This is a genomic window from Paenibacillus sp. NPDC055715 (assembly GCF_053617595.1).
In genome coordinates, this window is the sequence record NZ_JBSHGA010000002.1 from 87,740 (window position 1) to 145,410 (window position 57,671).

General features: G+C 42.8%; 56 protein-coding genes and 7 pseudogenes (1 of these 63 cut by a window edge). 51 read left to right on the plus strand and 12 right to left on the minus strand.

Going from position 1 to position 57,671, the window contains the following annotated elements; translation table 11 throughout:
* The first annotated feature begins 866 nt into the window (after positions 1-866).
* The 5 genes and pseudogenes from gdhA (at position 867) to ACWGOO_RS04730 (ending at position 4,522) form a co-directional block, all read left to right on the plus strand.
* Entirely contained in the window at positions 867-2,243 is a 1,377-nt protein-coding gene (gene gdhA, locus ACWGOO_RS04710; RefSeq protein WP_452481661.1) for an NADP-specific glutamate dehydrogenase, read from the plus strand.
* Positions 2,244-2,599: 356 nt separating this feature from the next.
* Positions 2,600-2,992, plus strand: coding sequence for a MarR family winged helix-turn-helix transcriptional regulator (locus ACWGOO_RS04715; RefSeq protein ID WP_452482033.1), 393 nt, complete (start codon positions 2,600-2,602; stop codon positions 2,990-2,992).
* Between the two features lie 44 nt (positions 2,993-3,036).
* Positions 3,037-3,219 (plus strand): 4-oxalocrotonate tautomerase DmpI, encoded by a 183-nt coding sequence (dmpI, locus tag ACWGOO_RS04720; RefSeq protein ID WP_354454040.1) that lies wholly within the window; start codon positions 3,037-3,039, stop codon positions 3,217-3,219.
* Positions 3,220-3,309: 90 nt separating this feature from the next.
* Positions 3,310-3,603, plus strand: a pseudogene (locus ACWGOO_RS04725) (hypothetical protein); the annotation flags it as partial.
* 265 nt (positions 3,604-3,868) lie between these two features.
* Complete coding sequence (locus ACWGOO_RS04730) at positions 3,869-4,522, plus strand: nitroreductase family protein (RefSeq protein ID WP_452481662.1); 654 nt, start codon at positions 3,869-3,871, stop codon at positions 4,520-4,522.
* A 257-nt stretch (positions 4,523-4,779) separates the two neighbouring features.
* Here the strand turns inward: ACWGOO_RS04730 and ACWGOO_RS04735 are convergent, their stop codons facing one another.
* The 3 genes from ACWGOO_RS04735 to ACWGOO_RS04745 form a co-directional block, all read right to left on the minus strand.
* Complete coding sequence (locus ACWGOO_RS04735) at positions 4,780-5,922, minus strand: VanZ family protein (protein ID WP_452481663.1); 1,143 nt, start codon at positions 5,920-5,922, stop codon at positions 4,780-4,782.
* A 7-nt stretch (positions 5,923-5,929) separates the two neighbouring features.
* Positions 5,930-7,273, minus strand: a complete 1,344-nt coding sequence (locus tag ACWGOO_RS04740) for an amino acid permease (protein WP_452481664.1) — start codon at positions 7,271-7,273, stop codon at positions 5,930-5,932.
* 429 nt (positions 7,274-7,702) lie between these two features.
* Complete coding sequence (locus ACWGOO_RS04745; RefSeq protein ID WP_452482034.1) at positions 7,703-7,819, minus strand: VWA domain-containing protein; 117 nt, start codon at positions 7,817-7,819, stop codon at positions 7,703-7,705.
* Positions 7,820-8,022: 203 nt separating this feature from the next.
* On the opposite strand from ACWGOO_RS04745, the gene ACWGOO_RS04750 reads away from it, so the two are divergent.
* Positions 8,023-9,057 carry a LacI family DNA-binding transcriptional regulator gene (locus tag ACWGOO_RS04750; RefSeq protein ID WP_452481665.1) on the plus strand — a complete coding sequence of 345 codons (1,035 nt, stop codon included), beginning with the start codon at positions 8,023-8,025 and terminating at the stop codon, positions 9,055-9,057.
* A gap of 351 nt (positions 9,058-9,408) precedes the next feature.
* Here ACWGOO_RS04750 and ACWGOO_RS04755 read toward each other — a convergent pair.
* The 3 genes and pseudogenes from ACWGOO_RS04755 to ACWGOO_RS04765 all read right to left on the minus strand — a co-directional run.
* A pseudogene (locus ACWGOO_RS04755) lies at positions 9,409-9,746 on the minus strand (helix-turn-helix domain-containing protein); the annotation flags it as partial.
* Positions 9,747-10,095: 349 nt separating this feature from the next.
* On the minus strand, positions 10,096-10,275 hold the full coding sequence (locus tag ACWGOO_RS04760; protein ID WP_452481666.1) for an epoxide hydrolase N-terminal domain-containing protein: 180 nt from the start codon (positions 10,273-10,275) through the stop codon (positions 10,096-10,098).
* 839 nt (positions 10,276-11,114) lie between these two features.
* The gene (locus ACWGOO_RS04765; RefSeq protein WP_452481667.1) at positions 11,115-12,146 is read right to left on the minus strand and encodes a chitosanase; all 1,032 of its coding nucleotides are present in this window, start codon (positions 12,144-12,146) and stop codon (positions 11,115-11,117) included.
* A 776-nt stretch (positions 12,147-12,922) separates the two neighbouring features.
* Here ACWGOO_RS04765 and ACWGOO_RS04770 point away from each other — a divergent pair.
* Positions 12,923-13,897, plus strand: a complete 975-nt coding sequence (locus tag ACWGOO_RS04770) for an alpha/beta hydrolase fold domain-containing protein (RefSeq protein ID WP_452481668.1) — start codon at positions 12,923-12,925, stop codon at positions 13,895-13,897.
* A 108-nt stretch (positions 13,898-14,005) separates the two neighbouring features.
* Positions 14,006-14,229 (plus strand): annotated as a pseudogene (locus ACWGOO_RS04775) (helix-turn-helix domain-containing protein); the annotation flags it as partial.
* A gap of 64 nt (positions 14,230-14,293) precedes the next feature.
* Here the strand turns inward: ACWGOO_RS04775 and ACWGOO_RS04780 are convergent.
* Positions 14,294-14,410: pseudogene (locus ACWGOO_RS04780) on the minus strand (IS3 family transposase); the annotation flags it as partial.
* Positions 14,411-14,817: 407 nt separating this feature from the next.
* Between ACWGOO_RS04780 and ACWGOO_RS04785 the strand changes: the two are divergent.
* Positions 14,818-15,110 (plus strand): annotated as a pseudogene (locus ACWGOO_RS04785) (transposase); the annotation flags it as partial.
* Positions 15,111-15,278: 168 nt separating this feature from the next.
* On the opposite strand, the gene ACWGOO_RS04790 reads toward ACWGOO_RS04785, so the two are convergent.
* Positions 15,279-16,301, minus strand: coding sequence for an MBL fold metallo-hydrolase (locus tag ACWGOO_RS04790; protein ID WP_452481669.1), 1,023 nt, complete (start codon positions 16,299-16,301; stop codon positions 15,279-15,281).
* A 258-nt stretch (positions 16,302-16,559) separates the two neighbouring features.
* On the opposite strand from ACWGOO_RS04790, the gene ACWGOO_RS04795 reads away from it, so the two are divergent.
* From ACWGOO_RS04795 to ACWGOO_RS04810, 4 genes and pseudogenes are all read left to right on the plus strand, one after another.
* Positions 16,560-16,907 (plus strand): hypothetical protein, encoded by a 348-nt coding sequence (locus ACWGOO_RS04795; protein WP_452481670.1) that lies wholly within the window; start codon positions 16,560-16,562, stop codon positions 16,905-16,907.
* Positions 16,855-17,499, plus strand: a complete 645-nt coding sequence (locus ACWGOO_RS04800; protein WP_452481671.1) for a fumarylacetoacetate hydrolase family protein — start codon at positions 16,855-16,857, stop codon at positions 17,497-17,499. Before ACWGOO_RS04795 ends, ACWGOO_RS04800 begins: the two co-directional genes overlap by 53 nt.
* A 92-nt stretch (positions 17,500-17,591) precedes the next feature.
* Positions 17,592-18,173 (plus strand): TetR/AcrR family transcriptional regulator, encoded by a 582-nt coding sequence (locus tag ACWGOO_RS04805; protein WP_220025090.1) that lies wholly within the window; start codon positions 17,592-17,594, stop codon positions 18,171-18,173.
* A 15-nt stretch (positions 18,174-18,188) separates the two neighbouring features.
* Positions 18,189-18,617, plus strand: a pseudogene (locus tag ACWGOO_RS04810) (hypothetical protein); the annotation flags it as partial.
* Positions 18,618-18,646: 29 nt separating this feature from the next.
* Here ACWGOO_RS04810 and ACWGOO_RS04815 read toward each other — a convergent pair.
* Positions 18,647-19,069, minus strand: coding sequence for a hypothetical protein (locus ACWGOO_RS04815; protein WP_452481672.1), 423 nt, complete (start codon positions 19,067-19,069; stop codon positions 18,647-18,649).
* Positions 19,070-19,240: 171 nt separating this feature from the next.
* On the opposite strand from ACWGOO_RS04815, the gene ACWGOO_RS04820 reads away from it, so the two are divergent.
* From ACWGOO_RS04820 to ACWGOO_RS04940, 25 genes and pseudogenes are all read left to right on the plus strand, one after another.
* Positions 19,241-20,029, plus strand: a complete 789-nt coding sequence (locus ACWGOO_RS04820) for a YwiC-like family protein (RefSeq protein WP_452481673.1) — start codon at positions 19,241-19,243, stop codon at positions 20,027-20,029.
* A 15-nt stretch (positions 20,030-20,044) separates the two neighbouring features.
* Positions 20,045-21,160 carry a TIGR04053 family radical SAM/SPASM domain-containing protein gene (locus ACWGOO_RS04825; protein ID WP_452481674.1) on the plus strand — a complete coding sequence of 372 codons (1,116 nt, stop codon included), beginning with the start codon at positions 20,045-20,047 and terminating at the stop codon, positions 21,158-21,160.
* Positions 21,144-22,565, plus strand: coding sequence for a protoporphyrinogen oxidase (gene hemG, locus ACWGOO_RS04830; protein ID WP_452481675.1), 1,422 nt, complete (start codon positions 21,144-21,146; stop codon positions 22,563-22,565). Before ACWGOO_RS04825 ends, hemG begins: the two co-directional genes overlap by 17 nt.
* A 109-nt stretch (positions 22,566-22,674) precedes the next feature.
* Positions 22,675-23,394 carry an iron-sulfur cluster repair di-iron protein gene (gene ric, locus ACWGOO_RS04835; protein WP_452481676.1) on the plus strand — a complete coding sequence of 240 codons (720 nt, stop codon included), beginning with the start codon at positions 22,675-22,677 and terminating at the stop codon, positions 23,392-23,394.
* Between the two features lie 30 nt (positions 23,395-23,424).
* Positions 23,425-24,276, plus strand: coding sequence for a molybdate ABC transporter substrate-binding protein (modA, locus tag ACWGOO_RS04840; RefSeq protein WP_452481677.1), 852 nt, complete (start codon positions 23,425-23,427; stop codon positions 24,274-24,276).
* Positions 24,273-24,950 (plus strand): molybdate ABC transporter permease subunit, encoded by a 678-nt coding sequence (gene modB / locus ACWGOO_RS04845; protein ID WP_452481678.1) that lies wholly within the window; start codon positions 24,273-24,275, stop codon positions 24,948-24,950. The genes modA and modB overlap by 4 nt, the downstream gene beginning before the upstream one ends.
* Positions 24,951-25,181: 231 nt before the next feature.
* Complete coding sequence (locus ACWGOO_RS04850) at positions 25,182-28,856, plus strand: nitrate reductase subunit alpha (protein ID WP_452481679.1); 3,675 nt, start codon at positions 25,182-25,184, stop codon at positions 28,854-28,856.
* Positions 28,846-30,423, plus strand: coding sequence for a nitrate reductase subunit beta (narH, locus tag ACWGOO_RS04855; RefSeq protein WP_452481680.1), 1,578 nt, complete (start codon positions 28,846-28,848; stop codon positions 30,421-30,423). The genes ACWGOO_RS04850 and narH overlap by 11 nt, the downstream gene beginning before the upstream one ends.
* The gene (gene narJ, locus ACWGOO_RS04860) at positions 30,416-30,982 is read left to right on the plus strand and encodes a nitrate reductase molybdenum cofactor assembly chaperone (protein ID WP_452482035.1); all 567 of its coding nucleotides are present in this window, start codon (positions 30,416-30,418) and stop codon (positions 30,980-30,982) included. The genes narH and narJ overlap by 8 nt, the downstream gene beginning before the upstream one ends.
* Positions 30,983-30,984: 2 nt before the next feature.
* Positions 30,985-31,665 carry a respiratory nitrate reductase subunit gamma gene (gene narI, locus ACWGOO_RS04865; RefSeq protein WP_452482036.1) on the plus strand — a complete coding sequence of 227 codons (681 nt, stop codon included), beginning with the start codon at positions 30,985-30,987 and terminating at the stop codon, positions 31,663-31,665.
* Positions 31,666-31,710: 45 nt separating this feature from the next.
* The gene (locus tag ACWGOO_RS04870; protein ID WP_452481681.1) at positions 31,711-32,163 is read left to right on the plus strand and encodes a GAF domain-containing protein; all 453 of its coding nucleotides are present in this window, start codon (positions 31,711-31,713) and stop codon (positions 32,161-32,163) included.
* Between the two features lies 1 nt (position 32,164).
* Complete coding sequence (locus ACWGOO_RS04875) at positions 32,165-33,229, plus strand: ATP-binding protein (RefSeq protein WP_452481682.1); 1,065 nt, start codon at positions 32,165-32,167, stop codon at positions 33,227-33,229.
* Positions 33,230-33,236: 7 nt separating this feature from the next.
* The gene (locus tag ACWGOO_RS04880) at positions 33,237-33,884 is read left to right on the plus strand and encodes a response regulator transcription factor (protein ID WP_354454079.1); all 648 of its coding nucleotides are present in this window, start codon (positions 33,237-33,239) and stop codon (positions 33,882-33,884) included.
* Positions 33,885-33,906: 22 nt separating this feature from the next.
* Entirely contained in the window at positions 33,907-34,437 is a 531-nt protein-coding gene (locus tag ACWGOO_RS04885; protein ID WP_452482037.1) for a hemerythrin domain-containing protein, read from the plus strand.
* 166 nt (positions 34,438-34,603) lie between these two features.
* Entirely contained in the window at positions 34,604-35,758 is a 1,155-nt protein-coding gene (locus ACWGOO_RS04890; protein ID WP_452481683.1) for a nitrate/nitrite transporter, read from the plus strand.
* Complete coding sequence (locus ACWGOO_RS04895; protein WP_452481684.1) at positions 35,751-36,770, plus strand: ThiF family adenylyltransferase; 1,020 nt, start codon at positions 35,751-35,753, stop codon at positions 36,768-36,770. The genes ACWGOO_RS04890 and ACWGOO_RS04895 overlap by 8 nt, the downstream gene beginning before the upstream one ends.
* An 87-nt stretch (positions 36,771-36,857) precedes the next feature.
* On the plus strand, positions 36,858-37,295 hold the full coding sequence (locus ACWGOO_RS04900) for a molybdenum cofactor biosynthesis protein MoaE (protein ID WP_452481685.1): 438 nt from the start codon (positions 36,858-36,860) through the stop codon (positions 37,293-37,295).
* Positions 37,292-37,525 carry a MoaD/ThiS family protein gene (locus ACWGOO_RS04905; protein WP_452481686.1) on the plus strand — a complete coding sequence of 78 codons (234 nt, stop codon included), beginning with the start codon at positions 37,292-37,294 and terminating at the stop codon, positions 37,523-37,525. Before ACWGOO_RS04900 ends, ACWGOO_RS04905 begins: the two co-directional genes overlap by 4 nt.
* A gap of 38 nt (positions 37,526-37,563) precedes the next feature.
* The gene (gene moaA / locus ACWGOO_RS04910) at positions 37,564-38,580 is read left to right on the plus strand and encodes a GTP 3',8-cyclase MoaA (protein ID WP_452481687.1); all 1,017 of its coding nucleotides are present in this window, start codon (positions 37,564-37,566) and stop codon (positions 38,578-38,580) included.
* A gap of 851 nt (positions 38,581-39,431) precedes the next feature.
* Complete coding sequence (locus ACWGOO_RS04915; RefSeq protein WP_452481688.1) at positions 39,432-39,971, plus strand: CueP family metal-binding protein; 540 nt, start codon at positions 39,432-39,434, stop codon at positions 39,969-39,971.
* Positions 39,972-40,106: 135 nt separating this feature from the next.
* Positions 40,107-40,748: pseudogene (locus tag ACWGOO_RS04920) on the plus strand (ABC transporter substrate-binding protein); the annotation flags it as partial.
* A gap of 707 nt (positions 40,749-41,455) precedes the next feature.
* Complete coding sequence (locus tag ACWGOO_RS04925) at positions 41,456-41,926, plus strand: DUF3817 domain-containing protein (RefSeq protein WP_452481689.1); 471 nt, start codon at positions 41,456-41,458, stop codon at positions 41,924-41,926.
* Between the two features lie 161 nt (positions 41,927-42,087).
* The gene (gene xerA / locus ACWGOO_RS04930; protein WP_452481690.1) at positions 42,088-43,227 is read left to right on the plus strand and encodes a site-specific tyrosine recombinase/integron integrase; all 1,140 of its coding nucleotides are present in this window, start codon (positions 42,088-42,090) and stop codon (positions 43,225-43,227) included.
* Positions 43,228-43,369: 142 nt separating this feature from the next.
* Positions 43,370-43,864: a hypothetical protein gene (locus ACWGOO_RS04935; protein WP_452481691.1), complete on the plus strand. Its 495-nt coding sequence runs from the start codon at positions 43,370-43,372 to the stop codon at positions 43,862-43,864.
* A gap of 365 nt (positions 43,865-44,229) precedes the next feature.
* The gene (locus ACWGOO_RS04940) at positions 44,230-45,396 is read left to right on the plus strand and encodes a hypothetical protein (RefSeq protein WP_452481692.1); all 1,167 of its coding nucleotides are present in this window, start codon (positions 44,230-44,232) and stop codon (positions 45,394-45,396) included.
* 249 nt (positions 45,397-45,645) lie between these two features.
* Here the strand turns inward: ACWGOO_RS04940 and ACWGOO_RS04945 are convergent, their stop codons facing one another.
* A complete protein-coding gene (locus ACWGOO_RS04945; RefSeq protein WP_341163547.1) occupies positions 45,646-45,933 on the minus strand; it encodes a hypothetical protein in 288 nt (95 codons plus the stop codon).
* A gap of 171 nt (positions 45,934-46,104) precedes the next feature.
* On the opposite strand from ACWGOO_RS04945, the gene ACWGOO_RS04950 reads away from it, so the two are divergent.
* From ACWGOO_RS04950 to ACWGOO_RS04960, 3 genes are all read left to right on the plus strand, one after another.
* On the plus strand, positions 46,105-46,308 hold the full coding sequence (locus tag ACWGOO_RS04950) for a helix-turn-helix domain-containing protein (RefSeq protein ID WP_010345194.1): 204 nt from the start codon (positions 46,105-46,107) through the stop codon (positions 46,306-46,308).
* A 201-nt stretch (positions 46,309-46,509) separates the two neighbouring features.
* Positions 46,510-47,205, plus strand: a complete 696-nt coding sequence (locus ACWGOO_RS04955; protein ID WP_452481693.1) for an HNH endonuclease — start codon at positions 46,510-46,512, stop codon at positions 47,203-47,205.
* A 191-nt stretch (positions 47,206-47,396) separates the two neighbouring features.
* Positions 47,397-48,032, plus strand: coding sequence for a hypothetical protein (locus tag ACWGOO_RS04960; RefSeq protein WP_452481694.1), 636 nt, complete (start codon positions 47,397-47,399; stop codon positions 48,030-48,032).
* 135 nt (positions 48,033-48,167) lie between these two features.
* Here ACWGOO_RS04960 and ACWGOO_RS04965 read toward each other — a convergent pair whose 3' ends face one another.
* A complete protein-coding gene (locus tag ACWGOO_RS04965; protein ID WP_452481695.1) occupies positions 48,168-48,455 on the minus strand; it encodes a hypothetical protein in 288 nt (95 codons plus the stop codon).
* Positions 48,456-48,626: 171 nt separating this feature from the next.
* Here ACWGOO_RS04965 and ACWGOO_RS04970 point away from each other — a divergent pair, with 171 nt between their 5' ends.
* From ACWGOO_RS04970 to ACWGOO_RS05005, 8 genes are all read left to right on the plus strand, one after another.
* A complete protein-coding gene (locus ACWGOO_RS04970; RefSeq protein ID WP_079346583.1) occupies positions 48,627-48,830 on the plus strand; it encodes a helix-turn-helix domain-containing protein in 204 nt (67 codons plus the stop codon).
* Positions 48,831-48,918: 88 nt separating this feature from the next.
* The gene (locus ACWGOO_RS04975; protein ID WP_452481696.1) at positions 48,919-50,637 is read left to right on the plus strand and encodes an AIPR family protein; all 1,719 of its coding nucleotides are present in this window, start codon (positions 48,919-48,921) and stop codon (positions 50,635-50,637) included.
* A gap of 329 nt (positions 50,638-50,966) precedes the next feature.
* Positions 50,967-51,605: a hypothetical protein gene (locus tag ACWGOO_RS04980; RefSeq protein WP_452481697.1), complete on the plus strand. Its 639-nt coding sequence runs from the start codon at positions 50,967-50,969 to the stop codon at positions 51,603-51,605.
* Between the two features lie 169 nt (positions 51,606-51,774).
* Complete coding sequence (locus tag ACWGOO_RS04985; RefSeq protein WP_430076667.1) at positions 51,775-53,361, plus strand: RNA-directed DNA polymerase; 1,587 nt, start codon at positions 51,775-51,777, stop codon at positions 53,359-53,361.
* A gap of 179 nt (positions 53,362-53,540) precedes the next feature.
* The gene (locus ACWGOO_RS04990; RefSeq protein ID WP_452481698.1) at positions 53,541-53,921 is read left to right on the plus strand and encodes a hypothetical protein; all 381 of its coding nucleotides are present in this window, start codon (positions 53,541-53,543) and stop codon (positions 53,919-53,921) included.
* The gene (locus ACWGOO_RS04995) at positions 53,878-54,351 is read left to right on the plus strand and encodes a hypothetical protein (protein ID WP_452481699.1); all 474 of its coding nucleotides are present in this window, start codon (positions 53,878-53,880) and stop codon (positions 54,349-54,351) included. Before ACWGOO_RS04990 ends, ACWGOO_RS04995 begins: the two co-directional genes overlap by 44 nt.
* A 144-nt stretch (positions 54,352-54,495) precedes the next feature.
* Positions 54,496-55,269 (plus strand): TRADD-N-associated membrane domain-containing protein, encoded by a 774-nt coding sequence (locus ACWGOO_RS05000; protein ID WP_452481700.1) that lies wholly within the window; start codon positions 54,496-54,498, stop codon positions 55,267-55,269.
* A gap of 190 nt (positions 55,270-55,459) precedes the next feature.
* Positions 55,460-55,720 carry a DinB family protein gene (locus tag ACWGOO_RS05005; RefSeq protein ID WP_452481701.1) on the plus strand — a complete coding sequence of 87 codons (261 nt, stop codon included), beginning with the start codon at positions 55,460-55,462 and terminating at the stop codon, positions 55,718-55,720.
* Here the strand turns inward: ACWGOO_RS05005 and ACWGOO_RS05010 are convergent.
* Positions 55,713-56,476 (minus strand): IS5 family transposase gene (locus ACWGOO_RS05010; RefSeq protein WP_452481702.1). Its coding sequence is split into 2 segments (ribosomal slippage): positions 55,713-56,140 and positions 56,140-56,476, totalling 765 coding nucleotides; the frame shifts between segments, so codons are not numbered across the junction. The genes ACWGOO_RS05005 and ACWGOO_RS05010 overlap by 8 nt on opposite strands.
* A gap of 83 nt (positions 56,477-56,559) precedes the next feature.
* Between ACWGOO_RS05010 and ACWGOO_RS05015 the strand changes: the two genes are divergently transcribed.
* Together ACWGOO_RS05015 and ACWGOO_RS05020 are read left to right on the plus strand one after the other, a co-directional pair.
* Positions 56,560-57,201, plus strand: a complete 642-nt coding sequence (locus ACWGOO_RS05015) for a hypothetical protein (RefSeq protein ID WP_452481703.1) — start codon at positions 56,560-56,562, stop codon at positions 57,199-57,201.
* A gap of 316 nt (positions 57,202-57,517) precedes the next feature.
* On the plus strand, positions 57,518-57,671 hold the 5' portion of the coding sequence (locus tag ACWGOO_RS05020) for a hypothetical protein (RefSeq protein WP_452481704.1). The gene runs 275 nt beyond the window's last position; the window shows 154 of its 429 coding nt (coding positions 1-154); its start codon is at positions 57,518-57,520; its stop codon lies off the right edge, out of view.

A 57,671-nucleotide genomic window follows, 5' to 3' on the forward strand; every position in this document is an offset into this window, starting at 1 on the left:
GTACAGGACTGTGATAAGCAAAATACAAATACACTTAAAAGCAGAATCCTAAAATGCATCTTTCCCACAAAGTTTCCTCTTCTCCATGCACGTAATTCACTTCAACTTTACTCCGTGGCATAGAGCAATAATCATAGATTTGACTGTTTCGCCAAGGGATATTATCTTCTGAATCTGGTACCGATATAGGATGTAGACCAACGAACTCTTCTGATGTAAGAACCATCATTATAGTCTTGTCGATCTTGTATCTGACCCATGCCGTCGTCCATAAATCCTCATTAAAATCAGGCCAAACACCATCCCAATAAAGGACATGTTAGCTATGGACAGATACAGCGTTTTGCCCGCCAAAGGCGTCGTACCCCGATGCAATGAAAAAGGCCAGCCCGATCAGTTTGGAATTCCCCCCCTCCCAGATCACGAATATATTCACCAGAAACGTGTCATTCATACGGGCCGGAACGGAACAGCCAAACACGAGCAGAAGAACAAGAGAGTTTTTTTGTTACTTAGAAAATTTTGAGGCTGTGAAGCGTTTTCGGATCGCTCTAATTTAAGATATATTTTCATTTTGTTCACATTATTGTACCAAGTAGAGTAAGGTATATATACCCTATTATCGTGAAAAAAGCCAGTGAATCAAGGGGTTTTGATTTAAGAGTAAGACAAGGAATGATACATGCATAGAGATATTTGATGAATGGACCAAAATTTTTTTATGAGCAAATTGAATGTATTTTCATAAAAAATCATGTATAGTTAACTAAATTTTATGAACACATAAAATCCCACTCTTAAGAACACGGAATGAATCCGTTTCGTTCTCTAATAGAGGAGCCAAATATAAAGGAGTGTTTAGAAAAGTGACCATTATCCGTTCAGAGCAGAGTCAACAGGCAGCAGCCGAATATGTGCAGTCCGTTTTTGAGAAGGTTATCGCTCGCAATCCTCATGAGAATGAATTTCATCAGGCCGTCAAGGAAATATTGGATTCGCTGGTTCCGGTACTGGCTAAGCATCCCAAGTATATGCAGCAGGGGCTTCTGGAACGGCTTGTGGAGCCGGAACGGGTCATTACCTTCCGTGTACCTTGGGTAGACGACGCGGGAAACGTACAGGTCAATCGTGGCTTCCGGGTGCAATTTAATAGTGCAATCGGTCCTTACAAAGGCGGAATCCGTTTTCATCCGTCTGTGTATCTGGGAATCGTCAAATTTTTGGGCTTTGAGCAAATCTTCAAAAACTCCCTGACAGGTCTTCCGATTGGCGGCGGCAAAGGCGGCTCCGATTTTGATCCCAAAGGGAAATCAGATAACGAAGTTATGCGCTTTACACAAAGCTTCATGACTGAGTTGTATAAATACATTGGTTCGGATACCGATGTTCCAGCAGGGGATATTGGTGTAGGCGGGCGCGAGATCGGTTACATGTTCGGGCAGTACAAACGGATTTGCGGGGGACATGAAGGCGGCGTCCTCACAGGTAAAGGGATTCATTACGGAGGTAGTCTCACGCGTACGGAAGCGACTGGATACGGTTGCGTATATTTTGTAAATGAAATGCTGTACGCTCAAGGCTCGTCCTTTGAGGGGAAACGCGTTGTCGTGTCAGGTTCGGGTAACGTATCCATTTATGCGATTGAAAAAGCACAGCAGCTCGGCGCTACCGTCGTTGCCTGTAGTGACTCGAATGGCTACATCTATGATCCGGACGGCATTGATCTGAATCTGGTGAAGCAGCTTAAAGAAGTCAATCGTCTGCGCATTAGCGAGTATACCCAAGAGCGTCCGGGCGCAATATATACAGAGGGCTGTTTCGGTATCTGGTCGATTCCATGCGATATCGCACTGCCATGTGCCACACAGAACGAAATTGACGAGCATGCAGCACAATTGCTGGTAAGCAATGGAGTAAAAGCTGTGGGTGAAGGTGCGAATATGCCATCCACGCTACAGGCCATTGAAGTATTTTTGGGCAATGGGGTTCTGTTTGGGCCAGCTAAAGCGGCAAATGCAGGCGGGGTTGCGGTTTCTGCGCTGGAAATGTCACAGAACAGCATGCGCCTGTCATGGACCTTCGAGGAAGTGGACGCCAAGCTGCATGATATTATGAAGAACATCTATGCGAATAGCGTGAAGGCGGCTGAGGAATACGGCGTGCCTGGGAATCTGGTTGTAGGGGCGAACATCGCTGGATTTGTCCGTGTGGCAGACGCGATGCTATCTCACGGCATCATTTAACGAGATGGCTACAACTTTACGGACGGAGAGAGCAAGAGAAGCTGAACAGCGTTGTCTGTAAGGCTCTCCTGATCTGCTATCGTATGAGTGTAATGTATGAGTTATCACATAAGCAAGTTATACAAGAAGAAGCTGAGTGCCCCTTGCGGGGGTGCTCAGCTTTTATTAGATAAGAGTCACTTTATTTTTCACAGAGGCTTGATTTATTTTCAAAGAGGATGTATATTGATTGATAGATCAATCTTTGATATATCAATAATTGATGGATCAAAGGTTGGATCGTCAAGCCCAGTGACATGCTTAAGGGAGGAGAGATTGCTATCACCCAGACACCCGAGGCTGACTATATTTTTGACATGCTGTTGCTATTGAACAAGCAGATTAGCTCCAAGTTTGAGCGTTGTGCAGGAATCAGCGCATCCAGATTACAGTTGTTGTGCAAGTTGTATCAGGTGGATGAGATTAGCCAGACCTTGCTGCAAAAGGAGGTTGGTATCGACGGGGCAGCCGTGACCCGCCATTTGAAGCAGCTTGAAGCGATAGCGATGGTTACACGACGAACCAAGCCGGAGGACAACAGAGTTACGCTGGTTAGCCTGACCGATTATGGGCGTGAACGTATTGTTACTTTTAAACAGGAGCGCTCACAGTTTGTGACCCAGTTGCTCCAAAGTTTCGACGAGACCCAGCGGCACCAGCTAGCCGATCTGCTGCAAGTTATGAATGGTCATATGTCCGATATGGATTGACCCCAATTATATTACACCCCTAGGGGAAATAAGGAGGAATTTACATGCCAGTAATTACTATTGAAGCAGGCAAATTAAATAAAGAACAAAAAAGATCGTTGGTCACTGAACTTACCACATCAGCTTCAACCATAATGAATGTACCCGAGTCGGCTTTTATTGTTTTGATTAAGGAAAGCGAAAGAGAAAACATTGGTTTCGGAGGAAAATTATTATCTGATCGCTAATGTCAGAAGATGAAGTGGGTTCATTCATTTTTAAGGTAAGGAGCCATTTCTGTAATGAATTAAAACTCGGAAAGGATTGCGTGTTCTCCGCTACTGTTTCGGGCCGTGATGCTCATGGTGGCGAAGAATGCGGAGTTTAAGGCACTGCACCCATACTTTACCCAACGAAGTCAGAATCCACTGAAGAAAAAGCAATCGATTGTAGCGTTATGCGGGAAGCTGATTCGCGTTCTTCACACGCTCGGCACCAAGCAAATTCGGTACGATGCAAACGACGTTTTAGAGCCAGTACGTGAGGCCCAGTTACAGAAGTTAAGAAAAATCGGATTCATGTTTCATCGGACGGGAATAAGCAGAGACAAAGGAAGCACGGAGCAGCCGTAGGAATCATTTCCATAAAGGCAACGACCCCGCGTGATATGGGAGGATAAGCTGTCAAGAGTCAGGAGTGGATATCCCAGGTTCGATCATAGAAGTCGACCCATAGATTGGGAAAAATGTCCCAACCTCTATTCCTGCCACCGACTCTTCCTGAAAATAGTGATATCCCTTACATGACTTCTCCAGTGCTCGATATGTCAATGGCTGAAAACCGAAGAACGAGTGATAAAACATGAGAAAATATTAATTTATAGTGGGAGAGATTTAAATGAGTCATACAAATACATCCAATATTGTCAAAACAAATGATTTTAAAGAAATTGCACTGGGCCGCCGTTCTGTCAAAGTATACGATCCGTCCGTAAAAATTAGCCGCGAAGAAATGACAGAGATTCTGACTGAAGCAACACGTGCTCCATCGTCCATTAACCTGCAACCTTGGCGTTTTCTTGTGATTGACAGCCCGGAAGGTAAAGCAACCTTGGCACCGCTTGCCAGCTTTAATCAACGTCAAGTCGAGACATCTTCGGCAGTGATTGCCGTGTTCGGGGATTTGAACAACTTTGATAATTTCGAGCAAATTTTCGGAGAAGCTGTAGAATTGGGCTATATGCCAAAAGACATTAAAGAAATGCAACAGGAGAAAGTAGGAGCTCATTTTGCAGCGCTTGATCCTGTTATAAACAAAGAAACTGTTCTGATCGACGGTGGTCTGGTATCCATGCAGTTGATGCTGGTGGCACGCGCTCACGGTTACGATACGAATGCAATCGGTGGATACGACAAGAGCGGAATTGCTGAAGCCTTTGGTCTTGAAAAAGATCGCTATGTACCTGTGATGCTCATTTCCATAGGTAAAGGAATTAACAATGGCCATCCATCGACTCGTCTGCCGATTGACCAAATCGCACAGTGGAAATAATAGAAACGAATTAATACCTGTATGAATCAATTTCATAAATGATAAGTCAACGAAATGTGTACTACTATAGACAAACTAAACCATTTTGATTGTTATGTACTCTTTATTAAAGCTACTCAGGGTATTATGAAATTGATTCACCTGTATACGATATAAAAAAACAGGCGGACAAAGGAACAATCCTTTGCTTCGCCTGTTTTTGTGCTGCTGGAATGCAATAAAACTTATTTTAATCCTATGATCATCGAGTTCTCGTATTAACTTTCCGACACATCGGCAGGGTCAACAGGGTCAGGCATAGGGCTGTAAAGTCGCTTGGGCCATGTAATTCGGTGGGTAGTATGGCTAAGCTCCTCATAAAATAACGGCCCCTTTCTGAACAGGCGTATAACCAGATGAAAAAAGAACCATCCGTTGATGACCAACAGCATCAGGCTGATCAGAACACTCGCCCATGGAGGGACTTGGGGCCAAAGTACGGGTCCACCCAGTACGTAATTAATGCCAAAATAAAACCAGTACAAGAGGCTGTAGCGCTTTAGCAGCTCCCACAGGGAAATATGTTTTCCTGCCCCCGCAAGATATATCCGCACCAGCCATTTACCTGGGGTACGTCCATTCGTCAGGTAAGGTATCAGCATGAAGTATACTCCACTGGTTACCCAGAAGGCGGCGGGCACACGGAGATATTCCATAACACCGAGCAGACCTGTCCAGAAGATGGAATCCACGAAAAAGGCTACACCCCGTCTGGTATAGGACACTCGCTTGGTTGTGATGTCCAAATGCTTGTCCAGATGCTCCAGACGCGGGAGGAAACGCGAAAACCATTCGCCCAAAAGAAAGCCAAGCATACCGCCCAATGTATTTGCCATCAGATCGTCTACATCGAACACACGATACGCATGGTCAAAAAATCCGTACAGTCCTGATAGCTGCGTCACCTCAAAGAAGAGAGAAAGGCCCAAGGACAGGATCAGACACCGTCCCCACCGTGCACGGAAATAATAACGTAAGAACATACCGAAAGGCACGGTCATAAGAACGTTAAAAACCACCTGGAGAAAAGCGCGTTCCTTCAGCAAATGCAGATAGCTGGAGGGTCGGGAGGGGGAGACAGAAGTCTCTCTTATAATGTCGTGAATGAACTGCAAGGGCATTAGCTGCAATGCGCCTCCGGTTAACGCCGTATTATGACGCGATGCCGGAAGCGGTAGAATCACCAAAAAGAAGGCGTTCATCAAGTATAAAAGCAACAGGTAAAGCAGCAATGCCCTCGTTTTATGGATATAACCATGCCTGCGGTACTGTACGATTAAAAAAGGTAGCGTAAACAGCAATGCGGCAAAAGGAAAGGCAAGAAAAGCGTAAGAAACAGGAAACAGATACGATTGAATCATGAGCTGCTTACGTCTGCTTTCTCCGGAACTTCACTAAAGACCAGATGATCAGGAACGCCATGAAAGCCACGCATACGCTGATACTGATCCGATTTTGCGGATCGAGCAAGAACAGGAACGCAATCACCCACAGGCATCCGACTGTTATCGCTGTGATATAAGGAAATCCCCATATTTTGAAGCTTGGCTCCACCGGATAAGATTTGCGCAGCTTCAACTGGGACAGGCAAATACAGCTCCAGACGAGCAAAACGACAAAGCCCGGTACTGCCATCAGAATACGGAACAGTCCGTCCTGAGCGATATAAGCGACCATCGAACCGACAATCAGGATCACGGCGCACAATTTGAGGCTATTCACAGGAACCCCATTCGAGGATACCCGGGCAAGTGATTTAGGACCTTCCCCATTGACTGCCAGCGAATGCAGCATACGTGTAGCCCCGTAAATCCCCGAGTTGGCGGCAGACAGTACGGCAGTAATCAAAATGAAGTTCATGACATGGGCTGAGCCCTGAAGTCCTGCCGAAGACAGCACCTGTACGAACGGGCTGGTATTCGCATCCAGCTGATTCCAGGGAATCAAGCCGCAAATGATGAGAATCGGCAGCGTATAGAACAACACAACACGAAAAATAAAGCTTTTAACCACCTTGGGTAGCACCTTTTCCGGATTTTCAGTCTCTGTTAAGGTCAGACCAATCAACTCGGACCCTCCGTAGGAAAAGGTAACCACCAGCAGCGCCGAGAAAATAGCCAGCCAGCCATTGGGGAGAAATCCGCCGTGCTGCGCGTAATTGCTCAGATAAGGCGGGGTTTCACTTGGGATAATGCCGAACAGGATACACCCACCCAATGCAATAAAGATGATAATCATGGCAATTTTAATACCCGCAAGCCAAAATTCCAGTTCCCCTAAACCGCCGACACTCAGCATGTTGACCGCAATAATAAAGGCCGCACTTGCTAAACTGAGTACCCATAAGGGAACACCCGGTAACCAGTATTGCAGGAAGCTTCCCGCTGCGATGACCTCAATGACACAGACGGCCAGCCACATGAAGCAATACAACCAGCCGATGATGAAAGAAAGCCTTTCTCCAAAAGCTTTGCGAATAAAATCCTTCATATTCATGTTGGGGTAGACGGTAGCCATCTCGGCAATAGCGCCCATGACGACCAGGAGCAGAAGCCCCGCGAAGGCATAGGATAAAATGACTCCAGGCCCCGCCAAGCTGATCGTTTCGGTACTTCCTTTAAAAATACCGGTTCCGATGACTCCACCCATAGCCATAAAGGTAATATGTCTAGGGAGTAGCTTTTTGTGCAAAGTTGCTTCATTTGATTTCAATCCAAAATCCTCCTTCATTAAGTCTATAGCTTCAGCATAGCCCAAATAGATTTGCTTCAATTAGATTTATACTACATGAAAATATCAAATTAGGAAATGAAAGAAATTGATTTGGCAAGGTATCAGCCATCTTTAATTCTACTATGACTAATAAAAATATAGGAGCAACCAAGCCGCTCCAATTTTTTGCTCAAGAACATGAAAATAACTATAAAAAACGGGTTTTTGAAAGAGAGAGGTTTATTTTCTGTAAAAAAATGGGGGAAACACTGAAGAGAAGCGTTTAGTTTAGAGGTAGAATGATGGCGTTGACGATTGCTTTGTCTACGGTCATTATGCCTTTTATTGCTCTGCTTGGCGGATATTTAAGTTTCGCATTGCGGCGAGAAACTAGCTCCGTAATATTCTCTTAGCTCGTACTTGTTTGAGCTATCCTGGGAACTCGTTCAGTAGACGGTCGTATAATTCGGTGTCTGTCACGGAGTCGATGTCACCCAAGGCAAAGAAATCTGCATTATCCCCTACGCGGCCGCGCAGATCATCCATTAAGCATAGTCCCTGGAGAAACTGGTGAAATTGGACCGTGCTCAATTACTTCGTCGAGCTTAATACGTTTGGTAACCAGTTTGTCCGCTGATTTTGGTAGATTCGATAGCTTGAGTCAGTACGGGAGGTACTCTATAATATCAATATAGAGACTTTATTTTTGAAAGTCAGAAAACGATTCCGACCGTGAAAGGATTTTGGGCGTGCCAGATCAAAAAAAAGTAACCATAGAGGATGTAGCCAAGCGAGCAGGGGTCGGTATTGCGACTGTCTCCAGAGCTATTAACGATAGTGAGGGCATCAGCCCAAGAACGAAAGCATTGATTTTGCAAGTGATTGAAGAAATGGGTTTTACGCCCAATACCTCGGCTCAGAGCCTGAAGGTTCGCCAGACACGACAAATCGCACTGGCCGTACCGGATATCCGTAATGCAATTATTCCCGAGATCGCTTGGTCCGTGGAACAGGCCGCCAAGCAGCATGGCTACCGTGTCGTGCAAATTAATACCGCCGGGAACGCCAGAATGGAGCTTGAAACGGTGCGGGAGGTCAAGAAGCTGCATGTGGACGGACTCATTATTATGCCGCTGGCGTACCCTAAAATGCTGGTGGATCTGATCAACAAAGCCAGCGTTCCCGTATCCATCATAAACTATGGCAAAAAGCTGGGCGAAGACGTCAAAGCCGATATCGTCAGTCTGGCCCGACAAGAGGGGCGGCTTGTGATGGAGCATTTGCTTAAAATAGGGAGAACGAGAATTGCTTATGCAGGTGCTGCAAAGGACAAGATCGAGGAAAGATACTTCGCCTATGAGCAATCTCTCCAGCATGTGGACACTTCGCTTGTTTATTTTGGCGATGATTTCTCCTTTGAGACGGGATTGCGTGCAGCCGATTATTTTTACAGCTTGAAACACATGCCGGATGCCATTTATGCGGTTAACGATATGGTAGCGATAGGAATCGTGAATCGTTTTAGAGATTTGGGTGTGAAGGTGCCGGAAGAGGTTGCGGTAGTCGGCATTGATAACAATTTATGGGCTACGGTAACGACGCCGCAGATCAGCTCTGTTTCCATTATGGGAGAAGAGGTGGCACGATTGGCTGCGGAGCTGCTGCTCAAGCGGATTCAGGAGCAGACACCGGGCGATTACGAGCGTGTGCAATTTGAGCCTCGTTTAATCGTCAGGGAATCGAGCGTGTCTGTGATTCGCAAGCCTACGGTTGGGCGTGACTGAGCAGAGGGAGTTTTACTGGGACAGCAACATTTTTATAGCGCTCGATGAACGGGTATGAGTAAGGTGAACTGCTGTTTGAGAATGGGTGTTTGAAGCTATAGTTTTTTTGAAACCAGGAGATTAGGGCATGACACAAAGTAGAGCATCGCGTATACTCTCAGTTATCGGGAAACGAAGGCAGTAAAGAAGGAAATCCGACAATGGCAGGCAGGGCAACAGCTTACTGCGGCGGAGGAGGAGGTCAAATGTTTGAATGAGCGCCACCATGGGCACAGAATTTTAAAGGTGTAGGCTGCATCTCGATCAGAGAGGCGGCTTTTTTATGCTGTTTTTACATCCTCTCATACTTGTTCAAATTGTTGGCTGATCCTGTTCCATACGCAGTCGCTTAATATCACGGATCGGAGGCAGGCTGAACCGACATCTGCCGCATCTGCTGATTCGGATAACAACAGGCGTCGGGCTTCTTGCAGTCGTAATTGTTTTAGATATTGCAACGGGCTCATAGCGGTAACCTCTTTAAAATAACGATGCAGCGACGACGCACTCATATTAGCCAGTTTGGTCAATTTCTCAATTCGCAAAGGCTTATCATAATCCTGCTTAATCTGTTGGATGAATTCTGCAATCCGGTTTGAATGGCTGCTGGTCATGACCAGTTGTTTTAAGGATTCCTCATGGTTACCCTGCTTACATACAAGCCTCGTTTGGAATCAAACATTGGGTTTGTGTAGAAAGCAGTATATTAAGATGCTCTGCTTTTCGATTTTGCACTTCATTTTCATATTAAGGGGGTTTGTAGGATTAGACAAATCACAAAGGAGTGGACATAGCCATGGAAAGCAACAAATTGGAGAAAGGCTCGCACGCATCGCCGCATCCCTATATTGGTATGTGGGTACCCCAGGATGGGCATTCTTGGCTACAGGCGTCGAACTGTACAATCATAGGAATGGAGTCTCGGAAATAACGTATGAAAGGTGGAATAACCCGACAATCGCGTCAGGTTGTTTTAAATGAATGAAGCCCAGAGTCTGGTCAGACAACTACGGTGCTGGGCCAACCGTGAGGAATGAGCAGGGGCAACGGATGGACGATTTCTTTCATAAAATCTAACGGTATTCCGTATTCCCAGCCGGCTTCTGCTACTTCGTTAGGCCAACGGGTTCGTTGCAGCCTTTCTTTCAAATCCTGTATATCCTGACTTCCAATATTCAAAGTGGAAGGTTGAAGGTCTATTCATATCCTCCTCAGATGCTGTTTGCGGTTGCCTCCCTATGTACTTATGTGAGTGCTACTTAAACATGATACAGGCTGCTAACAATTAGAGAGAAAGCCTTTTGAATCGAATCTATCAGGATTTGAACTTCCTTGCTATACGCCTCTTATTTTTTTGAAGCCAAATCCATCTTTCGATAAAGTTTTGTTCTTTTCTTTCCTGAAGTATGTCCTTCATACCCTTGATGAGAAATTCGGATCTGCGTTTGTCATTTCTGCTAATTTCGCGCAGTTCCTCAATAAATTTAGTGTCCATGTCCGCATCTCCGTTAGTTCAGGATTATACAATGTGATAAGTTATATTATAAAGAACGTACGTTCCTTTTTCAAGTCTATTCGGTGTTTATGTAATCATAGAACGATTTTACGAAATGGTAATTACTGGCCCAAACCAATTTTTCCAGTAAACATAAGCTAGAGTAGAAAAGGAGGAATTACAACATGATCGGCAGATACGGGAGATTTAGGTATTTTCGACTTGATGAACATTTACAAGGCTGTTTCAGGAGCTTGCAAGTTTCGGGCTTCCGGGGCAGTTTTTCTATTTGTACACGCGACTTACATACTCGAATGATGAGAGGAACTGTATGCGAGAATGGGGGGAGTGGTTTTGATAATAGCAGATCGGGGACGGCTGTTTGGCGTAAGGTTTTATAGTACACTGAGGACATACGAATTACATAAACCGCTAGCAGTCATCGCCAACTAAATTTTCATGAAAATAGATAAAGGAGGGCATACGATATGCCCTCCTTATTAAGTAAGTAGTATATTGTGATTTACTTCATTTCCCAATTAGTTACTTTGATCACGGCTGCATCTGCGTTCTTAAGATCCGTTTCGCCAGAAGCTAAGAGAGAACTCCATTGTTTGACACGATTCTTACCATTAGGAGGCTGGTTATAATCGTTGGTATCGACAATCAATGTACGCTTAGCATAGAAGCTAGTCATGAATGTCTTCTCATTCGTACTACTGCCTGAACGTGAGAGGATTCCTTCAAGACTACCTGAATCACCAGTAGCGCCTTGATTGAGTGCTGTGTCGACAAATGATCCAATCGTCAGAGCAGTATTAAATCCACGTTTCTGCGCTTGCTGTACACTATATTTGATATAGGTGTCATAGAACGTACGCCACATGGCTTCTCTCCAAGCTTCATTGTTTTGGAGAGCCTTGATCTTCTTCTTAATTACACTATCGCTATCGCTGAGCTTTAGAATCGAACCACTCATTTTCCCCTTCAGACCAGCACGTGTTAATCCACCTGCAATGGAAGGGCTGCTAGCTCCACTAGCAGCATCAAAAGCTTTGAATAAGTCCGGACCATCAGGTCCCGTATCATTTGAACCGCCTGTCGTTGCTCCAAAGATACCAATGGTGTATCCTCGATTATCGCCGATATCTTCAGCATAGCCATAGAATTCGGTCCATCTTAAAGAATCTTGCTCTGGTTTGTTTACTAGCTTCATAATATTATCCCATTGCTCACCGTCGAGTCCTGTATTAGCCTTTAGAAACTGAAGTGTTGAAGGTGAGAAATTAGCATCATGATCAATAGCTGTAGCCGCTGCTTGGCTAGTAGCTTCTTCGCTGGTAAGGGATAATGACTCTATACTTGCTTCATTTGAATTGTCGAATCCCTCCTTTAAATCGATCGTTTTCTGTACCGGAGTTCCGTTCTCTTCAGCAAAAGCCTTAGCAGGCGAAGGGCCGAACAAGCTAGAGAATGAAGCGATTACAGTAAAGCTTAGCAAGATCATAAAGAACTTTGTTTTATTGGAAGCGGGCTTATTACTTGTGTTATACATATAATTCCTCCTAGAATAATTTAATCATGAAAATTGTACGTATTTACCAATAACATAAGCGCGTTAACTTTCGATTTAAATAAAATATGAGGTAAATAGAATGTATTTACGCGATAATATTCCTCCTTTCATAAGCACATAGTTTCAGCGCTTATACTTTTAGGCTAAAAGAAATGTTGCTTATAGAAAAAATGATTCTGTGTCAGCAGCAACACTGAATACACTTTTAACCCTTAGCGTAGATTTGCTTCTAACTCGAGTCGATTTAGCAACAGTATACGTAAGAAGCATATGATTGAACAGAGCTTAAATAACCATTTTATTTCAAATTTTGTGATTTATTACTGGATAAATGGACCTATTTGGTCCGTTTTTTCCAATTTAAAGTTAGATTTGTAGGGTGCATAAAAAACAGAAAGAACGCTTTTCCGCCCCGCTCGACTTCAACCAATACACGCCAACTGAATTCATTGAAAGCGTGGAATTTGACGCGAGAGTTCTTGGTCCCAACGGGAATGATTAGATGACCTTTTTCAATAAAATCCAGAATAACACCAGCCTTTTGCTTGAGTAATTCTCATAAGATGCTACGCATCCTCCGAAGACAGAACGCCGAATTATGTTCAATTTGCTTGATTTTCTGTTCGAGAATTTGCGGGAAAATGGATTCTCCGAGTTCTATCATTTCAGCAGACATTTCTTTAATTGACATATCCATATTTTTCCTATATAATTTATAATGTAATCGCTATACAAAATGGACAGGGGGTTATTTTATGAATTTGAAAAGGGTCTCATTTCTTTCTCTAGTCCTTACCGGGAGTATGATTGCTACATCATTATCTTCAAGCGCTTTTGCAGCAGAAAGCAAGATTCTGGAGGTTAACAAAACCAAGACTGCGGTTCAGCTAATTTCAAATGTTGTTTATGATCAGCCCGCACTGGCCATGAGCAGCCATAGTCTGTTGCGGATGGATATTTTAAAACCGGACAGCAAAGGGCCACTTCCGACAGTCGTATTTGTAACCGGTGGCGGATTTGTCAGCGCGAATAAAGACAGCTACTTGCAGCAAAGAATGGCACTTTCTGAAGCTGGATACATAGTAGCCAGTATTGAGTACCGGGTAGTTCCAGATGTTACATTTCCGGCTCCGCTGGAGGATGTAAAGTCTGCGATTCGTTTTTTACGCGCGAATGCGGATAGATATGGAGTGGATAAGGAACATATCGCGGTCATGGGTGAATCCGCCGGAGGTTACCTTGCCGCGATGACGGGTACAACCAATGGATTGAAAGAGTTTGATAAGGGGGACCATCTGGATCAAAGCAGCAGCGTACAAGCGGCTATTGATATCTATGGTCTGTCGGATTTAACAAAGGTAGGGGAAGGATTCTCGCAAGAGGTGCAGGAGAAGCACAAGTCTCCTTCAGCTACAGAAGCGCTTTGGGTGAATGGAACGGCTGTATTTGGTCGTGGCGGCTCTATACTGGATCATCCGGAAGCAGCAGCGGCCGCCAATCCGATCAGTTATGTTACAAAGGATGATCCTCCATTTTTAATCATGCATGGGGATCAAGACACTCTGGTTTCACCCAACCAAACAGAAATATTGCATAATGCGCTGGTAGAAAAAGGAGTTGACTCCACACGATACGTGGTGAAAGGTGCAGCTCATGGGGGCGACTACTGGCTTCAACCCGAGGTCACGCAGGTTATGATCGACTTTTTGAATAAGCATTTTAAAAAGTAAATAGATTCCCACAGACCATGCTGAGCAGCTAATAGAGCTACAAGATACTTCGCATTTATATGTATGAGGATGAGCTTTAGAAAGGACAGGATATTCGATCATGGCTGAAATCAATCGACCTTCCTGGTCAATCACTATAAAGAAAGGCTGGTATTGCGGATTATGCTGGAGTAAGTCCCTTTTATCTGGACCGAATCTTTAAACAGGAAACCTCAGAAACCCCGCGTACCTATCTGGAAAAAATAAGAGTGGATAAAGCAGCTTATCCTTAAAAGCACGGAGCGTACCAACTTGAGATTTGCTATGAGACGGGCTTTCAAAGCCCTTCGAATTTGGACTGCCAACAGTAAATCAGACAACTTTATTAAGGGCTGCAGCTTTGTACTGAACTGGCGTCGCCGCGGCATTGTCGTAGGGACAGCCTTTCATACTTAGGGAACGGCCAATGTCAAAGGTCTCTAACAGATCGTCCATGGTCTGGTTCTTAAATTCGCTTCCACGATCCGTATGAAACCACTGAATGTCGCTCAAATCGCCCTCTACCGTGGCAAAGGCACGGGAAATCAGAGCAGCGTCTTCGTTGTCTTTATGATCAGCGCGGCTTGCTTTAAAATATCATTCTCCATCTCCATTTTTCTTCATAATCGGTTCTAAGCGCCGATTTTAATTCCGTGGAACAATTCAAAAAACGGCCGCTGTTCGCATCGTTTGCGACAGGGCCGTTTTTTATTTTTCGTACGCTAGCTTCAAATTGCTCGGGTTTTCATTTTTTGAGAGGCTGTGAAGTAGTATGACCCCTCCAAAGAACAGATTGGGTAGCAATTCGAAGCTACTTGAAGAAAACAAAACCACTCAAAACTATTAACATCTGGAAACTGATGCGAACAGCGGAACTTTTTTATGATTGTTCCACAAAAGAAATGGGACTTTGGGCGAAACAGCAACTGCGGGCCTTTATTAAGGAAAATAATTTGGTTACGGCGCAAGATGCGCAAAATGCGCTGAAGAACCTGTTTGCCGAGACGATCCAGAAGATGCTGGAGGCGGAAATGGAAACGCTCTGGGCTACGAGAAGCACGATGTGAAGGCCAAGGAGACGCCAAACAGCCGGAATGGCAAAAGCAAGAAAACTGTGGTCAGCGAGTACGGCGAACATGAGATCTCCGTGCCACGCGACCGCCTCGGCGAGTTTGAGCCACTCGTGGTGAAGAAGCTCATTGTTCAGCGAAGCGACTCAGAAGCCCATTCGGTATCAGGTGAGGATCGGTTCACAGCAACCATCGACTCTCTAAGCCCTCATGATCTGATACTTACTTGTTCTTCTTCCACATCGTTCATCCGCATTCTTTGACAACCATCACTTAATAACGGCTTGCATGCACTATTCTTGCCAAACACTCATAGGGTCCCATGGCTTGATCTGATTGCCATATTTTCCGGTCAAAAAAGCTTTCATGTCTTCCAGCTTAGCAGGCACCTCGTTCCAAATTGGAAGGGGTGGTAACCCTCGTTTGCTTTTCAATAGGATATCCACTGTAACATACAAGCGTTCTGGCTGAATCCAATGAAGAAAGCGGGAAATATCAATTTGCTTGGTCAGGGACAAGGAATCAATTTCGCCATTGTAATGCTTGTTGAACTCGCTGATCAGATTCAGGAGGTAGTCTCTCTGCTCCTTCACGAAGTCCAGGCCGCAGATGGCGCCATGTCCTGGAACAACGATTTCGGGTTTAATTTCATCAATAATGCGATCAAGCACTTTAACCCAATTGAGGGTTCCCTCTTCGCTGTATGCCGTACAACCGTTAAACACGACATCGCCGGCGAACAGCACTTTTTCTTTTGGCATCCACAGCAGCAAGTCACTGTCAGAGTGGGCCGGAGCTACGTTGTAAATCATAACTTCCGTATCTCCAAGACGGATGTTGATATCGTCCTTTATTTCAATATTCGGGAGCACCCATTCTACGCCTTCCAGATCGAATCCTTCAAATTCCGCTGCAAAAAACCGCTCGCCCGAAGTCGATTCCGGAGAATCCTTTCCTCTTCTAATGACGCTGTCCATCCAGGCGATATTTTCGGTGAGGCGCTCTCTGGACGCTTCCTTGTGCATAATAATGCAAGCATCTTCAAACACTTTGTTTCCCCAGGCATGGTCGCTGTTATAGTGCGAGTTCACCACATATGCGGGAGAGCCGCCGTTGCTTACTTCCATAAAAGCCTTCCGCATTTCCCGTGCATGGAACAAATCGAAGAACGTGTCATACACCAGCCCTTCACCCTTGTTGATGAACCCGGCATTGGCCCAACTGATCCCGCGATACGGCAAAATACCGGCAAAGACGCCATCTGCGACTTCAAAAAATTTAACGCGAGGTTTTTGTATAATACGTCCATACTTCATAAAAATTCTCCTTTGTGTATATGTTTTTGGGGTAAGGCATACTGACTATGTCTTTATTATAGAGAATGGAAAATAAAATACAAGCAAGTACTTGCATGCACTTGTTCTACGCTTTATGATAGTAACAGAACAACATCACACTACATGGATGGAGGAGCTGCAACATGAAGCTAGTAACCTTTCAAACCAAGACATCCCAGGAACCTTTGTTTGGGCTTGTAATTAACGAGAAATTTGTCGTGTCTTTTTGCCGCAATCATGAAAAAGCAGGGAACATTCATTGACAGTCTTGAAAGTATAGACAGCTATCTTCATTATTTGCCGACAAGTTATGATGCCGCTAAGGAATTGATGCAATATGCTGTCGAACAGTCGCATCAATTCAATGAAAATGAAATCTGCTCGATTGCAGCGGTAAAACTGCTGCCGCCGGTTTCGAATCCGGCTGCGCTTATCGATTTCGGGCTGACGCCAAGACATCTGAGAAATGCTGGCGTAAATCTGTTGCAAAGAGAATATACAGGGCCGGAAAGAGGAGAGCTTAAACGAAAAATTGCTGAAAAATTCCAGAAAGATCCCAGAAAGATCCCAGAAAGATCCGAATAAAGTAACTTTCAGTTATTACAAGTGTAACCATAATGCATTAATTGGCGATGGGGATACGATTCATTGGCCTTCGTACTCTTCCTACCTGGATATCGAGCCGGAGCTGGCCTTTGTTGCAGGGAAGGGGAACTGCATTGCAGGTTATGTTATTTTTAACGACAGTACTGTCCGCGATGTGCAGTGGCTGGATTTCCAGGCGCTGATCGGACCGACGCGCTGCAAAGATTTTGATCGCAGCAAAGGAATAGGACCATTTCTGGTTACGCCGGATGAAATCGACAACCCGCTGGTACTGGATGTGGATGTACGCATCGGGGAGAGACTGCACTGGAAGGGAAGCACATCCGAGTATTCTGCACACCCTGCAAAAGTGATGGAGGAGGTTCTCAAAGTTTTCACGCTGCTCCCGGGCACGATTATAGGAATGGGGACGATACCGGATTGCTGCGCAATCGAGACCGAACAATGGCTGTTGCCCTCTGACCGAATCCAGATTACATTTGATAAATTAGGCACGCTCACGCAATTGGTGCCTGATCATGTCAAGATTACGGAACCAAGCCGCTGGGAAAAAAGAAGCGATTTGCCTTAAATAAACGTTTATGAAAATGATGAACCCCGACCCTGCTGCATATGCAAAACTTGTAGTAGAATAGGTTTAACTTATGCAAAAGGAGAAATACAATGCAAACATCAGACAGAATCATTGAAGCCGCGACACGGCTCATCAAAAAGAAGGGCTATCGGGGAGTAAGCACCAAAGCCATTGCAACGGAAGCTAAAGTCAATGAATCTACGATTTTCCGGCAATTTGGAAGCAAGCAAGGCATATTGGAAGCCATCATTGAAAGACATTCAGATATCCCGCAATTTGAGAAGCTGTTAAAAGAGGACGCGACCGATAATCCGGAAGTCGATCTGCTGAATGTAAGTCAGCAGTACCGTTTGTTTTTCCATAAAAATGCGGACATCATTTTGATTGGCATCCGCGACAAAGGAATGCTACCGGAATTGGACAGAGTGCTGGCCGATCCGCCGGTGAAGCTGCACTCCTTGCTGGTTGAATATTTTGAACGCCTGCAGAAGAAAAAAGTTATAGCCAGACAGGATGAGCGTCTTGCCGCCATGTCTTTTCTCTCGATGTGCTATGGATTTCAGATGAGCGAGCTGATTCACCGGCAATATCAGTCCCAACTCGTCACCGAGGAAGAGTTCTACAAGCACAGTGTCTCATTGTTTGTTAAAGGAATTTTGTCTCAGTCATAAGCTTTGTTGATTTATGTAATGATAGCATTTTTGCATAGTCTTTCCACGAAAAAGGTTCATTTACGGAGCGCCTTGTCGTACTGCCCAATTACAGTAGCTGCGGGGATTGTAATTTTAATAAGCTCATGTCTAAAGAATGTCAATGAGGATTTGAATGTACTGAATCTTGCTATATTTCATAAAATGCTCGAAGCTGTTCAGAACTGTGATGCTCAAAGTGGTGCACGTCAATTGGAGAAGCGTTGGAAGGGTGTGTTCCCTTCCAGCAAAAACGAACGGGACGAAGTTATGGAGGTATGGGGGTATGCCGGGCTGCTGGTCCCACAGGAAACACCTCGTAGACGTCGGAACGGGAATCATGATTTTAGTTCAGTAGCAGCTCGGCAAGGAGATGACGGATGCTCGCAGGAGGCGCTGGACTATTTCTTCGGCACGTTTTTATAGTGAAAGTGAATAACTACGCCACATCTTGATTATGACGTCTCCTCAAACAACAGACGTTCTTCTTCCCGGCTATGAATGGCATTGACAACCAGGAGCGCGTGGAACTGCTGAAGAACTTGAGGCGTAAGCCCTTCTTCACGGATCCCGGCTTTGAGCTCTTTTACAATGATTCGGAGCAGATCATGATCCCGTGTAAGTTTGACGACGGCTTCCTGCAGCTCCGGTTTTTTCTCGACTTTTTCCTGATAGAATCCTTCCTCTTCTGCATCAGCATGGCTGAGAATGCGCGTTTCCCAATATTCGATCAAGTGCTCGGCGGCCTGGCGCGCCACATTGAATTCTTTTGCTCTGAGTAATTCCTCTACTTCTCTCGTCTTATCTAGAGCGCCGGATAGCCCGCCTTGATGAATGGCATGATGAGCATGCAGTTGACGCAAAGATGGTCCTCCCATATCGATTCATCCTTTCTGTGTTCCCTTTTTTTTAGTACAGTATAGCATAGGAAAAAAGCGTTGTTTTTCCGGTTAGGCTATTCCCCCCTATGAAAAAGGGAACTCCCTGATTGGTTCAATTTCATGTAATACTTAGAATGAAGTTAGAGCATAAAATTCAATCTTGGGGGAATGGATGATGAGTCGATTAACCGAAATAACAAATATAAAAGAGATTGTGAAAAAAGGATCAAGGTTTTGAATGGGATGAGTAGATACATACCCAATCAACATGGAGCTTGGGCAATGCTCATTCTTCCATTTTTATTCGGTCTAGTGGCTTCTCGAGGGGAACTCATTCATATACCACTATTTGTGTGCTGGTTTTTTATCTACTTATTCAGTTTTCCTGTTCTCCAATGGATCAAAACAGGCAATAGTGAAAGATACCGTAAACCCGTCGTTGTATACGGAGCGATATTGCTGCCTTTTTTAGTTTCTCTTGTATGGTTTGAGCCTGCGTTGATCTGGTATGGAGTTCTGCTACTGCTTTTTTTTATGGCTAATATTTATTTTGCAAAAACGAAAAATGAACGTGCTTTACTAAATGACATTGTTGCAATTCTGCTCTTTTGTTCTTTTATATACCCCGTTATTTATATGGGGGGAGGAGAGGATTGGAGAGTAGCAACAGAGCTATTCTTGCTTTTGGTGTCCTACTTTATAGGCACTGCTCTTTATGTTAAAACGATCATTCGTGAACGAAAAAATATACATTATTATTATGCTTCCATCGTATATCATGTGGTGATTATCTTGTTTGCCGCTTGGTTAAAGTTCCCCCTGTTTCTTCCTTTTTTTATTTTGTTGGTACGGGCCATATGGCTTCCTAAACTCGGATTACAGGCAAAACAAGTTGGCATGGCGGAAATTGGATTTTCAATGATGCTCTATGTATTTGTGCTGTTTTTATACTTCTAAAAAGGAGAGACATCAATGATATCTTTGAAAACGCCGCGTGATTATCATACAGACCCGTTTATAGTCATCTGGGAGGTGACACGAGCTTGTGCTTTAAAGTGCCTTCATTGTAGAGCGGAAGCTCAGTACAAACCTGATCCTCGCCAACTGACATTAGAAGAGGGTAAGAAACTGATGGATCAAATCGCTGAAATGAATCATCCGTTGGTTGTATTCACAGGCGGAGATCCTTTAATGCGTCCTGATCTGTTTGAACTGGCTCAATATGCAATTGAAGAGAAAAATCTGTCGGTTTCAATGACCCCCAGTGCCACCCCTAAAGTGACACGAACGGCGGTAGAAAAAGCAAAGCAAGTTGGGTTATCGCGGTGGGCGTTTAGTCTGGACGGTTCATGTGCAGACATTCACGATCATTTTCGGGGTACAGCGGGTTCTTACGATACGACCATGCGAGGAATTAGTTATTTAAAGGAACTGAACATCCCTATTCAAGTGAACACTACGGTGTCCAGGTACAATCTTCATGATCTGGAGCAAATTGCAGAAAGGGTAAAGGAAATGCAGGCCGTATTATGGAGTTTATTTTTTCTTGTTCCAACCGGACGTGGCATGGAGAAAGATATGATTACTCCTGATGAGCATGAAGCCGTAATGAAATGGTTGTATCACATACAGCAACAGATGCCGTACGGCGTGAAGGCTACAGAAGCTCCTCACTACCGGAGGGTTGTACTGCAGGAAAAGAACAAAGCAGGTGAGAGCAGTGTAGCAGACGGACAAAAGAGGGCGGATGTTTTAGGACGTGCTCCTAAAGGCGTAAATGACGGAGATGGATTTGTTTTTATTAGTCATATCGGCGAAGTATACCCGAGCGGTTTCCTGCCTCTTATGTGCGGGAATGTACGAGAGGATAGCCTGGCAGATATTTATCGCAACTCTCCGATCATGATGAATCTTAGAGATAAGTCCCTACTTAAAGGTAAATGTGGAGTCTGTGAATTCAAGGCCGTCTGTGGGGGCTCTAGAGCAAGGGCTTTTGCAATAACAGGAGACTATTTGGAGAGTGACCCTTATTGTGCTTATATACCCGGGGTTGGAGAGGAAAAGTATTTACATGAAAAAAAGTTCTAAAAAAGTCGTTATTCTCGGTGGAGGAATAAGCGGTTTAAGTGCTGCCTTTTATGTGAAAAAGCTGGCTGAGGATAGGCAAATTGAAGTGGAGATTACACTGGTGGAGAAAAGTGAACGTCTAGGAGGAAAGCTGCAAACCGTTCGCCAAAACGATTTTATGATCGAAAAAGGACCGGATGCTTTTTTGGCCAGAAAGACGGCCATATTGGATCTGACCGCGGAGTTGGGACTGGAGGCAGAACTGGTATCGACAAACCCGAAAGCCAAATCTGCTTGCATTTTGCATAAGGGCAAACTTCACACGATGCCAATGGGCTTCATTTTGGGCATTCCAACAAAGCTCACCCCCTTCATTCGGACCGGACTAATTTCTCCGCTGGGAAAAGCACGGGCTGCTCTGGATTTAATCATTCCAGCGAAGAAAGGCGATGCGGACGAATCGCTAGGTGATTTTATCAAACGGCGTCTTGGCAAAGAAGTTCTCGATCAGATTACTGAACCGCTTCTGTCTGGAATTTACGCTGGGGACACACATTCCCTGAGCCTGATGTCAACCTTCCCTCAATTTAAACTCATGGAACAAAAGCACGGGAGTCTGATTAAGGGGATGTCTAAAGGGGCGGGAAGAAAGTCGGTAGTACAAGACAAACTGCCGGATATCGCTAAGAAAAGTATGTTTCTTTCTTATCGGCTAGGATTATCTACGATTGTGGAGCGACTAAGGGAAAGGCTGGATACCGTACGTTTTGTTATGGGGCAAGGTGTAGTTGAAGTAAGGAAAGAAAGCAGTTATCAGGTCATTTTAGAAGATGGACAAAAAATAGAGGCGGATGCTGTGATCTGCGCTGTTCCAGCTTTTGAGGCGGCTACATTATTCTCTGGTGTTGCAAGCGCTAGCTGGTTAAACAAGATTAACTATGTTTCCGTAGCCAATATTGCCCTTGCTTATAAAAATACAGATCTTAAACTTGCTTTTGAGGGAACAGGATTCCTGGTTCCCCGCAAAGAAGGCAAAATGATTACGGCATGTACATGGTCTTCGACAAAGTGGAGCCACACTGCTCCTGAAGGATATACCCTCTTACGGACTTATATCGGACATGCAGGCGCACAGGAGTGGGTTCAAATGACAGACGATGAACTTGTGGATGCGGCGCGCAAAGACCTGAAAGATTTAATGGGGCTCGAAGCTAAACCAGAACTGACCGAAGTCAGTCGGTGTAATCAATCGATGCCGCAATATCCGATTGGACACAAAGAGCATATGGCGAGGGTGAGACATGACTTCTCACAGTACTTACCAAATGTATTTCTATGCGGTGCTGGTTATGGAGGCGTTGGGATTCCGGATTGTATCGCTCAAGGCAAAGAAGCGGCTGAACAGTTGCTTTCAGATTTTTTATAATAAGGCTATTTCCTCATGTCAAAGAGGGAATGCCCTGATTGGTTCAGCTTTAAGGGGGACGTAGAATGAAAGTGAAGCATAAAACCGAAGTAAGATGGGGGAATGGATGATGAGCCAGTTAACGGAAGAAACATGGATAGCAGACATTGTGAAAGAAGTACCAAAAACAGGAGATTTGTTCCGTAAACTGCGGATTGACTTTTGCTGTGGCGGGAAGATATCGCTCCGTGAGGCAGCAGCCGACCGAGGTCTCCACGCTGGTGAACTGCTGGCGCAGGTGCATGAAGTGGAGGAAAGTCAGGCACAGCAAAAGCAAATGCAACCATCTTCACTCGAACCAAAAGAACTAATTGCCTATATCCAGGATGAGTATCATACAAAGCTTCTCGAAGAACTATCGGCGCTCACGCCGTATGTAACCAAACTAACGCGGGTTCACGGCGAACGTTATCCGCATCTAAAGCGAGTTAATGAACTTTTCACCTTGCTTAAACAGGGATTATCGGAACACATTCAAAATGAGGAAAACCTTGTGTTTCCGATGATCCAAGCGTTTTTACAGGAATCAACAGTTGAACGGGCAGATGCGATTAATCCATATTTATCCAAATTGCAAGATGAGCATCAAGCGGTGGTGGAATTACTGAAGGAACTGCGCTTGATCACAAACGGCTTTGAGCCGCTGCAGGAGGCTTGTGGTACGCACCGGCTCGTATTGAAGCGGTTAGAAAATCTGGAAGCGGACATTTTTAATCATATCCTTCTTGAAAATTGTACACTAGTCGAACGTACGAGACAGGCACAGCTAATAACGAAACCCGTCACGTAATGATGAACTAACATGGAGGAGTCAAACAAAATGCAAAAGTTTATTAAAAATGGCACTGTTTTATTTTTGGCTTTTTTCATCGTTATATTATTTTCAGGATGCGGTACAGAACAACAATCGACTATGAACGGTGGCAACAACGCACAAACTTTGGCTGCCAACCAAGCGACCCCAAAAACGGTCGAAACTGTTGAACTGACCGTATCCGCAGCGGCAAGCTTAACGGATGCACTCAATGAGATCCAGACGTCGTACGAGTCAACCAATAAAGGTGTTAGATTAAATTTCAACTTCGGCGGGTCTGGTGCGCTACAAAAGCAGATTGAGCAGGGAGCTCCATCAGATTTATTTTTGTCCGCTTCGCCTAAAAATATGAAGGCACTCGTTGATCAACAGTTGATAGATGGGAATAAACAAAAAACGTGGCTGACGAACGAATTGGTCGCGGTTATCCCTGCAGACGGGACAATGAAAATCGGTAGCATAACAGATTTAACAAAAGAAGAAGTGAAGAAAGTGGCGATCGGTATTCCTGAAAGTGTTCCTGCTGGCAGCTACGCACAGGAAGCACTGACGAACGTGAAACTTTGGGACGCGTTGCAAGCCAAACTGGTTCAGAGTAAAGATGTCAGACAAGTGCTACAGTATGTGGAGACCGGAAACGCCGATGCCGGATTCGTGTACAAGACGGATGCTTTGACTTCACAAAATTCAAAAATCGCCTTTGAGGTGGATCCCAAAACCTACTCACCTGTTGAATATCCAATCGGCATTGTTAAAGCTTCAAAACATAGCCGCGAAGCTGAAGACTTTTATGCGTACCTACAAACGCAAAAGTCTTTGGATATCATGGCTAAGTATGGATTTTCCATACCGAAGTGATCATGCAGGACCTGGATTGGAATGAATATTGGTCTCCTATCCAATTATCGTTGCAGGTTGCGCTGTTATCGAGTGTGTTGGTTATCGTAGTAAGCTTGGTTGCGGCCTGGTGGATGTCGCGATTAGGATCATTTAAAGGAAAAACGTTTGTTGAAACCGCTTTTATGCTGCCACTGGTACTCCCTCCGACAGTAGTTGGCTTTTTACTGTTAATGTTGCTCGGGCGAAAAGGTGAGTTCGGACGTTTCGTGGAACAATGGTTTGGTGAACCGATCGTATTTACGTGGTGGGCTGCGGTAATCGCGTCGGTCGTTGTAGCCTTCCCCCTGGCCTATCGAACGATGATGGTGGGATTTGCTTCTGTTGATCGGGATTTGGAAGATGCAGGACGTTCCATAGGGGCGAGCGAATGGCAGGTGTTCTGGTACATAACCTTCCCTTTAATTTTTCCTTCTTTTAAAGCCGCTTTTGTACTCGGCTTTGCCCGCGGTCTGGGTGAATTCGGTGCTACTCTGATGATTGCCGGAAATATTCCGGGTAAAACACAAACCATTCCGACGGCCATTTATGTTGCGGTGGATTCTGGTCATCTTCCTATGGCCTGGGCCTGGACATGCTCGATGATCTTCATTTCCTTTATCATGCTCCTATTAACCGGCCAAAAGAAAAATTAATCAAGGCCAAAAAGTGCGATCACAAAAACTGGTTCGCCTTCATAGAAGCTCCCATCTATTAGAGGGAGTTTTTTTTGTATCTTTTTATAGAACGAGGGATTTCCTGTAGCGCTATAGGACATTCCCTAATGGGAACAAACATGGATGAATTACATAATGAGAGTAACCGAATGAGTCTTCCTATGAATCTGCTTTAGGGTTTTTCATTCTGAAAAGGAGTGTTGGTCATCAATGAAAAAAAAATACAACCTCAACTTTTTTAAACCGATCGAAAGCTATTCCGGAAATTGGTCAATCCTTGAGGAAAAAAATAGAGAATGGGAAAACGTGTACCGTCAGCGTTGGTCTCACGACAAAGTGGTCCGGACGACGCACGGAGTCAACTGCACCGGCTCCTGTAGTTGGAAGGTTTTTGTGAAAAACGGCATCATCACCTGGGAGAATCAGCAAATTGATTATCCTTCTTGCGGCGTAGACATGCCGGAATTTGAGCCGCGTGGATGCCCGCGAGGCGCTACATTTTCCTGGTATGAATACAGCCCGTTACGAGTGAAATACCCCTATATGCGTGGTAAGTTATTGCGGCTCTGGTTAGCCGCCATTAAGGAGCATACGAATCCGGTAGACGCATGGGCGAGCATCGTGGAAGATCCAGAGAAAGCTAAGCTCTATAAATCGGCTCGTGGAAAAGGCGGTCATGTCCGTGTCGGCTGGGACGATGTCCTGCGTCTTATCTCAGCGCAGCTCATCTATACCATTCGTAAGTACGGTCCCGACCGGATCGCGGGCTTTACGCCAATCCCGGCGATGTCAATGATAAGCTACGCTTCGGGAGCCCGGTTCATTTCGCTACTCGGTGGGCAGATGTTGAGTTTTTACGACTGGTATGCAGACCTTCCGCCTGCATCTCCTCAAATTTGGGGTGAGCAGACGGACGTGCCGGAATCTTCTGACTGGTACAACGCGGGTTACCTGATCATGTGGGGATCGAATGTACCGCTTACCCGGACGCCAGACGCTCATTTTATGACGGAAGTACGTTATAAGGGGACAAAGGTCGTATCGGTGGCTCCCGACTTAGCGGAGAATGTGAAGTTCGCTGACAACTGGCTTGCACCAAATCCGGGTACAGATGCAGCTGTAGCCCAGGCTATGACGCATGTTATTCTGGATGAGTTCTACAAAGAGCGCCAAGAACCGATGTTCATTAACTATGCCAAACAATATACGGATATGCCGTTTATGATTCTGCTTGATCCACACGAAGGAGCCTGGAAAGGTGGACGTTTCCTACGAGCGAGTGACCTTGGGGATGCTTCGCAGCATGCGGACTGGAAGCCGGTCATATATGACGAAGCGGCGGGGGAATTGCTGGTCCCGAACGGTACGATGGGACAGCGCTGGGAACAGGATAAGAAATGGAACCTGATTCTGGAGCGGGAAGACGGAACAAAGGTTGAGCCTGCGCTTACTGTGGAAGGTCATGGCGAGCAATGGGAAGAAGTGGTATTCCCTTATTTCGATAACGCTGGTAATGGAACGTTCAAACGTGTAATTCCGGCCAAAAAAGTGCGCCTGGCAGATGGTTCGGAGCGTTACGTTGCAACCGTGTACGATCTGATGATGAGCCAGTACGGTGTTGCGCGCAGTGACAGCCCTCATAACGCCAAAGATTATTACGATGCAGCTTCGCATTATACCCCTGCCTGGCAGGAGAAGATCACGAGCGTGAAGGCGTCTGTTGTGGTACAGATTGCTCGGGAATTTGCTCAAAATGCTATCGATACCAAAGGACGCTCCATGATTATTATGGGTGCGGGGATCAATCACTGGTTCAATAGTGACACGATCTATCGGTCCATCTTGAACTTGGTCATGTTGACTGCTTCCCAAGGTGTAAATGGTGGAGGCTGGGCGCATTATGTTGGTCAAGAAAAGCTTCGCCCGATCGAAGGCTGGTCAACGGTTGCCTTTGCAAAAGACTGGCAAGCGTCAGCTCGGCTGCAAAATGCTACATCATTTTTCTATTTTGCAACGGAGCAGTGGCGTTATGAAGAAAGTGGAACAGACACCTTGAAGTCACCGACTGGTGGGGATGTCAGTTACCAGCACCCAGCAGACTACAACGTGCTCGCAGCGCGTTTGGGTTGGCTGCCTTCTTATCCACAGTTTAATAAAAACAGTCTGCTGTTCGCCGAAGAGGCGGCGCAATTAGGCAAAAAGTCCAACGAGGATATAATCAATCACTCTGTGGAAGAGATCAAATCACGTAAGACACGCTTCGCCGTGGAAGATCCTGGAGCAGCTGAGAACTTCCCTCGTTCGCTCTTTGTTTGGCGGTCAAACCTGATTTCCAGTTCGGCGAAGGGACAAGAGTATTTCATGAAACATTTACTCGGAGCATCCGATGCCCTGCTTGCCCGGCCGAACGAGGAGCAGAAACCGGAGGAAATTATCTGGCGGGAAGATGTGGAAGGAAAGCTTGATCTGATGGTTGCACTTGATTTCCGGATGACGACAACCCCATTGTACGCGGACATCGTGCTTCCGGCGGCAACCTGGTATGAAAAAACAGACTTGTCGTCAACAGACATGCATCCTTTTGTACATCCGTTTAATCCGGCGGTTAATCCACTGTGGGAATCCCGCGCGGACTGGGATATTTACCGCCAGCTTTCCGAAGTCTTTTCTGATATGGCGAAAGAATACCTACCGGGAATATATAAAGACCTTGTGACCGCGCCGCTCTCACACGACAGTATGGGCGAAATTTCGCAGCCGATGGGTCTTGTAAAGGATTGGACAAAGGGTGAGATTGAAGCGACTCCGGGTAAAACCATGCCGAATTTCAGCATCATCGAACGTGACTATACTAAAATTCACGATAAATTTATCTCACTCGGTCCGAATTTGATTACCGGCAAAGCAGGTGCACATGGCGTCAGCTTCTCCGTAGCAGACGAATATGAGGAAATGAAAAAGTTAAACGGAGTTTATTATGACGAGTCCATTAAAGACGGGCTGCCGAAAATTCAGACAGCTCGACAAGTGGCCAATGCAATTCTTCACCTTTCATCCGCGACCAATGGACGGGTCTCACAAAAAGCTTATGAGCGGGCAGAAGAGCTTCACGGAGTGGAACTCAAAGATATCTCGGCCGATCGGGCAGCGGAAAAGATCACTTTCCAAAGTATCACGGCACAGCCGCGTGAAGTTATACCGACACCGGTATTCACTGGATCGAACAAGAAGGGACGCCGTTATTCACCATTTACAACGAATATTGAACGTCTTGTTCCGTTTCGTACTTTGACAGGAAGACAGCATTTCTATATTGATCATGAGATTTTCCAACAGTTTGGGGAATCATTGCCGATCTACAAACCGACTCTGCCGCCGATGGTGTTCGGCCCTCGCGATCGGGAAATAAAGGGCGGACAAGATTCACTCGTGCTCCGTTATCTGACACCGCACGGTAAATGGAATATTCACTCCACCTACCAGGACAACCAGCACATGCTTACACTGTTTCGCGGAGGTCCTACCGTGTGGATCAACAACGAAGACGCAGAGGCGCACGGTCTTGCCGACAATGACTGGGTAGAGGTATACAACCGTAACGGCGTCGTAACCGCTCGGACCGTTGTCAGCCACCGGATGCCAAGAGGAACGATGTTCATGTACCATGCTCAGGATAAGCACATTCAAGTGCCGGGCTCCGAAATTACGGATACACGTGGCGGTAGTCATAACGCACCAACAAGAATTCATCTAAAACCAACTCAGATGGTCGGCGGATACGCTCAGCTTAGTTATGGATTCAACTATTATGGTCCGATCGGCAACCAGCGTGATGTGTACGTAGCGGTACGTAAAATGAAGGAGGTTAACTGGCTTGAAGATTAAAGCTCAAATTGCCATGGTCATGAACCTGGATAAATGTATCGGCTGCCATACGTGCAGCGTGACATGCAAAACAACCTGGACGAACCGCAAAGGTGCGGAATATATGTGGTTCAACAATGTGGAAACCAAACCGGGTATCGGTTATCCGAAGCGATGGGAAGACCAGGAACTTTATAAAGGTGGCTGGAAGCTCCGCAAAGGGAAACTGGAACTGAAGTCAGGCAATAAACTGTCCAAGATAGCGCTGGGTAAGATTTTTTACAATCCAGACATGCCGGAAATGAAAGATTATTATGAGCCCTGGACTTACAATTACGAGCATTTGACCAACGCCGGCGAGCAGAAGCATTCACCTGTGGCACGCGCGCATTCTGCGGTAACGGGTGAAAAAATGGATTTGGAATGGGGTCCAAACTGGGAAGACGACCTGGCGGGTGCGCATGTAACCGGTCCGCTTGATCCCAATATTCAGAAAATCGAAGAAGAGATTAAATTTAACTTTGAGAAGTCGTTCATGGTTTATCTCCCACGGCTCTGCGAACATTGTCTAAATCCGAGCTGTGTCGCATCATGTCCTTCGGGCGCCATGTACAAACGGGACGAGGACGGAATCGTGCTCGTGGATCAGGAAGCATGCCGCGGCTGGCGGTATTGCATGACGGGCTGTCCATACAAAAAGGTGTACTTCAACTGGCAGACGAACAAAGCGGAAAAATGTACCTTCTGTTTCCCTCGTGTGGAAGCCGGTCTGCCGACGGTCTGTTCCGAGACATGTACAGGACGAATTCGTTACCTCGGCGTTCTGCTGTATGACGCAGATCGGGTACTTGAGGCCGCTTCTACGCAGGATGAGAAAGACCTTTATAAAGCGCAGTGTGACTTGTTTATGGATCCAAACGATCCAGCAGTGATTGCCCAGGCGAAAAAAGACGGCATCTCGGAGGACTGGATTGAAGCAGCGCAGAACTCGCCGGTATACAAGCTTGCTATTGAGTACAAGCTGGCATTCCCGCTCCATCCGGAATATCGCACGCTGCCGATGGTATGGTATGTGCCACCGCTTAGTCCGATTATGAATTACTTTGAAGGGAAAGACTCAATCGAGAATCCGGACATGATCTTTCCGGCCATCGAAGAAATGCGCACCCCAATTCAGTACCTTGCCAATATGCTGACGGCGGGCGACACGCAGACGGTGAAGGAATCCCTGCAACGGATGGCTATGATGCGCTCCTATATGCGTGCCCAGTCCACAGGACAACCTTTCGATGAAAGCCGTCTTGAGCGTATCGGCATGACACCGTTGCAGACCGAGCAGATGTACCGGCTTCTTGCGATTGCCAAGTACGAAGATCGTTTCGTCATTCCGACGTCGCATAAAGAAGGATATTCGAATCCGTACCGGGCTCAAGGATCTGCAGGTTACGGCGACACCATGGGAAACATGGGTGCAGGCTCTGGCTGTGACGGTTGTAGTCTGGCAAGTTCAATGGGGATGGAAGAGCCTTCGAAAACAGGTAAAGAAATGTATGAAGAAAACTTCTACGGGGGTATTTGGCGTGATTAATGTAGCGAAGCTGTATGAATGCAAGCCGTCATTCGGGTTTTTCGCCCAGCAACTCATGTACCCGGAAAAGCTGGATTTTCATCCGGCTTTTCTGGAAGCATCGTTTGATCCGGACCATCCGGCATATTCGTATGCAAACACCTACTGGTCTCTTATGCAAGAGTTCAGTATGGAAGAGATTCAGGAAATGTATACGGAAACCTTTGATTTTCAAAAAAATTGTGCACTATATATGACTTACTTTAAATTCGAAGATGCAAAAGAACGGGGACAAATGTTGGTCAAGTTAAAGGTGCTATATGAGATGTACGGTCTTGAAATGCCAGATGGAGAGCTGCCAGATTATCTTCCGCTCATGTGTGAATTTCTGTATGCCGCCGAATGGGCGCAAGATCCGAAGACGACAGAAAACTTCCGCATGCCAATCGCGATCCTGGAAGACGGCACATATCATTTGCTTAAAGCGCTGGAAAAAATGGAAAGCCCGTATTTTCATCTGGTGAAGGGACTGCGCGAAACACTTAAAGCTTGCGTAGAACAGGAGGCAGCCACGCTATGACGATGTTAGAGCAGTTTTTGTGGGTCATTTTCCCTTATATGTGTGTGGTCATCTTTATTGTAGGGCATATTTTCCGCTACAGAAACGACCAGTTCAATTGGACAGCAAAATCAAGTGAGTTTATTGAAAAAAAACAATTGATGATTGGAAGTCTCTTATTCCACCTGGGCATTATCCCGGTTATTATGGGTCATGTATCCGGTCTGGGCATACCAAAAACCTGGATGCATGCACTGGGTGTAAACGATCATCTGTATCATATTGGAGCAGTATATATTGGAGGCGTATTTGGAGCCGTAACGTTCCTCGGTATGTTGATTCTCACCTTTCGCCGTTTTACAATACGAAATGTACGACGTTTAAGCTCAGCTTCTGATCTGATTGTAAACATCATGCTTTTTGCCCTTGTATGCATGGGGATGTTTGCGACTCTTGTAACGAATGCAGTACAGCCTGAATTTGATTATAGGGAAACCATCTCAATCTGGTTCCGCGGTTTATTCATATTCCGTGTCGACCCGTCACTGATGAGAGACGTACCGTTGTCTTTCAAGCTTCATGTATTTATGGGCTTTGCCATTTTTGCTTTCTGGCCGTTCACCCGGCTTGTTCATGTGTGGAGTGTTCCATTGAATTATGTGCGTAGAAGTTATATTCTGTACAGAAGACATAAATCGAATTAGGAAAGCGGGCGTTGCCTTCTTTCCTAATTGTATTAGGAGAGAGTGATGAATAATAGGATGGATTATCAAAGGGAGCTTGAGCGAATTCGCGAGCATTTCGGTTATGATTTCATGGCACTTGCTCTTGTTGAACCGGCCGAATATCAATACGTAATTAAGTGGAAAAATGCGGCCGGGAATTTAAATGATCGCTTTAAACGGATTGTGCTGCAATCCGGAAAGGGCATAGCAGGAGTCGTGTTTAAAACCGGGAAATCCATTTTCATTCCATCTGTTTATGAATATGTGGGGGCAGACAACCTGTTTAACTATCCTATTGTTCAATCCGAGAGGCTCCAGAGTCTCGGGGCTGTACCCCTGTGGAATGATGCTCGCGTCGCGGGTGTACTACTTGGTGGATTTCGTGAAGAACAGCTGATGACCGAAGCCATGATGCGTGATTTAGAAGCCTTGGCGCATAGGGGAATTGGAGAGTTGAACGGGAAGGAAGTGATATGAATTGACATTGTCTGTAGGGACCGACTCTTTGAGCACGATAATGGTGAAGTTGTTTGAGAACAGTACGGAAGCCATTTTCTTTTTTGATAGGCAAGGGAAAGCCCTGGCCATGAACCCGGCAGCTGAGGAGATTGTCGGGGATGACGTCCTCATTCAGCTCTATGAAGGGAAAGACAGAGCTTTATGCGGAACATGCAGGGGCTATACAAGCGACACGGAGCCACGCACCTGTCTTGACTGTTATTTTAATATGTCCGGCTCCAAGGATTTCGCATCTTTCCAGGTCTATCTGGAAACGAAGAGCAACGGAATTGTTCCCTATGCCGCTTCTTTTCATACGATTGATTCCGAAAATGGAACCCGGGTGTTTATGTTGAGAGATTTGACCACGCAATTTCAGACGCAAGAAAAATTGTATCAAAACAAAATGATGAAGCATGTCATAGAAGCGCAGGAAAACGAACGTAAGCGGCTTTCGAGGGAACTGCACGACAGCGTCGCGCAGGAACTGATGAGCGCGGTTGTCGAATTACGGGTGTTAAAATACATGACGAATGATGAGCAACTCATCAAAAACATGAAGCAGACCGAAGCATCCATGACGCGATTACTGGATGATATTCGTAACTTGTCTGTGGAACTCCGTCCCGCTACACTTGACGATTTTGGGCTTGAAGCGGCATTCCGTTCCCACTTCAAGCGGATCGAGCAAAGCTTTGGTCTAGTGGTTGAGTTCGTGTCCGATCTCCCCCAAAAGCGGTATGGAAGCGAAAAGGAAACTGTCATTTACCGGGTCTGTCAGGAGGCTGTTCTCAATGCCTTGAAGTATGCCCAGGTGGACACGGTTAAAGTTTCCTTGTCTGAGCATGATCATGCTCTTCGTCTGACTGTAGAGGACGATGGGATTGGCTTTGATAAGGGGAGCAAGCCTATTGGAACAGGTCTCGGTTTATTTGGTATGCAGGAGCGAGCAGAGTTGGTAGGCGGAAGTTTTGGCGTCCTTTCAAATATTGGTCAAGGAACCAAAGTCTTTTTACAAATTCCGATTGGACATGAGGAGGAATAGAGACTTGATCAAAATTGTGTTAGCGGATGACCATGCGATTGTACGAAGCGGATTTTCCATGATTTTGAACTTCCAATCGGATATGGAGGTTGTTGGAACGGCTGCAGACGGAATTGAAGCGTATACGATGGTGGCTAAATATCGTCCGGATATTCTAATCATGGACCTCAGCATGCCTCCAGGCGAAAGTGGATTGATCGCTACAGGCAAGATTAAAGAGGACCACCCTGATACTAAAATTCTGATTCTGACCATGCATGACGATGAAGAATATCTTTTTCATATTTTGAAGAATGGTGCTTCAGGATATGTTTTGAAAAATGCGCCAGATGAGGAGCTATTGCTTGCCATACGTACCATTCATGGGGGAGGAACCTATATTCACCCTAAAATGGCCACTTCTCTCGTTCGTGAGTTCATCAAGAAAGATACGACATCACAAACGGAAGATCCGTATGAAATCTTGTCAAAGAGGGAGTTGGAGATTCTGCCTCTGGTCGCAAAAGGTTACGGTAACAAGGAAGTTGCCGAAAAGCTGTTCATCTCTGTCAAGACCGTGGAAGCAAACAAAGCGAAAATCATGGAGAAGTTGAATTTAAGAAGCCGGCCTGAACTGGTCCAATATGCATTAAAGAAAAAAATGCTGGATTTTTAGCCGATGAATGGGGGAAATCCGCGTGCCGGAAAATAAGAAAATGCGCTTTTCCAAACCCGCCATGCGTATTCTTGAAAATGAGCATCAATATCTAACATATCTGATGGATAAATGGCATGCCATTGTACTGTGGTTTGAGCAGCACAGAATACTAGATTTGGAAGAAGGCCGCAAGCAACTGGAAAAGCTGAGAATGCAGATTATTGATTTTAGGGTACCCCTCAAGAAGCATACCGAAAAGGAAGAAGAACACTTCTTTACTCTACTAGGAACCTACATTGGTTTTGAACAGGGACCGCTCGTCGGTATACAGGAGGAGCACCGTGAAATAGAAGGCTATATCGGTCATTTTCTTTATCAGACGGAGGGCGACTTGAGTTTGCTATCGCTTGACGAGATCCAGGAAGCGGCCAAGAACGCGGGAGAGGCCTTTGAAGTGCTGACTGTACATTTTATAAAAGAGGAAACTGTACTTTTTCCTATGGCAGAGCAACAGATCAATCGGAATGATCTAACCAAGTTAGGTGACAAATTAAATACGCTTATCTCTTGAACAGACCAAGCCGCTTCATAGAGAAGCGGTTTTTTATATTTTCAGGGAGTCCCCTGCCAGGTAAAGGGGACTCCCCTATATTCGAACAGATCGGCTAGCGGCTACAATGGGGACAGAAAATTTAAAACAATAATTCGTCAGAAAAAACGTTGAAAAGGTGAGTTAAATGATTAGAAAAATGCAGTTGCCGTTACAAACATTGAACTTGATTCTTGGATTCATGGTATGGGTTATCATTTCTTCGCTTATGCCGTTCATTACGGAGGATATTGCTATTCCACCCGGAAAATTGGCCATAGTCACAGCGATTCCGGTCGTGCTTGGATCGATTCTGCGCATTCCGCTTGGTTATTATGCCAACATCTTCGGAGCAAGAATCGTTTTTCTCATTAGCTTTATTTTACTTTTGTTTCCCGTCTACTATATCAGTGAAGCTTCTACGATGATGGATTTAATTATCGGTGGCTTGTTCCTTGGGATTGGAGGAGCTGTGTTCTCGGTTGGTGTGACTTCGCTGCCGAAGTATTATTCAAAGGAAAAGCATGGATTTGTAAATGGAATGTATGGCATAGGAAATTTGGGAACAGCCGTCACTACCTTCTCGGCCCCTATTGTGGCTACTCAAATTGGCTGGGCCCCTACAGTGAAGCTGTATCTCATTCTGCTGCTTGTTTTTATCGTTGTGAATTTCTTCTTAGGGGACCGTCATGAAGCTAAAGTAAAGACACCCATTATGGAGCAAATTAAAGGAGTTTACAAAAATGAAAAACTTTGGTTTTTCTCGCTCTTTTATTTTATCACATTTGGTTCATTTGTAGCATTCACGGTATACTTGCCGAACTTCCTGGTTTCGAATTTTGAGCTGCCTAAAGTGGATGCAGGGATGCGTACAGCAGGCTTCATAGCAATTGCTACTTTCTTTCGTCCCATTGGTGGCTGGCTGGCAGATCGGTTTCAGCCTCTGTTCCTGCTGGTAGGGACGTTCTCAGTTTATACGGTCGCTGCGATTCTTTTAGCTTTTTCGCCAGCGATCACCCTTTATACAGTAGGCTGCTTGGCGATCGCTGTATGTGCTGGAGTGGGGAACGGCGTCATTTTCAAGCTAGTCCCATTTTATTTTAATAAACAAGCAGGTATAGTTAACGGAATTGTATCCATGATGGGCGGTCTCGGTGGCTTTTTCCCTCCGATCTTGTTGTCGACGATTCATGCCGTTACTGGCCATTATTCCATTGGATTCATGCTACTCTCCCAAGTGGCGCTGGCTAGCCTGATCCTCGTCATATGGCTGTATTATCAAGGGACACAATCTAATGAATGAGCGTTATTCCAGACAAATCTTATTTAGACCTATTGGTGGCGAAGGGCAGCGTAATCTATCCGCTGCTGTCGTCACCATTATTGGTTGCGGGGCACTGGGTTCCGCCATTGCCGAAACACTGGTAAGAGCGGGCGTTGGGGAGCTTCATCTTGTTGACAGGGATTATGTAGAGATGTCGAATCTGCAACGTCAGCAGCTGTTTACGGAGCAGGACGCCGCGGAAATGCAGCCTAAGGTCATGGCAGCCGAAAAGAGGCTGAAAGCCATACGAGAAGACGTGCGGTTGTACACATATCTCGATAATTTGGATGCCGAGCTTGTTCAAGAACTTGCGAGCAAAAGCATATTGCTGATGGATGCTACGGACAATTTTGAAACTCGTCTGCTTATCAACGATGCTGCACTGAAGGCAGGAATTCCATGGATTTATGGAGCCTGTGTTGGAAGCACAGGCGTTGTTTTTCCATTCGTGCCGAGCGAGTCAGCTTGTTTACGCTGCCTTCTGCCATCGCTGCCTGCGATCAATCAGACCTGCGATACGGCTGGAATCATCTCGCCTGCAGTCCAGGTGACAGCCGCCCTCCAATGTGCAGAAGCCATGAAGTGGCTGAGCGGCAGTCGTGATAAGATGCGCCGCAAGGTTCATCTATTTGATCTATGGGAGAACACGCAGATGGACATAGGGATTTCCCGCATCCGTAACCAAGATTGCCCAACCTGTGGAGAACACCCTACGTTTCCTACACTGACAGCATCACGTCGCTCGGCGTATGCGGCTCTGTGCGGACGGAACGTGGTACAGGTTCTTCCAGACCCACATCGTCCGATCACGCTCGATGATGCGGAGAAAATGGGCAGGCTTATAGCAGATAGTGTAAAAAGAACTCCTTATTTCGTTGAATTTTATGCTTTTAAGCATCGAATGATTTTATTCAAAAACGGAAGGCTTCTCATACACGGTGTCCGGAGTGTTGCCAACGGTCAAAAACTATATCATCAGCTGTTCGGTTAAACGAGAAATGTAGATACAAGAAATAAAAATATTTTAATAGAGTTTTCATGGGAGAATAGCTTGCCGGGTGGCTGAAAGGCGGAAAAGATGAGTGTATTTGAAATCGTGACGGAGCCCATTGTCCCGCAGGTTTATGCGGATTATGTCCTAAGGCCGGAAGCAGGAGCGGTGACCGTGTTTACAGGGCACGTACGGGAGTGGACCCAAGGTGTACGGACCTTATATCTCGCTTATGAGGCCTACGTGCCAATGGCTAAGAAAAAACTCGCGGAGATTGGCCACGAAATCGAGCAGAAATGGGAAGGGACACGAGTGGCAATCGCGCACCGGATTGGCGAGCTTCAAATCGGTGATATTGCCGTTGTCATCGCCGTTTCTTCACCGCACCGCTCGGATGCGTATGAGGCGAATGAATACGCGATCGAACGAATCAAAGAAATGGTTCCGATCTGGAAACAAGAAATTTGGGAAGACGGAACACAGTGGATTGGATACCAAAAGAAAAAGCCGGGGGAGAAGTCATGATTAAGTTGTACTATTTTGCGGGATTCCGTGAGGTGACGGGAATAGCTGAAGAAATGGCGGATTTGGTGGGTCGAACTGTTGGCGACTTATACGGTTGGATAGCAGAAAGATATCCAGATCTACCGATCAATTCTGTACGAATTGCAGTAAACGAGGAATATGCGTTGCTTACGGATGTGCTACAGGATGGAGATGTCGCAGCTTTTATTCCGCCCGTCAGCGGCGGTTAAAGATAACGATCCAGACAACTAGAAAAGGAGGTGGCCACATGAGTTCACATCCACTGAAAGACCAATTGAGACGGCCGATCCGCGATTTACGTATATCTGTTACGGACCGCTGCAATTTTCGCTGTTCCTACTGCATGCCTAAAGAAATTTTCGGTGATGATTTTGCCTTTCTTCCCAAAAGTGAATGTCTGTCATTCGAAGAGATTTATCGGCTGGCGAAGCTTTTTGTAAGCGTAGGGGTAAAAAAAATCCGACTAACGGGCGGCGAACCATTAATGCGCCGAAACCTACCTGACCTTGTCTCCAAAATCCTGTCCATTAACGGAGTAGAAGATGTCGGCTTGACCACAAATGGTTTGCTACTAGGGCAACAGGCACAACGCCTCTATGACGCGGGGTTACGACGGCTGAATGTCAGTGTGGACGCTCTGGATCCTGAACTGTTTGGACGGATGAATGGACGGGGCATTAAGCCCGCTTTTATTTTGAAGCAGATCGATTATGCCAAAACAATTGGCTTTGAAATTAAGGTCAATATGGTGGTACAAAAAGGTCTAAATGATTCCGAAATTTTGCCGATGGCTGCTTATTTTAAAGAACAGGGAATTACCCTTCGGTTTATTGAGTTTATGGATGCAGGGAACAGCATAGGATGGAGCTTCAAGAAAGTTTTAACAAAAAAAGAAATTTATGAGCGTCTAAAAAATACTTACGAGCTGGAGCCAGTGGAGCGCGACTATTTTGGAGAAGTGGCAGAGCGCTATCGCTATAAAGACAGTGCGGCACAGGTTGGCTTTATTACCTCGGTTTCCGAATCGTTTTGTTCGTCCTGTACACGCGCTCGCTTATCGTCTGATGGCAAGTTTTATACGTGCTTGTTTGCTTCAGGTGGATTTGATTTACGCCAGATGCTTCGTAACGGAGCGAATGACCAGGAACTACTCGCCGTGATTACTGAGGTATGGGAGCGACGTACTGACCGGTATTCCGATGAACGTACTGAACAGACAGCAAAGAATAGAAAAAAAATCGACATGTCTTACATTGGCGGTTAACGCTTATGGACAGACACTACACGAAAAAAGAAAGCGCAAACATTTTTGTTGGCAAAACTTAAATTCGGTATTATTATGATCTTGGGATTGTTACTGAAAAGGCAAAACCCGGGACATGGAATTAGATTTCCATGTCCCGGGTTTTGCCTTTTGCGATATACTGCACGATATGAATATCTAGTCCAGATATGGTGCAGAGAGGTGAGTGATGTAAAGCCTTGCAAGTGCTGAACACAAGGTGATAACGTCGACCAACGAAATGGCAGCCCAGATTGATGTCATAGGACGTGGTTAACCTACTAAACTCGTCTACAAAAAGAAATATCAGATCGGTTTGGATGCACTCAAGATCATTCAGAGAAATTTAAATTATAGTTAGAGGAGTCCCTACAGAATATGTTTCGTTATGACATCATTGAATATGGAAAAAACATATTACATGGTTATTGGTATCGAGGGGTAACGTCCTTGCCCGTCGCATTTTAGCTGAGGGAAAGAATTTATTGATGGGCATGGATATATAAGCAGCACTGGAAAAGATTAAATGCTTACAAGGCCAATTCGTCAATTTCATTATGGGCAGTCATGATCTATATGATTTTCCAGGTTCTTTTCGACTGTACCCTACACCATTGCGAAGGATTATTGGGGCAAGGATGGAGATCACTTGGTGTAGGTATGTGAAGTGCAGGATTTTTTATAAGAAATGGAGTGAAAACCGCCTGTTGCTCAATTCTTGACCTGTATAGCAGATGAATGTGAGCATATGGTGACATAAAGAGTTCATCCTGTCCATCCTGATGTGCACTCCTTTATAATAGTAAAAAAAGGGACAAGGAGATGAACTCAAGATGAAAAAAATAACCTTGATAGCTACGGGGGTAGTTGCGGTTGCCATAGGGACATATCTGATTGCAGGAAATGCCCAGCGAGAAGAAGCCGATACCCAAGGAGCGTCAAATATCAAGCAATTGGTGCATGATTTCAGTACAAGAAAGGCAACGGCCCAGTCCGCTTCCATCACTTCCAGTCAGTTGAGTGTATCGGAGGATGGTACCACAACCAAGACCTACAATCTGCCTGATCACGAGTTTTTTGTTTCGATAGCGCCATATATGAAACAGACCCACCCTTGTGCAACCCATAGCCTGACTGGTTGTCAAGGCGAAATGAAGGATGAAGAGTTCAGTGTAACGATTCACGATTCTGATGGAAATTCAGTCATGAATAAAACCTCAATAAAATCCCAGACCAATGGATTTATTGATCTATGGCTGCCGCGTGACAAAACCTATAGCGTTACGGTGGAGCATGAGGGGAAAACTGCAAAATCCAAAATCTCCACGTTTGAAAACGACGATACCTGTATGACCACGATGCAATTGGGTTAACGCAATAAATTCAAATCTATATCCGGGTTCCTGTGTGGAGGAAAGGGACTAGGAATGCTTACAAAGCTTTTAACATTCGAAAAATATAACGACACCAGGCACCAACTACCCCGTGGAAGGAGTACCTGGGTCAGCGCTGCATTGAAGCTGGATCTGATCATTTCCAATACGGATGGAAATGCAGCTATCTATGATCAACTGAGAGCCACTGCACCGACAGTCGAATATAGTCTGAATAGCGGTAACGGCTACGATCATGACAAAATGGTAGAGATTCTCAACAACATCGCGGTCGCTCTGGGAAAAGAAGACAAAGCGAAGCAGATGCTGAAGGAGTTGGACCAGCATTATGCGGAAGCCAAAGAAAAGCCTGCCGCTGCCGGTAAAGCGGATTTGCTGTACATTCTGACACAGGCATTCACTTATCAAAATGCGGCCAGTCTGCGCATGTTTACGGATAACTCAGTCGTCGCGGGAACACTGGCGAAGATCGGGCTGGTTAACGATTGGAAGCCGGACAAGCTTGAACAGTATGGTTTTTCAACCGTAGGCATTGAAGCGTTGTCTGCCGTTCAGGACAGCAACTTCATCTATATTGTGCAACCGAACGATGATGTTTTCGGAGCAGCGCTGAAAAATAATTCGGTTGGAACGGCCTGAATTTTATCAAAGAAAAACGTACCTATGTACTGGGCGGGCAGTAAGACATGGATGTTTGGCGGCTCTATCTCGTCGAAATCGCTGGTTGACCGGGTTGTTGCGGCAATTACGCAATGAGGTCGACCATAGTATTCCGACCGGTTTAGAATCGGCATAGCCTCTAAAACCGCAGCACGAAAAGCCCGCGTCTCCCGCGGGCTTTTCGCTGTATTCTCTTACTCACTCCTCGCCAGCTCAACCAGTCGCTCTCATCTCTCTGGGTAGTACCTTACATTACTAAACCCAGCTTCATTCATGGCCAATAGATTAGGACAGGTGGATACACCCGATTCACCCGATTCACACTAGACGATAATTGGTTGTTCTTTCTCTATTTCTGCAAAATGTGTTTGTAATACTTCTTCATCGGCATAGCGTTCTTTCTCAGCGTGACGCACGTCTTGTCAGAAATAATTCACTGCGCCCGGAATAGGTCCTGCTTGAGTGTCGATCAGTTCTTCTAATCCAAGATAACGTTTATGTTCACGAGAATCGATAACACAAGAAGAGGAGATTGCTCTTGCTCAATCGTTGAGTCATTATTTGTATAAGCTTGAGACACTTGGCGAATTTCTTCTACATCTGCAAGTAATTCAGGCTGTGCAGCAGCAGAACGGCGCGCTGACCTCCCCGGTACGTAAACGGCTGCGGCGGAATCATTTTCATGGATGAATCTCTCCGATCCTGGAAATTTAGAAACGCTATATTCCTCATTATACATTACCCTGCCAGGCGGCCGGAAAAGAAAGCGCGAAAGTTGAGCAGAGAGCGGTTTATCCGTTAGAATGAAGGCGGTAACTACTTGCTTTAAAGAGGATGACATGGTGACTACCGTACTCGGAAGGTTCAAGGTGATCGGTTATCTGGAAGGGGTCTCATTCCTGCTGCTGCTTCTGGTCGTGATGCCGTTCAAGTACATGGCCGGGATCGACCAGGCTGTCTCGATTGTGGAGATGGCGCACGGCGTGCTGTTTGTGCTCTATATCCTGGCCGCCCTGCACGCATTTAGCGAGCTGAGATGGGGGGGCAAAAAGCTCCTGTTGGCGCTCGGAGCTTCCGTTCTGCCGGTTGGAACCTTTGTGTTCAAATCGTATCTCAAAAAGGAAATCCGGGCGGGCCTTGCGGCTCTTCTTTTGTTTCTGCGGGGAGGAGGGGGAGTTCCAAAAGGATACCTACTAAACCTGAAGCCGGGGTATCGGTTGGAGAAGGTGGCGGCGATGCTATGGGATGATGTGGCGGAGGAACTGGACAAGTAAAGGTAAGGCAGTTTATGATAATGAAAATTGGACTTAACGGATCAACCATTTGCTTCGAAAGAATCGGGGCCTTAAGATGAATCTCCATCTTAAGGCCCTTTTTTGTGCAAAATTCGATTTCCAATTTTTTGAACGGCTGATATACTAAGGAGGTAAGCAAGATGAAGATTAACCTGCTTTATCGGGATGAAAAAACGATCGGCGTACGGTTGGAGCGATACGGAGTCGAGGAGCGAGAAGGGATTCGGTCCATACCAGGCAGGAAATGGGTTCCGGACGAAAAAATCTGGACGATTCCGTACAGCATCGCGGCTGTAGAAAGCCTGTTGGAAGCGTATCAGAGCTGCGAGTTCGAGTGCGACGAGCGCTTAAATAAAGAGCTGCCGTACATCCTGGAATGGCTGGATCGGCGGGGTGCGCAGGTCAATGCGGTTCTCTTTTCTTCGGAACGAGGTGAATGGAATCCGGATCGGCGGAAAGAATTGCGCGATGCATTGGTGGCAAGGGGTTACAGCAGCAAGACGATTAAAGCTTACATATCGCAAACGGAACGCTTTTTCGCCGATTTGCAAGGGACCGAAGTAAGTATAAATGATGCGGCGGTGCAAAAATATGCGCTGGCGCTGCTCGAAAAAGGCCTTTCGCACGCTTATGTTAACCAAGCGATTAGCGCGCTAAAATTTTACTTTCACCATGTGCTGAAGCAGCCCAAATCCGCCGCCTATGTTCGTCCGAAAAAGGAGAGTAAACTGCCGAATGTGCTGTCCCTGAATGAGGTCATGCGTCTGTTGAAAGTAGTGAAAAATCCAAAGCATCGGGCTATTCTGTACCTGACGTATACATCCGGGCTGCGGGTAAGCGAAGTGGTGAGGTTGCGTCCCGAAGACTGCGACCGGGAACGGAAAGTGCTGAAAGTCCGTCAGGGAAAGGGCAGGAAGGATAGGCAAACGCTGCTCTCCGAAGCGGCTTTTGCGGTGGTCGAGCAGTACATAGGGGCGGAGCAGCCAGAAGACTGGCTGTTTCCAGGGCAGAGAGAAGGCCGCCACCTGACGGAACGTTCAGCGCAGAAAGTGTTTGAAAAAGCGCTGGCCGAAGCGGGCATTCGCAAACAGGTGAGTATCCATTCGTTAAGGCATTCCTTTGCGACCCACTTGCTGGAGAATGGGATCGATCTTCGCTATATTCAGGAACTACTGGGGCATCAGAGTGTGCGAACGACGGAGCGGTATACACATGTGAGCAGGCGGGACATTGGGCGGATTCAAAGTCCGTTGGATCGGATGGGCGGGCTGGAGGATTGAAACGCAGAAAGTGCGGGAATAAGGAGAAAAGTGCAGGATTCACGAAGTTCGTGAATATGACGAAAAGAGCATTTTTTCGGAAGTTCGTAAATAAGACGTTAGGTGAAATTCCTGCAAAGCCTAAAAATGAAAGGAGAATTTAATGAAGGTAAAACTCGACCTCATAGATATTGAAAGCAAAGCTTTAAGTTGGTTATGTATAAAGCCAATGTTGTTAGCTGTTCGGGGGAAGGACTCCTCAGCCAAGTCCGAAATGTATAACCAATTAAACGAAGGACAAAAGGGACTTTACTTATTTTATTCTTTTCATAACCACACCAAGACTTTGGAGGAATTTTATTGGTTTTCTGCTTACAACATAAATGAACTAAAATCCTGGAATGGAATAAAAAAAGGATTACATTATTTTGAAGATGTTGCCCTACCCAAATTATTAGACGATATAGAGATCCTCATTGTAGAACGAAATAAACTGAAAAAAGCAGTAAGTCCAACAGATTTAGAAAACGACAAAGAGTTAATGAATGATGTGAAAAGTCTGTATGAACAATACATTAAATACTCAGAAACTTCAATAAATAGAATGAATGACTGGATTAAAGCGAATAGAACAGAATTCATTAAAACTGATTTGTGAGTATTTCAGGATGGCAGGAACCTCACCTAACATTATATTCACGCATTGGGCATACACCCTCGGTCCGGCAGAGGGATTTCAGGGAAGCAGAGGCAGCCGGACACACCTGGCATTTACCAGGCGTCGTAAATACGGGAACGTTATACGACAATCTCTAAAAAGCACAAAAGAGAGAGAAGAAAAACGCTAATATAATGTTATGTTAATTAAGTCATTGAAAATAGAAGATATAGAATGGAGGGGTTAATATTAAAAACTTTAGCATCGAAAGATACCACAATTTGAAATATACTTTTAAGAAGTGTTTATTGCGTTTTCGTTCTAAACGTAAGCTTAAATTTTTTTTCTATTTCTTATTAATACTATTGGGTGCTGTATTCATTTATGCCCTTAATAATAACCTTATTAAATTGGAACCTTTAAATTTGTTTTTGCAAAAAGATTTAATACCTTTTATCAATCGAGTTTTTCAAGAGTTGATAATACCACTTCCAATTAATCCATGGATTACGTTACTTATAGGTGCTGCTGGGGGTCAAGCTATCAATCATACAATTATTCAGCAACGAGAGAAAAAAAAGGAATGGCGAGATTCAAAAAACAAATTCTATTGGCCTCTGTATGTTGCCATTACTCAAATGTTTGAAACCTCTACAGCGTATCGACCAGATACATTAAAAAAGCATATAAGTCGTCTGGATCAGAATAAAGCAATATTCGAAATATTAGATAAAAATATAGAGTATGCTAATGCGGATATCTTAGTTTCTTACTACGAACTAAAAAGGATTCAGCTGTATGAAGATGTTTCTGATGATGGTTGGAGAGAAGAGTTAAAATTATTTTTCAAAGTTTTAAAGTACTTTTATATTTATAGTTTGGAGAAAAAAGAGATAAGATTAGATGACACATTTTTCAAATCTAGGATTCTTCTTTTTGGAATGTGGCAACTAGCCTCGGCTTTAGAGTTAGACGATATAGATGGGGCTATGGGATTGAATCATTTAATAGATAAAGATAAACTATCAGTTTTGTATGAGATAAATAATTTAGAAAAGGCTTTGAATTACCCAAAAGACAAACAGAAAAAGTTCTTAGTTAAATTACTAAAAGAGACTGTGATAGATCTTCATTTTGAAGACGTTTACTCTCGTTATTTCACTCCAGGTGAACCTTGGGATAATCCTAGTGAAATCTATTTGATTGGCTTACGACGTGAGATTATAGAAGGAGTAGCAGACGAAAGTATGCCTATTTATCATCGAGAATCTTTGAGACTAGAGTTATTGGAAAAGATATATAATGATTTGTTTTATACGCGAGAAGACCAACATATTTATACGCAAAATAAATATGATAATTTATTTTTGGAGAAAAAAGAGGCTTATGAGTATTTAAAAGACAAAAAGTATATAGAGTTAATACGAGAAGAATCCATAGAACAGGAGGAACCTATAATAAAAGTTAAGCTTACAGCTGCTGGGATGGAAAAAGTAGAAGAACTACACCATGAATTGTTCGAGTCTAAATAACAATGAAAAAAGGCTTGTCTGGAAGAAGAATTCCTGGATAAGCTATTTTAAATAGTAGCTCATATGAAGACAAGATAAATTGAAATACTTTTTGGAAGTAGTTCAAGATGTGAGATCGTCGTATAACATAATATTCACGCTACGGACATACGTCCTTGGTCCGGCATTCGCCGGACACCCAGCATACGCTAGGTCGGAATACAAGAATGTTATACGACAGAATCAAAATGAAAAAGAGCCAGAAGGCTCTCAGTCTAAAGATATATGTAATTCGTTATGCAGGTGAAGAGCGTCCTTAAAACCTTGCAAATAAATTTCACGTTCTAAAATAGCTTGAACAGAAAGCTCAGCATCGTCGTAAAGGAATAGGGTCTTCTGTATATTCTCCGGTACTCCTTCATGTAACTGCTTAAAGTAGAGATTCCGTTCGGATGAGAACTGGTTGTAGCTGGAGTTGTTTTTGATAAGCTCGCCATATAAAGATTCAATTCGAGTATGAATCAGTGAATCAAGTAAGAGTTCTAAAGAATTATGCATTTTGAACACCATCCAATGTATTTTATTTTATGAATAAAAATTCAACTTATTAAATATAATTTTATCATATTAAATAATTAAGTCAATACATGTTGAAGATGTTTTTGATAAAGAAAATATACTTTCATATAATTAAAGAAAAATTCACTTGATGTGTGAAAGGAATATCAGATGATTAGTTATAAACCATTTCAAAAATTATTGATCGACAGGGAGATTAAGAAGCAGGATTTATTGAAAATGACAGGTATTTCGTCTGCTACAATGGCGAAACTCAATACAAACGAATATGTGTCATTAGAAGTGATTGATAAATTATGTGCTGCTTTAGGTTGTCAGCCAGGAGATTTATTGGAACATATAGCAGAACAATGAAAGCTTAGAATCAAGAATGGATGCTGGTTAATCGAAGAAGTGATTCCATCGTATAACATAATATTCAAGCAGCGGCTCCTTTGGAGCCTTGGTCTGCGGGAAGGATTTCGGAGAGGCATTTCAGCAGACAACCCCTGACGGGGTTCATGAATACAGGAACGTTATAGGAAATACGAAAAATATAGAGGAGAGTGATGCAAGATGCATTCAAATAAATATTTCACTAAAGAATTATTGAAAGAAGCTAACAATGCTGCAATAAGAGAAAAAAGAAATCAGGCTATTAAAGAAGAAGTCATAGAAGGTTTAGATGATGAAATGCTTTTTCCTATCTGTGATTATTTTTACCATGCTAAGAATGAATTACGTGTAATGGTTGTCCTTGACTATCATGGGAGATGGGGACTTTTGGATATGTCAATGCTAAGATATGATTCTTTACCTACCTCAGTGTTTAATGATGACGGGAGCGTTACTTTGGAGGATGAGGATTCATATAATGAAAGAAGACCGTATCCTAATGCTAGAGAATGGCAAGAATCAATTGTTTTAAAACCTGTAAGGAGACAAAAGTCATTTAGAGATGAAGTTTTAAAAGCGTACAACAATCAATGTGCTATTTGTAGCATAAGTAACTCTAAAATTTTGCGGGCTGCTCATATATGGCCTGTCTCAGATGGTGGTACAGAAGAAATTCAGAACGGAGTATGTTTGTGTGTCACTCATGAGGTTGCGTATGATGCAGGTTTATTCTTTATTACATCCGAGGGAAAGATTGTATTAAATACAGAAGATGATTTGAAAATAGAATATCAAAGTATCCGATATCCAGATAATAAAGAAGATCATCCTTCCATGTATAATTTTATTAAGAGGGAAGAGTTTTTTAATAATTGATTGAATTTGAGTTATCTCGAGGAAGTTATTGTACTTCCTATAACATAATATTCAAGCTTCGGGTTGTCACCCTCGGTCCGGCAGAAGTGGTGGGCAGGGGAGTGGAAACAGCCGGACAACCTCCGTTGGAGGTTCGTGAATACAGAAACGTTATAGGAAATTGCTAAACCACAAAATAAAAAGGAGGACATATGCCTAAGTTACTAATGGACATAGTTCAGATATCTGCAAACGTTGCGATTGTATTAACTTTTATAATTACAATTTATATTTTCAGAGAAAACATTTCTTCTAGAAAAACTTCAATCAGACCTTTGTTAATGCCAGGTAGGGTTAATCAATTTTTCAATGATGATAATTTGTTTGCTGGAAATTACGAATATCCTATGACTGACGATGTTGGAACAACTGCTTTGGTTCATTTTGGAATAAAAAATGCGGGAAAGGGATCTGCAAAAAACGTAAGAGTGCTGAATTTTATAAGCGAAGAAAATGAACCTATTGAATTTAGAGTAGGGAATAATGCAATAAGTATACCTGAAGGTGAACACATACCTTTTGTAATTAGAATTGCAAGGGAAGATCCTACTGATTATTACTTTATTACGTATAGTACAACGATTTCTTACGAAGATATTTTTGGAAAGGAATTTTATTTAAGTGTAAGAGTATGGGTTCAAGAAAATAGCGTAATAGTAATTGAATACAATGATGCTCAAATACCACAATGGAAAGAATTCATTACTGTAGTATCAAGAGAAGTTGAATTAAATGGATTTTTCGAAATGAGACAATTGGAAAAAAATCTCAAGGATAATCAAAAGTAACATCCTATAACATAATATTCACGCTGCGGACATTCGTCCTTGGTCCGACATCCGTCGGACACTCAGCATACGCTGGGTCGTGAATACAGGAACGTTATACGACAGAATCAAATGAAAAGAGAGCCGTTTCGGCTCTCAACTAGAAGTTATATTTAATTCATTATGTAATTGAAGAGCATCCTTAAAACCTTGCAAGTAGATTTCACGTTCTAGGATTGTTTGAACTGAAAGGTCTGCATCATCGTAAAGAAATAGAGTTTTATGCATATCCTGAGGTAAAAGCTCATGTAACTGTTTGAAGTAAAGATTCCGATCGGATGAGAATTGATTATAGATGGAGTTGTTTTTGAGAAGGTCGCTATATAAAGCTTCAATTCGATTACGAATCAACGAATCAAGTAAGACTTCTAAAGAATTGTGCATAATTGATCACCGTCCGTTATGTTTTATTTTGCGAACAAAAATTCAACTTGTTGAATATTATTTTATCATAATAAAATTCATAGTCAAGACATATCAAAGATATTTTTGATTAAGGAAATATACTTTCATATAATTAAAGAAAAATTCAATTCGGATATGAAGGGATACCAGATGATAAGTTATAAACCATTTCAAAAATTATTGATCGACAGGGAAATTAAGAAGCAGGATTTACTAAAAATGACGGGGATTTCATCGGCAACGATGGCAAAGCTCAATACGAATGAGTATGTATCGTTAGAAGTAATCGATAAATTATGTACGGCATTGGGATGCCAGCCTGGCGATCTATTGGAGCATATAGCTGATCAATGACAGATTAGTGTCGGTAATCATGATATATAGGTATATTACTTTATGGTGATTGTTACAATAAATATATTTAGTATAGGAGCATAAGTGTATGTCGAAGAATACTCAAACTATTTTAGAGCAAATAATTTCTGAAGAACACTCGAATCATAATGAATTTGTAAAAAAAGATGATTTTTTTGAGTTTTTTGCTTCTTCTTGCCGCTTGAAAAAATATGAATTGAATACAGAAGAAATTGAGTTTGGATTGACTGGTGAAGGTAACGATGGAGGGGCAGATTCAATTTATACATTTGTAAATGGCGATCTAATTAAAGAGGATGATGAAGATATAAAGGAGAGGTATAAAAAGAATGTAGAGATTGAGCTTTTTATTTTCCAAGCTAAAAACACAACTTCCTTTAATGAAACACCAATATTGAAATTTGGAAAGTTAAGCGAAAACTTGCTTGACTTGGATTTTAATGAATCAGAATTTGTATCTAGGTATACAGACAAAATAATTAGCTCCTTTGATTTGTTTAGGAAAACATATATTTCTCTTATTACTAAAAAGCCTTCTCTTACTATTAGATATGTATATGTTTCTAAAGGAATTGAGATACATCCAAATGTTAGAGTTCAGTCTGAGGAACTAGAGGAAAAATTAAGGAGAATGTTCTCTACAGCGGATGTATGCTTCGAGTTTTTAGGTGCTCAGGAACTTGTAGATTTGAGCCAAGAACGTGTTAACGATATATATAAACTAAAAACAGTTGAAAATCCAATGACCCATCAAGATCAAAAGGTGTATATAGCATTGGTTAAATTATCAGATTTTTATAATTTTATAACGGATAAAGAAAGTGGAAAGTTAATAAAGCATATATTCGAATCTAATGTGAGAGATTACCAAGGTAAATCCAGTGTTAACAATGAAATATATAATACTCTTCAGACTGATAATAGAAGCGAGTTCTGGTGGTTAAACAATGGGATTACCATCTTATCTGGCGCTGCATATACATCTTCTGGAAGGGAAATAACAATTGAATCGCCTGAAATAGTAAATGGACTTCAAACTTCAAATGAAATTTATAAGTATTTCATTCAGAATCCCGAGAAAATAGGGAATGAGACACGCAGTGTTCTTGTAAAGATTATTGTACCAGAAGATGATGAAAGTAGAGATAAAATTATCAAAGCAACTAATAGTCAAACAACGATTCCAAAATCTTCACTTAGAACTACAGACTTGATACACAGACAAATTGAAGAATTCTTCAAGCGCAAAGGTTTATACTATGATCGTAGAAAAAACTTTTACAAAAATGAGGGAAAAAAATCAAGGGAGATAGTATCTGTTGCATTTCTATCGCAATGCTTAATGTCAGTATTTCTGCAAAAACCTGACTATGCACGTGCGAGACCTTCGACACTTCTTGAGTCAGATGATGAATATAATAAATTATTTAATCCAGAAACTGATTTGGAGTCGTATTATATTGTTGCACATGTGGGAAAAAAAATTGAAATTGCTTTAAAGGAAAGCGGATCTTACAGTGTCCCCGAAGTGAACAATATTCGTTTTTATGTGCTGTACTCACTTTTTGCACTCAAGTTACAAAATCAATATCCTTCAGCCAAGAAAATAGTTCGAATTAAGCTTGAAGACATTCAAAATGAGGAGATCCTTGAAAAAGCAAAAGTAATCTACAGGATGTTCCTTAGTTTTGGTGGGACAGATAAAATTGCTAAAAGTCAACAATTTAGAAATGTAGTTATGAAAGAAATAGATGAAATTATTAATAACAAACTTGTAAAAGTTTAATGCTTGTTCTTTGCTCTATACGAATAAAACTATTACACAATATAGCCTGTTAAAGTTATCAGTTACATTCAATTTTAATCGCTACGGGTTCAATTCCCCGCAGCTTGCTGCGGGGAGTTTCATTTTGTTATGCAGGTACCAGGGTAACGAGGAATAGTTAGCAAAGCAATTCCATCGTATAACATAATATTCAAGCTGCGGCTCCGTTGGAGCCTTGGTCTGCTAGAAGGATTCCGATGAGGCAATTTCGGCAGACAACCCCTTTGGGGTTCATGAATACAGGAACGTTATAGGAAATTGCAAAACCCGAAAATACAAGAGGAGGATATATGTCTAAATTACTAATGGATATAATTCAGGTATCTGCAAATATTGCGATTGTATTAACTTTTATAATTACAATTTATATTTTCAGAGAAAACATCTCTTCCCGAAAAACCTCAATTAGACCTTTGTTGATGCCAGGTAGGGTTAATCAATTTTTTAATGATGATAATTTGTTTGCTGGAAATTACGAATATCCACTGACTGATGATGTAGGAACAACCGCGTTAGTTCATTTTGGAATAAAGAATGCAGGAAAAGGAGTTGCGAAAAATGTAAACGTGCTTAACTTTAGAAGTGAAGAAGAAGAACCTATTGAATTTAGAGTGGGGAACAATTCAATTAGTATACCTGAGGGTGAACATGTACCATTTGTAATTAGAATTGCGAGGAAAGATCCTACTGATTATTTCTTCATTACATACAGTACAACGGTTTCTTACGAAGATATTTTCGGGAAAAAATTCTATATAAGTATAAGACTATGGGTTCAAGAAAGTGGCGTAATAGTCATTGAATACAATGATACTCAAATACCACAATGGAAAGAATTTATGACTGTTGTATCAAGAGAAGTTGAGTTAAATGGATTTTTTGAAATGAGGCAATTAGAAGAACGTATCAATGATAATAAAAGAGAGTAAATAAGAACAAGCAACATCCTATAACATAATATTCACGCTTCGGCTCCTTTGGAGCCTTGGTCTGCGGAATGGATTTCGGAGAGGCATTTCGGCAGACAACCCCTTTGGGGTTCGTGAATACAGGAACGTTAGGTGAAATACCATAAATAATTTGGAGGTCAAAATCAAGATGCTGAAACTAAAAGAAGAGTCTCTAAATTGGTCTTTGAAGCACATTAATAAATACGGGGATTCTTATGTTTTTCCAAAACTTTTTGAATTTGAAGCAATTAATGAGAATTGGGATGATGTGAAAAAACATCTATTAACAATTGATGTTTATTCTAATGGAGTTAGGCCATATAGAACTACTATTACGCCAAAGAGCAGTGTCGGCTTTAGAATATGTACTCAATTAGACCCCTTGGATTCAATAGTATATAACGCATTAATTTATGAAATATACGAAGAAATAGAAAACAAAAGAATACCATCTGCGCATGATGTTGTGTATTCATTCAGGTTAAATCCTGAAAGTGATGGAATCCTGTTTGATCCTGAGTATAATTGGAAGAAATTTGAAGATAAGACGAGAGAATTGTTGGAATCAGAAGAATATTCGTATGTGGTAATGACAGATATTACGGACTTTTATCCAAGTATATATTTACATAACATTGAAACTCATTTGCGCGAATGTGTAAGGTTAAGTGGAAAGAATGCTCATGCTGAGACTTTAATTAATATAATTAAGGCTATGCACATCAGTCAGACTCATAAAGGACTTCCAATTGGTCCTCAGTTTAGTCGCCCAATAGCTGAGCTTATACTAAATGAGATAGATCTAATACTTATTGAAAATGATATTATGTTTATCAGATATGTCGATGATTATCGACTTTTCTGTAAATCTGAAAATGATGCCTACAAGTCTTTAGCATTCTTGGCACAAAAGTTGTATGATATTTTGAACTTAAAATTAAATGAACAAAAAACTAAAATTTTGACAACTGAAAGCTTTATTTCTAAACATCTTTATTTATATAAGGAAAGAGAAAAAGATAGGATAATTGAAGAGTTCTATGAATTATTAGATAAGCTGGGGTTTAGCAGAGATTTCTATGGAGAGATTGATCTTTCCTCATTAGAAAAAGAAGAAATAGAAAAACTTCATGAGTTAAATATATTTGAATTACTACAAGAAGAACTCAGTAAAGATGACTGTGATATAGGCTTTGCTAAATTTCTAATCGGAAATTTAGCGCGTTTTGATAATACTGAAGTAGCAGAATTGATATTGACAGAAGAAAATATGAGAAAGTTGTTTCCTAGTATTAAGACTATTATTAATCATCTTGAACTAGTTAGATCTTATAGTGAAGAACAAAAGCACGAAATAGGAAGTAGAGTTTTGAGACTGCTTCAAAGTAGTTTTATGAGTGAGTTGGAATTTAATAGATCTTGGCTATTGCATCTATTTTCTAACAATGATGAATGGAACAATAAACAATTGTTTTCAGAGTTAATAAAGAAATATGATGATAACTTCACAGTGAGAGAGCTAATCCTGAATTTAGGAAGATCAAAAAATCATAGATATTTTAGAGAAAACAAATTTAGTATTATTTCTGATCCTTGGGTTAGGAGAGCTTTTCTAGTAGCAATTAGTTGCTTACCAAAGGATGAACGAAATCCTTACTATAAATCAAGAAGTTTAACTCAAAGAGATCTATTGGAGCAAGTAGTAGAGAAATGGGCGCAGAAAAACTCTTTTTAGAATGTCTAGGAAGCATGGTACTTCACCTAACATAATATTCAAGCTGCGGCTCCTCACGGAGCCTTGGTCTGCTGGATCGATTCCAAGGAAGTAGATTCAGCAGACACATCCGACTTCATCGGACGTCGTGAATACAGGAACGTTAGGCGAAAGTATTCAAAAGGTCAAGGTGATATGAAATGGAACTAGTAATAAATTCGATTAACAACGAAAAGTTATCTATTTTAAAATTTGAGAGTCTCTCAACTACAGAAAAGGAAATTGTAAAAAGAAATTTAGTGTGCTTAGAGTGTAGGGTTCAAGCCTTTTATAGAAGAAAAACTAAGGATGGTAAACAAGCTTGCTTTTTTGCTAAACATGTAAGTGGTTGTAAGCAGGGAATGAGCAATCCTAGCAATGTCGATAATGCAATTAAAGAAGAAGTTAACAAAGTAAATGTCACATATAACGAGTTAATCCTGAGCTTAGACCAAAGCAATGATCCGTATGAGAAAAGAAATGAAGGTTTGATTTCAGTTGAAGCTGGGCAAAAAAAGAAATTCTCGATCATATACAATTGATCCTTCAAAAAATAAGTCCTGTAAAATTACATTGAAAAAACTATTAAAGTATGCGATTCATAATCTTTTAGATGATATTGATATCCCAATAATTTTTGAAGGTAAAACATACAAAGATCCTTTTGATTTAATTATAGATTTTAAAAGTGCAGATCATTCACTCAAAGGAGAAAAAAGAATATTTTGGGGCGAAGTTAATTCAATCTCATCGAATAAACAATTTTTAAACTGTGGCGCATGGGATGGAAAAGGATATGAATTTTCTGTTTTATTAAGCGAGAGCATCTCTAATAGTTCCAAATTGAAAAAGATACTCTGGAATAAAGGCGTTTATTGTATTTTTATAGCAACATTATACTTTAATAAAAATGATAAGCCTTATATTCGGTTGAATGATATTAACTTAATGACTTTAGAAACTAAACAATAATTCAAGAACGAATACCATCGCCTAACATAATATTCACGCTGCGGACTTTCGTCCTAGGTCCGGCATTCGCCGGACACCCAGCATGTGCTGGGTCGTGAATACAGAAACGTTATACGAAATTGCTGAAAATACAAGGGGGACAACATGGAGAGCGAGATGAATAATACAGTTTCTTCTGACGTAGAAACTGAAAATGTTAAGAATAATGAAAATACAGTTTTATTCGAACTAACTTATATCAATTCAAGAATAGCTAAGCTAAATCACGAGAAAATATCTGATAAGCAAACAGTTACTGCCTTAAGAGCGTTATTTGCCATAATCACCTTGATTGGGTTTTTGATCATTATAAAAGTAATTGATACTTACTTGTATATCGGTATCATTATTACTGCTTTTGGAGGATTTATCTTCTTAGCAAGTTTCACAGATGCGAAACAAAGTAAAATCAAAGCTGAAATAGAAAGCTTGAATATGCAAAAAAAATTACTTGAAAATAGTTCCGGTAATAATACTAATAGATATTTTGATAGCTTAGTAAGCATAAATTTAAGAAATCTTGAGGAATACTATGATTTGGTGAAAATCAGTAATAAAAAATCTTTTAATGCATCATTAACCATGAGCACTTTTGGAGTTTTAATTATATCTGGGGGCCTTATTGTCTCTTACTTTATGGATGAATTTAAAGACATATCTTATATTGCTACTGCTGCTGGCCTGTTAGTAGAAATTATATCGGGGCTAATGTTCTATCTCTACAGTAAAACCGTACTACAACTTAAGGGATACCACGATAGCTTAATTGATGTTCAAAATGTTCTACTTTCTTTTAAGTTAATAGAAGATACACAAAATGAACAAATTAAGTCAGAAGTGATGAAACAAATGATTGAGAATCTTATAAAAAGAAAATAACGTTTGAGATTTCGATGATGAGAGCAATATCGTATAACATAATATTCACGCATCGGGCATACGCCCTCGGTCCGGCAGAGGGATTTCAGGGAAGCAAGGGCAGCCGGACACACCCAGCATTCGCTGGGTGTCGTGAATACGAGAACGTTATAGGAAATATCCGCAAAAAATTCAAGAAAGGAAGATTTCGATGGAAATTCAAGAAATCAATCAAAAATTAATAGAAACTAGAGCCGAATTACTAAGAATTCTTAATGGACTGAGTGGAGATCAATTAAACAAACGGAAGGACCCACACAGTTGGAGTATTGGTCAGGTATGTCATCACTTAAGTAAGACAGAAGAATTATATGTCCTAGCAATAAAGAAAGGGTTAAAGAGCAATGAAGATTCATTTATAGAGAATAAATCATTAGAATTTCTACTAGGGTCTGTACGCAAACCTATTTAAGCCATAAACGAATAGAAAGCAGCGTTAAAAAAGCCATGAACATGTTCGCTGTTTTTTCATAGCGAGTAGCCAGGCGTCGATAGTTTTTTACTTTGTTGAAAAAGCATTCGACTAAGTGTCGTTCTTTATACGTCTCTGAATCTAGCGGACGCTTCACCCGCCGATTGCGTTTGCATGGGATCACCGGAGTAATGGCTCGGCTTTGCAAAAGCTCCAAAATGGCATTAGTATCGTAGGCGCGATCCGCTAACACTTCTCTTGGGCATACGTCCAGTTCATGAAGAAGGCGATAGCCCGTGACCGAATCGTGGTCTTGTCCTGGCGTCAATTCGAAACGCAGCGGATAGCCAAGCGCATCCACCATCGCATGAATTTTGGTGGTTAATCCTCCGCGCGAACGTCCGATGGCTTGCCGATCCTGCCCCCTTTTGCGCCCGCTCCATGCTGATGGACGCGGACGATGGTGGCATCAATCATCACTTGCTCCCAATCGGGTTCGATGGCGACATGCTCCAAGATTTCATTCCAAATATTCGCTTTTTGCAACCGCCAGAAAAAACTATAGGCGGAAGACCAAGGACCATACGTACTCGGTAAATCTCGCCATGGCGCTCCCGTTCGAGCAACCCATAGCACGGCATTCAGCATCTGACGCCGATCTTTGGGCGGACGTCCTCCTTGTTTTTTTCGGGCCGGGGGCAGCAGGGGTTCAAGGATATTCCATTCTTCATCTGTTAACTCATATCTTCGTCTCATATTCCTTATTTTACTAGATTTTTACGAGTTGTACAGTTTGCATACAGGCCCTAGAGGAAAAGAAAAATAAAATAATTAATGAAATGCAAAAACAGATTGATAGTGCATATGAAAGAAATCAACTAAACTCTTTGAATACATTTCAAAAATTTGTTTTATTATTCGTACAAGTAATAGATATATATGCCGGGATGTTTGGATATCTCACAGGTAAGAAAACTGTTAAAAGTACACCAACGTGGGCCATCGAAGCCTTGAAAATAGATGATTGGGAAGATGTTGAACGAATTGAACATGATGTGATGAAAAAAATAGAAGAGGATAGATTTCTTAAAAGAGCATTTTTAATAAATAAAGATAAGCTAAAAAGAATTATAGATAAAATAAATTTGCAAAGTGAGTTAGGAAGTTCAAACGAATTAAACAAAGGATTTACTTTAGCTGCTGGAGAAACGTTAACATTCCCTTTTAGTTTCATGGCGCCCCACTTATTAAAATCAAAAGTTGGCGAAATGCAATTTAAAACAAGTTACAAAGAGTCTGAAAATGGTACTGCTATTAATAGTTCTATAACTCAAAAAATAAAAATATATCCGTCTGCATTTGCTGTACCTACAGGAAGTATGCTTGAATCAATTTGTGGGTATCTTATTAAACTTAGTTTAATATCAACAATAGTCTTACTCAAATCAATTGGAGTTCAATGTCAGGAGGTATACTATTAGGACTGTTAGTTGCATTAGTAACAGCTAGGAAATCTAATACTACCAAAGCAATTACCGTTGAGGATTTTTTAGGTGGTTTTATTATAGGATCACTAACAGGATTGTTCAGTGAAAATTTCCTTGATAAATTAAAAATCTTAATTCAGTAACTCGAAGAAGACGCCAACATCTTGTAACATAATATTCACGCTGCGGGCATACGCCCTGGGTCCGGCAGAAGGATTTCGGAGAAGCCGGACACACCTGGCATTCGCTAGGCGTCGTGAATACAGAAACGTTATATGAAATCGACGATATTATTTAAGAGGTAAACACAATGAAGATAATAAAAAATAAAGAAGAACTTGAAGGCACTTGTTATATTGAAATTTTGCCAGGTAGATACCTTGGTCAATGTTGGAATGATACTTCAATCTTTTTGACCGAAGAAGTATTTGGTTTTATAGAGAAATCAATTGAAAGTGAATATC

Coding starts and splice junctions, on each gene's coding strand:
- xerA (WP_452481690.1), top strand. CDS start 42,088: ATGAAGATTAACCTGCTTTATCGGGATGAAAAAACGATCGGCGTACGG.
- dmpI (WP_354454040.1), top strand. CDS start 3,037: ATGCCAGTAATTACTATTGAAGCAGGCAAATTAAATAAAGAACAAAAA.
- ACWGOO_RS04990 (WP_452481698.1), top strand. CDS start 53,541: ATGGAACTAGTAATAAATTCGATTAACAACGAAAAGTTATCTATTTTA.
- ACWGOO_RS04955 (WP_452481693.1), top strand. CDS start 46,510: ATGCATTCAAATAAATATTTCACTAAAGAATTATTGAAAGAAGCTAAC.
- ACWGOO_RS04765 (WP_452481667.1), bottom strand. CDS start 12,146: ATGTATAACACAAGTAATAAGCCCGCTTCCAATAAAACAAAGTTCTTT.
- ACWGOO_RS04905 (WP_452481686.1), top strand. CDS start 37,292: ATGATTAAGTTGTACTATTTTGCGGGATTCCGTGAGGTGACGGGAATA.
- ACWGOO_RS04815 (WP_452481672.1), bottom strand. CDS start 19,069: ATGGGAGGACCATCTTTGCGTCAACTGCATGCTCATCATGCCATTCAT.
- ACWGOO_RS04825 (WP_452481674.1), top strand. CDS start 20,045: ATGATATCTTTGAAAACGCCGCGTGATTATCATACAGACCCGTTTATA.
- ACWGOO_RS04790 (WP_452481669.1), bottom strand. CDS start 16,301: ATGAAGTATGGACGTATTATACAAAAACCTCGCGTTAAATTTTTTGAA.
- ACWGOO_RS04715 (WP_452482033.1), top strand. CDS start 2,600: ATGCTGTTGCTATTGAACAAGCAGATTAGCTCCAAGTTTGAGCGTTGT.
- ACWGOO_RS05000 (WP_452481700.1), top strand. CDS start 54,496: ATGGAGAGCGAGATGAATAATACAGTTTCTTCTGACGTAGAAACTGAA.
- ACWGOO_RS05005 (WP_452481701.1), top strand. CDS start 55,460: ATGGAAATTCAAGAAATCAATCAAAAATTAATAGAAACTAGAGCCGAA.
- ric (WP_452481676.1), top strand. CDS start 22,675: ATGAGCCAGTTAACGGAAGAAACATGGATAGCAGACATTGTGAAAGAA.
- ACWGOO_RS04970 (WP_079346583.1), top strand. CDS start 48,627: ATGATAAGTTATAAACCATTTCAAAAATTATTGATCGACAGGGAAATT.
- ACWGOO_RS04735 (WP_452481663.1), bottom strand. CDS start 5,922: ATGATTCAATCGTATCTGTTTCCTGTTTCTTACGCTTTTCTTGCCTTT.
- ACWGOO_RS04925 (WP_452481689.1), top strand. CDS start 41,456: ATGAAGGCGGTAACTACTTGCTTTAAAGAGGATGACATGGTGACTACC.
- ACWGOO_RS04820 (WP_452481673.1), top strand. CDS start 19,241: ATGGATGATGAGTCGATTAACCGAAATAACAAATATAAAAGAGATTGT.
- ACWGOO_RS05015 (WP_452481703.1), top strand. CDS start 56,560: ATGCAAAAACAGATTGATAGTGCATATGAAAGAAATCAACTAAACTCT.
- ACWGOO_RS04965 (WP_452481695.1), bottom strand. CDS start 48,455: ATGCACAATTCTTTAGAAGTCTTACTTGATTCGTTGATTCGTAATCGA.
- ACWGOO_RS04900 (WP_452481685.1), top strand. CDS start 36,858: ATGAGTGTATTTGAAATCGTGACGGAGCCCATTGTCCCGCAGGTTTAT.
- modA (WP_452481677.1), top strand. CDS start 23,425: ATGCAAAAGTTTATTAAAAATGGCACTGTTTTATTTTTGGCTTTTTTC.
- hemG (WP_452481675.1), top strand. CDS start 21,144: ATGAAAAAAAGTTCTAAAAAAGTCGTTATTCTCGGTGGAGGAATAAGC.
- ACWGOO_RS04805 (WP_220025090.1), top strand. CDS start 17,592: ATGCAAACATCAGACAGAATCATTGAAGCCGCGACACGGCTCATCAAA.
- ACWGOO_RS04915 (WP_452481688.1), top strand. CDS start 39,432: ATGAAAAAAATAACCTTGATAGCTACGGGGGTAGTTGCGGTTGCCATA.
- ACWGOO_RS04980 (WP_452481697.1), top strand. CDS start 50,967: ATGTCTAAATTACTAATGGATATAATTCAGGTATCTGCAAATATTGCG.
- ACWGOO_RS04870 (WP_452481681.1), top strand. CDS start 31,711: ATGAATAATAGGATGGATTATCAAAGGGAGCTTGAGCGAATTCGCGAG.
- ACWGOO_RS04850 (WP_452481679.1), top strand. CDS start 25,182: ATGAAAAAAAAATACAACCTCAACTTTTTTAAACCGATCGAAAGCTAT.
- ACWGOO_RS04730 (WP_452481662.1), top strand. CDS start 3,869: ATGAGTCATACAAATACATCCAATATTGTCAAAACAAATGATTTTAAA.
- ACWGOO_RS04745 (WP_452482034.1), bottom strand. CDS start 7,819: ATGGATGATCTGCGCGGCCGCGTAGGGGATAATGCAGATTTCTTTGCC.
- ACWGOO_RS04770 (WP_452481668.1), top strand. CDS start 12,923: ATGAATTTGAAAAGGGTCTCATTTCTTTCTCTAGTCCTTACCGGGAGT.
- narI (WP_452482036.1), top strand. CDS start 30,985: ATGTTAGAGCAGTTTTTGTGGGTCATTTTCCCTTATATGTGTGTGGTC.
- ACWGOO_RS04890 (WP_452481683.1), top strand. CDS start 34,604: ATGATTAGAAAAATGCAGTTGCCGTTACAAACATTGAACTTGATTCTT.
- ACWGOO_RS04945 (WP_341163547.1), bottom strand. CDS start 45,933: ATGCATAATTCTTTAGAACTCTTACTTGATTCACTGATTCATACTCGA.
- ACWGOO_RS04935 (WP_452481691.1), top strand. CDS start 43,370: ATGAAGGTAAAACTCGACCTCATAGATATTGAAAGCAAAGCTTTAAGT.
- ACWGOO_RS04985 (WP_430076667.1), top strand. CDS start 51,775: ATGCTGAAACTAAAAGAAGAGTCTCTAAATTGGTCTTTGAAGCACATT.
- ACWGOO_RS04975 (WP_452481696.1), top strand. CDS start 48,919: ATGTCGAAGAATACTCAAACTATTTTAGAGCAAATAATTTCTGAAGAA.
- ACWGOO_RS04895 (WP_452481684.1), top strand. CDS start 35,751: ATGAATGAGCGTTATTCCAGACAAATCTTATTTAGACCTATTGGTGGC.
- ACWGOO_RS04795 (WP_452481670.1), top strand. CDS start 16,560: ATGAAAAAGCAGGGAACATTCATTGACAGTCTTGAAAGTATAGACAGC.
- ACWGOO_RS04960 (WP_452481694.1), top strand. CDS start 47,397: ATGCCTAAGTTACTAATGGACATAGTTCAGATATCTGCAAACGTTGCG.
- ACWGOO_RS04950 (WP_010345194.1), top strand. CDS start 46,105: ATGATTAGTTATAAACCATTTCAAAAATTATTGATCGACAGGGAGATT.
- moaA (WP_452481687.1), top strand. CDS start 37,564: ATGAGTTCACATCCACTGAAAGACCAATTGAGACGGCCGATCCGCGAT.